We start from the raw sequence: 48,881 nt of genomic DNA, 5'->3' as shown, positions 1-48,881 counted from the left end.
ATTGTATTCTATAAAATAGAATTATCATATGTATACCTATGAACTATAAATAATAAAAGCCCGCAGACTTGCGAGCTTTTTTATTATTCAACCAATTATTCTGTCACGGTTTCTGCAGCTTCCGGACGCTCAACTAACTCAATATAAGCCATTGGAGCATTATCACCTGCACGGAAACCACATTTTAAAATACGGGTGTAACCACCTGCACGCTGAGAAAAACGCGGACCCAATTCATTGAATAATTTCGCAACAGTATCAACGTTACGAGTACGAGCGAATGCTAAACGACGGTTTGCAACGCTATCTTCTTTTGCTAATGTAATTAACGGTTCAACTACACGACGTAATTCTTTAGCTTTAGGTAAAGTTGTCTTGATAATTTCGTGACTAACTAAAGCACTGGCTAAATTACGGAACATCGCTTGGCGATGGCTGCTATTACGGTTTAGTTGACGACCACTCTTACGATGGCGCATGATCTTATCCTTCTAAGAAAAACCTTAATCTATGACCAAATTAGTCTTCAGCAATACTTGCTGGCGGCCAATTCTCAAGGCGCATACCAAGTGACAAACCACGTGAAGCAAGTACGTCCTTAATTTCAGTAAGCGACTTCTTACCAAGATTAGGTGTTTTTAATAACTCAACTTCTGTACGTTGTACCAAGTCACCGATATAGTGAATTGTTTCTGCTTTCAAACAGTTAGCAGAACGAACTGTCAACTCTAAATCATCTACAGGACGTAATAAAATCGGATCAAACTCCGGTTTTTCTTCCTTAATTTCAGGCTGACGAACATCACGTAAATCAACGAATGCATCAAGTTGCTCTGCTAAGATTGTTGCAGCACGACGAATTGCTTCCTCAGGGTCCAACGTACCATTTGTTTCTAAATTAATAACTAATTTATCCAAGTCCGTACGTTGCTCAACACGAGCTGCTTCAACATTATAAGAAATGCTTTCAACAGGACTATAACAAGCATCAACAAGCAAACGACCAATTGGACGCTCATCTACCTGGATGCGAGTTGAAGCGGGAATATATCCTCTTCCACGTTGAACACGAATACGCATACTAATCGAAGCATTTTCGTCAGTTAAGTGACAAATCACATGGTCTTGATTTACAATTTCAACATCCCCATCATGGGAGATATCCGCTGCAACAACAGGGCCAATTCCAGATTTATTTAGTGTCAGAATAACATCATCTTTATTCTGTACTTTAACCGCTAGACCTTTAAGGTTTAAAAGCACTTCAAGAATATCTTCCTGAACACCTTCCTTACTACTATACTCATGCAATACTCCTTCGATCTCTACTTCAGTTACAGCACAACCTGGCATTGAAGATAGAAGAATACGACGTAATGCATTACCTAGAGTATGACCAAAGCCACGCTCTAACGGTTCAAGGATCACCTTAGCGTGCGTTGAGCTAATCTGCTCAATATCTACTAAACGTGGTTTTAAAAATTCTGTAACAGAACCCTGCATTTTATCCTCTCTTTACTTTTAAGCTTCACTACTATTTAGAGTAAAGCTCAACGATCAGATGTTCGTTAATATCTGCTGATAAATCAGAACGTTCAGGAATACGTTTAAAAACACCTTCCATTTTAGCTGCATCAACTTCTAACCAAGTTGGCTTTTCTCTTTGTTCTGCTAATTCTAATGATGCTTTAATACGTGCTTGTTTTTTAGATTTTTCTCTAACAGCAATAACATCATTAACTGCAACCTGGAAAGATGGGATATTCACAACACGACCGTTTACCACAATCGCTTTATGACTTACTAACTGACGAGCCTCTGCTCGAGTTGCTGCAAACCCCATACGATAAACAACGTTATCTAATCTACCTTCCAATAACACTAATAAGTTTTCACCAGTGTTACCTTTCAAACGGTTCGCTTCTTTATAGTAATTACGGAACTGACGCTCTAGAATACCATAAATACGACGAACTTTTTGCTTTTCACGTAACTGACTACCATAGTCAGATAAACGCGGTTTACGAGCACCATGTTGACCCGGTGCTGTATCAATTTTACATTTTGAATCAATCGCACGCACACCTGACTTAAGAAATAAATCAGTGCCTTCACGACGGCTGAGCTTGAGTTTAGGGCCCAAATATCTTGCCATTTTCTTTCTCCAACTATCCTATTACGCCATTAAACACGACGTTTTTTCGGTGGACGACAACCGTTATGAGGAATCGGGGTTACATCTGTAATGTTCGTGATACGGAAGCCCGCCGCATTTAATGCACGGATTGTTGACTCACGACCTGGTCCCGGACCTTTAACCATAACTTCCAAGTTCTTTAAGCCGAATTCTTTAACAATTTCAGCACAACGTTCAGCAGCAACTTGTGCGGCAAACGGAGTAGATTTACGAGAACCACGGAAACCCGAACCACCCGCAGTTGCCCATGCTAAAGCATTGCCTTGGCGGTCGGTAATAGTAACGATTGTGTTATTGAAAGATGCGTGAATGTGAGCTACGCCATCTACAACTTGTTTTTTTACACGTTTACGTGTACGAACTGGTGTTTTAGCCATTATTTACCCCGACTATTTTTTGATCGGTTTACGAGGACCCTTGCGGGTACGCGCGTTAGTTTTAGTACGCTGACCACGTACTGGTAAACTACGACGATGGCGCAAACCACGGTAACAACCTAAGTCTAGAAGACGTTTGATGTTTAGTGTTACTTCTCGACGTAAGTCACCTTCAACAGTAAATTTACCAACTTCGTCACGCAGTTTGTCAATCTGCTCTTCAGACAACTCTCTGATCTTAACATCTTCGGCAATCCCCGCAGCAGCACAAATAGCTTTTGAACGAGTTTTACCGATACCATAAATTGCAGTTAAGGCAATTACAGTATGTTTATGATCAGGAATGTTAATGCCTGCAATACGGGCCACTATGCACTCCTATATTCTAAATTAATTGATATTCTGATCTTGAAAAGCCCGTTTTCAGGATACTCAAACAGAATATCAAGGATGTAAATGAGTTGGGCAGTATAGCTGCTCAACCGGTTCTTGGCAAGAAAAAGTTATCAATTAACCTTGACGTTGCTTATGTTTAGGGTCGCTACATAATACACGCACAACACCTTCACGTTTAACAATTTTACAGTTACGACACATTTTCTTTACGGAAGCACGAACTTTCATTGCTTATCCTTTTTATGTTAATTGGACAATTATTGTCCTAACCCCTTGAGGTTTGCTTTTTTCAATGCAGATTCATATTGAGACGACATTAAGTGACTTTGAACCTGAACAATGAAATCCATAATTACAACGACAACGATCAATAATGATGTTCCACCAAAGTAGAATTTAACATCCCAAGCCGATGTCATAATATAAGGAACCAAACAGACAAACGTTACATAAAGACCACCAATTAAAGTTAGGCGAGTCATTACTTTATCAATGTAACGTGATGTTTGTTCACCCGGTCTAATTCCTGGAATAAATGCACCAGATTTTTTTAAGTTATCTGCCGTATCACGCGGGTTATATTGCATTCCAGTGTAGAAGAAACTGAAGAAAATGATTGCAATTGCATAAACAAGCAAATATAAAGGCTGGCCAGGATTCAACAGAATTGATAAATTATTCAACCACTCAAATTTATCATTTTGACCAAACCATTGTGTCAATGTGGCAGGAAATAAGATAATGCTAGATGCAAAGATTGCCGGCATTACATTTGCCATATTAACTTTTAACGGTAAATGTGTTGAATGTCCGCCTAAAATCTGACGACCTTGCTGACGTTTAGCATACTCAATCCGAATTCGACGTTGTCCTCTTTCTACAAAAACAACAAAATAAGTTACTGCAAACACAATTGCAGCTATTAGCAAAAGAACTAATAGGTGCATTTGCCCTTGGCGAGCCTGCTCAATTGTTCCTAGAATAGCTGAAGGTAAACCTGCTACAATCCCCCCAAAAACGAGAATAGAAATACCATTACCAATTCCCCTTTCTGTAATTTGTTCACCTAACCACATCAAAAATATAGTACCAGTTACTAAACTCACTACTGAGGTAAAATAAAAACTGAATCCAACATTTGGAACCAGTCCAGGTAACATATTTGGTAAACCTGTAGAAATCGCAACGGCCTGAATAGTCGCAAAAACTACCGTGGCATAGCGAGTATACTTGGTAATTTTTCTTTGACCTGCCGCTCCTTCTTTCTTCAATTCAGCTAGAGCAGGAGAAACCGTTGCTAACAATTGAATCACGATAGATGCCGAGATGTATGGCATAATACCTAACGCAAGAATTGAGGCTCGACTTAGTGCACCACCAGAGAACATGTTAAACATATCAATGATGGTACCTTTTTGTTGTTCAACTAATTGAGCGAGTACGGCTGCATCAATACCAGGAACCGGAATAAATGAACCAATACGATAAACAATAAGTGCACCTAAAACAAAAAGTAATCTACTTCTTAGCTCACTTTTACCACTATTGGTACTTCTAGCTTGATAACCTGGTTGTTTAGCCATTTGCTAATTATTCCTCAATTGAACCGCCAGCAGCTTCAATCGCTGCTTTCGCACCTTTAGTCACACGTAAGCCGCGAATAGCCACAGCAGATTTCAACTCACCTGCCAAAATAACTTTAGCAAATTGAATATCTTTAGTTAAAACATTTGCAGCTTTTAGTGTTTCTAAAGTTACCACCCCGCCTTCTACTTTATTCAAGTCACTCAAACGAACTTCTGCTGTAACAGCAGCTTTCATTGAGGTGAAACCAAATTTTGGTAAACGACGGTACAATGGCATTTGACCACCTTCAAAACCTCGACGAACTCCGCCGCCGGTACGAGATTTTTGACCTTTATGACCACGTCCACCGGTCTTACCTAGACCAGAACCAATACCACGACCAAGGCGTTTAGAACTATGTTTTGCGCCTTCAGCCGGAGATAGAGTATTTAAACGCATCTCTTACTCCTCTACTTTAACCATGTATGAAACCTGGTTAATCATTCCACGTACTGCTGGTGTGTCAATTAACTCGACTGTGTGGTGCATATGGCGAAGACCAAGACCACGCAAGGTAGCTTTATGCTTCGGTAAACGAGCAATCGAACTACGAACTTGTGTTACTTTAATAGTTTTAGCCATCATCAATTACCCCAAAATTTCATCAACAGTCTTACCACGTTTTGCAGCAACCATTTCTGGTGATTTCATATTTGCCAATGCATCAATAGTTGCACGAACAACATTAATTGGGTTGGTAGAACCGTATGCTTTAGAAAGGACGTTACGTATACCAGTAACTTCTAATACTGCACGCATCGCACCACCAGCAATGATACCTGTACCTTCGCTAGCCGGTTGCATAAATACACGAGAACCAGTATGAACACCTTTAACTGGGTGTTGCAATGTGCCTTCACTTAAAGCTACATTAATCATATTGCGACGGGCTTTCTCCATCGCTTTTTGGATCGCTGCCGGAACTTCGCGCGCTTTACCATAACCAAAACCGACACGGCCGTTGCCATCACCAACCACAGTCAATGCGGTAAAGCTCATAATACGACCACCTTTTACAGTTTTTGATACACGGTTTACTGCGATTAGCTTCTCTTGCAGTTCACCAGCTTGTTTTTCGATGTTTGACATCTCAATTTACCCCATTAGAACTGTAGACCAGCTTCACGAGCAGCGTCCGCTAAAGTTTGGACACGTCCATGATATTTAAAACCGGAACGATCAAAAGCAACTGCCTTTATGCCTTTTGCTAATGCACGCTCTGCAACAGTTTTACCTACTACAGCAGCAGCGTCTTTGTTACCAGTATATTTTACTTGCTCACGAATTGCTTTCTCAACAGTTGAAGCAGCGGCAAGCACTTCTGAACCGTTCGATGCAATAACTTGTGCATAAATATGACGTGGAGTGCGGTGAACAACTAAACGAGTTACACCTTGCTCTTTCATCATATAGCGTGCACGAGCTGCACGACGGATACGAGCTGATTTCTTATCCATAGTGTTACCTTAATTATTTCTTCTTAGCCTCTTTGATACGTACCACTTCATCAGCGTAACGTACCCCTTTACCTTTATAAGGCTCAGGACGGCGATAAGCACGAATATCTGCTGCAACTTGACCGATTAACTGTTTGTCAGCACCTTTCAATACAATCTCTGTTTGAGAAGGGCATTCAGCAGTAATACCTGCCGGCAAAGTGTGCTCTACCGGGTGGGAATAGCCTAAACTTAATGCAACCACGTTACCTTTAAGTTGTACTCTGTAACCAACACCAACCAATACTAATTTTTTAGTGAAGCCTTCATTAACACCGATAACCATTGCATTAACTAATGCACGAGCTGTACCCGATTGAGCATTTGCTTCAACAAAACCTTCACGTGGAGCAAAAGTTAGCTGACCATTATCTTGTTTAACTTCAACTGAATTATGAATTGTGCGAGATAACTCGCCATTTTTACCTTTTACTGTTAATAACTGACCGTTAAGTTTAACCTCAACACCGGCAGGAATATTAACAGGTGCTTTTGCAACACGAGACATTTTCCTACCTCTCTATTAAGCTACATAACAGATGATCTCACCGCCTAAGCCAGCTTGACGAGCCGCGCGGTCAGTCATAACACCTTTGGATGTAGAAACAACAGCAACACCTAATCCGCCCATAACTTTTGGTAATTCGTCTTTACGTTTATAAATACGAAGACCAGGACGGCTTACACGTTGGATACTCTCTACAACCGGTTTTCCTTGGAAATATTTTAAAGTAATTTCCAACTCAGGTTTTACACCTTCTAAAACTTTAACGCTTTCGATATAACCTTCAGCAGCTAACACATTGGCAATTGCCACTTTTAGCTTGGATGAAGGCATACTGATCGCAACTTTGTTCGCAGCTTGACCGTTACGAATTCGGGTCAGCATATCTGCGATTGGATCTTGCATACTCATTGTACTTTTTCTCCGATTCCAAAATAAAGTGGTATATTACCAACTCGCTTTTTTAAGGCCTGGGATTTCACCACGCATCGCAGCTTCGCGGACCTTAATACGGCTCAAACCAAACTTACGAAGAACGCCATGCGGACGTCCTGTTTGGCGGCAACGGTTACGCTGACGAGATAGACTAGAATCACGTGGTAAAGTTTGCAACTTTAATACCGCATTCCAACGCTCCTCATCAGAGGCATTTACATCTGAAATGATTTTCTTTAACTCTACACGTTTAGCATAAAATTTTTCAGCCAATTTAACGCGTTTTACATCGCGTGCTTTCATTGATTGTTTAGCCATGATAACCTGCCTTATTTACGGAATGGGAAATTAAAGGCAGCAAGTAGTGCTTGACCTTCTTCATCATTCTTAGCAGTAGTTGTGATAGTGATATCCAAACCACGAACACGATCTACTTTATCGTAATCGATCTCTGGGAAGATGATTTGTTCACGCACACCCATGCTGTAATTACCACGACCATCAAATGATTTCGCACTCAAACCGCGGAAGTCACGAATACGTGGAACAGCAATTGTAATTAAACGTTCAAAGAACTCCCACATACGCTCTCCGCGTAGTGTCACTTTACAACCGATTGGATATCCCTGACGGATCTTAAAGCCAGCAACAGATTTACGAGCTTTAGTTACTAAAGGTTTTTGACCGCTGATTGCTGTTAAGTCCGCTACCGCGTTGTCTAGCAATTTTTTGTCGGTCAATGCTTCACCCACACCCATATTCAGGGTAATCTTTTCGATTCGTGGGACTTGCATGACAGATTTGTAGCCGAATTTATTTTTTAATTCGTTTACTACTTGATCTCTGTAGTAATCATGCAGTTTCGCCATCGCATTACTCCAGTTTGTTAGATAATTTCATTGTTAGATTTAAAGAAACGTACTTTTTTACCTTCTTCAAATCTAAAACCTACACGATCAGCTTTATTTGTTTTCGGGTTAAAAATCGCAACATTTGAAACGTCAATCGCCGCTTCTTTTTTCACCAAACCGCCGGCTTTGCCCAATGTAGGAACCGGTTTTTCATGTTTAGTGACGATATTGATACCTTCAACAAATACCTTACCGTTTGGTAACACTTTAGTTACCTTTCCACGCTTGCCTTTATCTTTACCGGCAAGCACGATTACTTCATCGTTTTGACGAATTTTTGCAGCCATTTGTCACTTCTCCTTACAGTACTTCTGGTGCCAAAGAAATGATCTTCATAAACTTCTCAGAACGAAGTTCACGCGTCACAGGTCCAAAAATACGAGTACCGATTGGTTGCTCAGTGTTATTATTTAAAATGACACAAGCATTGCCATCGAAGCGAATGACTGATCCATCTGGGCGACGAACACCCTTCTTGGTGCGCACAACAACTGCTTTTAATACATCACCTTTCTTTACTTTACCGCGAGGAATTGCTTCTTTTACAGTAATTTTGATGATGTCACCAATTGCAGCATAACGACGGTGCGATCCACCTAGAACCTTGATACACATTACGCTGCGAGCGCCTGAGTTATCAGCAACATCCAGCATAGTCTGTTCTTGGATCATATTAGTGCTCCGTTAAGTTAAAAAAACACCCTTTCGGGACGAATCCTCCTACATAAGCATAAGACAGATGTAAGAGGCTGCGGAATATAGCATAAAGGACTAGGCGAATCAATAAGATTTATAGATAAAATGTGAAAAGAACCTGAGAAAAAACAAATATTTTTATAATGCCATCTGAGGAGAATACTGTACGGTAATATCGACCAAATCCAATAAAGAAATTAATTGCACTATATTTTCTTTCGGTAAAAGTGCGGTCAAATTTCTTGCTAAAATATCTTGTTCCAATGCAAAGCAATGTCCCTTACAATCTTTAAAATAATTGGGGTATTTTGCTATTAATAATACTGCGTCTTGCCAAAGCACAACAGCATCGTTTTCCGTCACCAAAGAAAGATAACTCATTAATTCTTCTTTATCGTAATTTGCCTGAGAAAAACAATAGAGCATAAATATCCCTTAAAATGTTAGCAATTTTTCTGCTTGATTCAGCTTAGCGAGTAATAAAGTGCGATCAATTTTTTTTGCCGATACGATAAGGTCATCCTCTACAATACCGAATTTATCAAGAGTTTCCCGACAAATAAAACACTGTTCGATATTGTATAAATCCAATAACTTAAATGTGCGGACAAAATCTTTTTGTAATAATAGCTCCGGTTGTTGTCCACTCAGCAAATTAAACACGCCATCATCGATAAAAAACGCACCGATATCCTCCTCATCGCAAAATGCCGTTGCGGCTAATAAGGCATCTAACCCTTCTCGTGCAGAAGATGTTCCATGTGGAGCGGAACGAAATAAAAAAGCAATTTTCATAATGTGATGACTCTATCGGTATTTAATGTTGCAGCCATAAATTCCCCTAAACCGGTAATTACAAATCCTTCTGCCAAATTATGGTTATTTCTATTTTCCGCCGTCATTTCATTTACCACTCCGCGACGTTGCGAAGCCGCCACACATAAACATAAAGGGACACTATATTTAGCAGAGAAAACTTGCCAATATCGTTGTAAATTCACTTCGTCACCGGCAGGATAAACAAAACGATTACCGTTGCTCACCCCTTCTTGGAAAAAGAAAATTTGTTTGATGCTGTGCCCTTTTTCAATTAAGGTCTCTGCAAATTGATAAGCAAGATAAGCCCCTTGCGTACCGTAGATAGGGCTTTTTACCGCAAGTACATAGTTCATTACTATTGCTCTTGTTTGATTTGACGAATGTAAAGATAAACCGTATGGCGAGAAATATCCAAACGTTCCGCCACTAAATTGATGGCATCTTTAATATCAAAAATCCCTTTTTCATATAATGAAATCACAATTTGACGATTTTTATTATTATTTGCTACCGTGCGATCCGCATTAACTTCCTCAATAGTTTTTTCAACGGTTTGCGAAACCAAATCCTCCATAGAGTTAGCAAAATTCACAGAAGAGGTTTCTTCTACCTCAATAGCGGGCATAAAAGATTGAATAAATTTTGAAACCGGCACATCAAGATTAATATTAATACACAGCAACCCTATTATTCTTTGGTTTTTATTACGAATTGCAATGGTCACGGATTTCATCAAAATATTGCTTTTTACTCTTGTGAAATATGGTGTTGAGACACCTTCACTTTGCATATTATGCAAAGCTCGTAGAGCTAAATCCGTAATGGGAGAACCCACTTGGCGATTAGTATTATGCCCGTTAGCAATGCAAATGGCGGAATGCTCCATATCGTCTAGGGAATGCAAAACAATCTCACAATGCTCACCAATAAGTGCGCTCACACCATTCACTACCGCTTTATAAGAATTTAAAATGGTGTGATCTTCATCTGTGAAAATATATTCGTCATGTAACATGAATAAGTTCCGAATCTACGCTAAAAATAACCGCTCTTTTACGACGGGAGGATAAGAATAAAACATAACCAAAGGTTATGTTTTATTCAAATTGATAACTTATTTAGCTTTAGGATTAACATCCAATACTTCTACTTCAAAATACAGCGTTGAATTTGGCGGAATAGAAGCACCTGCGCCTTGTTTGCCATAAGCTAAATCAGGAGGAAGGACCAACTCAATTTTGCCGCCTTTTTTCACTAATTGAAGACCTTCGGTCCAGCCTTTTACAACTTGATCTAAACGAAACTCCGCCGGTTGACCACGCTCTACCGAACTGTCGAAAACTTTACCGTCCGGTAATTTCCCGGTGTAATGTACTTTCACCATATCCGTTGGCTTAATCAACTCACCTTTTCCGGCTTCGATAACACGATATAATAGACCGGATTTTGTGGTTTTCACGCCCTCTTTTTTGACAAACTCAGCACGATACTTATCTCCTTCATCTTGCGCCTTCCGAGCAATTTCTTTCATTTTCGCTTGTTCGCGCGCAACAATTTTTTGTTGAAACTGCTCTAAAGTTTGCGTCAACTCACTAATCTTTTCTTCGGTGAATTTACCTTTCAATACATCTTCTACCGCTTTATTCACTTGGGCTTCATTTAACTTAATCTCGCCTTGTTCTGCCATTAATTTTGCTTGCGTCATAGAATAGGCGGTTAAGGCATAGGATACCTCATCATTAAACTTAGCATCCGCTTTTTCATCTGCAAAAACCGTTCCGGAAACAACCGCACTAACCATTAACGCGGTGAGGGAAAATTTTTGAATTTTTAACATTTTTATTAATCCTTTATAATAGAAAAGCAACGAGTAGCTTAAATCGGATTTAAGCTATTCTCAACTTTTTTTTAAATTTAGAGATAAATTATGCAAATTCAACAAATGTTAGAAAATCGCATTGCCGAACTTGAAATGAAAGTGGCATTTCAAGAACAGTTGTTAGAGGAATTAAACCAAGCATTAGTTCAACAACAATTTGATATGGATAAAATTCAGCTACAATTACGTTATGTAGCGAATAAATTGAAAGATTTCCACTCCTCAAATATCGCAAGCCAAGCAGAAGAAACTCCGCCGCCGCATTACTGAAAAAAACGGATAATCAACAATATGATTATCCGTTTTTACTTGTGATTATTTTACAACGCTAAACGGTAAGTCCTGATAAATTTTTCCCATAATTTGTATTTGAATCTTATATTGACCAAGTGGATCCGACTCATCAAAATTCCAACATCTTACTAAATTTCTGCCCTGATCCAATGTTTCCAATGTGCTACGAATAACATTCACTTTGCCATCTTTTGAAGTTGATATTTGGGAACCTTGGGCAGTAACAGTTTGTTTCTTTGGCGCCTTTAAAGTTTCAATCGTGCTAACCATTTCAGAAAACTGACCTTGGGCAACCCAACAAAGTCGAAGAGCGGATTGACTACGCGGTAATACGGTTGTTTTGAGATCGGTAAAAGGCTCTACCGAAGTATCAAACACAGAAAGATAAATTTCCGGAGAAACCGCTTTTTGCTCTTTTTGATTATCCGCTGTTTTAGCTTCCGCCACATTGATTGCACCAAATAACATCGTTGCAATAGAAATTAAACTGAATATTTTCTTCATTTTTTCCCTTTAATTGATAAACACAAACTAAAAATTATTCACAAACTCGCTTACTCGTTTGTTCCTCCCCTTAATCGAGGCCGTTGGCAAAACCAACGTTCAAAAAACGTTGGTTTTTGTGACCGCACTTTACTGCACAATCATCGTACCAATGCAGCCCATATCGGCAAGTACAAGATTTGATGCGCCAAAAATAAACGGATAGTTATTAGAGGAAAACTGATCAAAACGAACCAAAATTTGCGTTTTACCTTTTACCCACACCGTATCTTTCCAAGCCAACTCATTGTCTTTCGGCACACCGTTCTCATCACTCTCTACAACAAACTTCGCCCCTTGAAGGGTAAACCCAACCGGTAAAGAACTGGTCAAAATCCACCGTTCAATCGAACCTTGTTTTGCCACCACGTCCACACGGCGCGGATCAAAACGTTTTTGGTTAATTAAACCGCTTGTTACATCCAAAACAAACGTTCGCTCTTGTTCCACTTTTGCATTTAACACAGATACCGCATCTGTCTCAAACTTTACGTCCATTTTTTGAGCGAAGGCGGAAAAATCACCTTGAGGGCGTAGTTCCAACACAGTATTCTCCACTAATTCGCCATCAGAAGAAAAAACCTGTTTCACTTTATCAAAAATACCCCGCTTATGTCCCGAAATAAGCGAAACATTTCCCCCCTCACTTAAATTAATTAAGATTTCCGTCCGCTCACCCGGTGCCAAAATAAAAGATTTCACCACGTTACCTTGCGGAAGAAAACCTAAATCTTTTGCAATCACCGTAATATCTTGGTCATTATCCAAACGCAACTCATAAGCCCGAGCTAAAGAGGCGTTGAGCAAACGCAATCTCACCCAACCACGTGGCACATCTAAATAAGGAGACTCCAAACCATTGACCAATAATCGATTCCCCACAAAGTGCGGTTGATTTTGTTTGAATAATTGTAACCCTTCACTATTAAATTCCATATCTTGTAAAATCAATGGAATATCATCTACCCCATATTTACGGGGGAGGACGGATTTAATACTTTGTTCATCTTCAATCAACCACATTCCCACTAAGCCACGATAGGTTTGATATGCAGAATTAGCCAATGTGGCGGAACGATACCAACAAGTCGCCGCCGGCTGTTCAATCGGTACAATCGGTGCCCAAGATTCACCTTTTTTGAGCACACGGGCCGCTCCGCCAAACAACTCACCGGAAGTCTGTAAACCTTGAATAGAAAGAGCGACATGTTGAGGTAAATTATTGTGATAATTAAGTTTTGCAAAACTGCCCGACTTAATTTTGATTGTCGGCCCTAAATAATTGCCATTAAAGCCCCATACGCTAACTTGATGTTTGCCGTCTAACTGATATCCCGTTTCTTCCATCGTCAAAATAATCGGACGACCACGGCGAACTTCAATCAACGGCGGCACCGTCAATTTTGCACGGCTTGCCGCCATTAAAGGTGCAGGTACGCAGGCAAGTGCGGTTGAAATTGCCGTGTTTTTTAAAAATTGACGGCGTGAAAATTCAGGCATTCATACTTTCCTTTTCGGTTTGTGCGATTTCAGCATCTAACTCGGCAATGCGCTTTTCCATCACATCATGACAATATGCTGCCAAATCTCGAACCGTTTCTTTACTATAATTGTGAGTATCAATAGGTTCCATCATTTCACAAATCACTTTACCGTTATCCCAACGATTTAAATCGATTTTATTATGTGTCGTAGAACAAACCACCGGAATAATAGGCACACCCGCCGCTACCGCCGCATAAAATGCGCCCGTTTTAAACGGTAATAGACCGCGCCCGCGACTACGTGTACCCTCCGGAAACATCCAAATAGAAAGATTATCCTTATTAATACGTTCTGCAAGCTGGGTCATGGTGCTATGGGCTTTCGAACGATTTTCTCTATCCAGAAAAATATTTCCCGTCACCCAATATAAAATGCCAAAAAACGGTATCCAAATCAGGCTTTTTTTCCCTACACTCACTGTACGAGGCAACACCATATAAGAAATCGTTACCATATCGTAATTATTTTGATGATTGCCAATATAAATCGCCCGTCCAAGATTTTCTTTATTTTTCGGGAAACGGTGTTCTGCCTGTAAACCGAAAAGCGGATACAAACGCCCGAACCAACGCGCCATCACCCCCACATTACTTGGATTTTTAAAGCGGATAAACGAATAAATCGTGCCAAACACACAAATTAAAATACAACAAACCACCACAATAAGGATTCGAACCAGTTTTAACATATCAATACCTACGAGAAAATTTCGCGGGAGTATAGCAAATTAGAAGGAATTTTGTGCTAATCTAGGCAAAAATTTACGGAAATTTTATGAAAAAGACTTATTTCATTTCAGATCTTCATCTGAGCGAAACCCAACCAAAATTGACCGCACTTTTCTTAGACTTTATGCACAATTTTGCCCCGGCTGCTGAGGCGGTTTATATTCTCGGCGACTTATTTGATTTTTGGATTGGCGATGACGAACAGTCGCCATTAATCGCTCAAGTAAAAAGTGCAATTAAAAATATCACGGAAAAAGGCATTGCCTGCTATTTTATCCACGGCAATCGAGATTTTCTTATCGGCCGGCGTTTTGCCAAAGAAACCGGTATGATCTTATTGCCTGATTATCAACTTATTGTTCTTTACGGTACGCCCACCCTTCTCTGCCACGGCGACACGCTTTGCATTGACGATACAAAATACCAACAATTCCGCCAAAAAGTCCATCAAAAATGGCGACAATGGTTGTTTCTACATTTACCCTTAAAAGTGCGGTTAAAAATTGCGGAGAAAATTCGAGCAACCAGTCGTAAAGACAAAGCGCAAAAACCCTATGAAATTATGGATGTTAATCACTCTTTCACTTTAGCAAAAATGCAGCAATTCAATGCTCAACGCCTGATTCACGGGCATACCCACCGCGAAGCGATTCATCAATATGAGGGTAAAAAGCGCATTGTATTAGGCGATTGGCGACCTGATTACGCCTCAATTTTAGTATCGGAAGAGAATGGGGAAATTTATTTCCTAAAATAACGCGATCAAGTGTGGAAATATTCAGATAATCTTTTCACACTTATAACTTTTTCATCTATCAAATAGCCTTTATTTCTTTCCAAAAGCTAAACTCCTCACGTACTATCAATCTGCGAGTGATTTTTATGAGAGGAGTTTTTATGTCGCAATTTTCCATTCACACTATTGAAAGCGCACCTGAAGAAGCAAAAGAGGCATTAACTGCGGTTAAAAATGCCAATGGATTTATTCCAAATTTAATCGGTGTATTAGCCAATGCCCCGACTGCCTTAGAAACCTACCGGACCGTGGGTGGGATAAACGGTAGAAACAGTCTTACCGCAACAGAGCGGGAAGTTGTACAAATTACTGCAGCAGTAGTGAACGGCTGCGGATTCTGCGTTGCCGGTCACACTAAAATTGCCTTAAAAGTATTAAAGTTAGAGGAAGAATTAGTTAATCAAATCCGTGCCACCGCACGTATCGAGAAAGATCATAAATTAGATACGCTTGTACGTTTTACCCTTGCCGTAATATTACAAAAAGCCAAACTCACACCGGCGCAACTACAAACGTTCTTTGATGCGGGATATAACCAACAAAATGCCATTGATGTGATCTTAGGTGTTAGTTTAGCGACATTGTGTAACTATGTTAATAACATTGCCGAAACGCCGATTAATCCGGAACTTCAGCCTTTTGCATGAAGATTAATTTCTTAACAACGGCAGCAGATCAGGTTGCCGTCTGTTATTCATTTTCGTTATAACTTGATATGACGATATAGAAAATAGGAACAGCGGACACTTTATTTTTTACCTGGGTTGTCGAAATCACTGCAGTTCCTTGCCTTTCATCTTTTAATTTTTTATAGCACCTCTTTACCCGTTAATAAAAGGAATCGCCATGACACAACGTGATCTTTATCCTCATGAAAGTCTACAAGATGTCATTGACAAGAGTTATGCCAAATCACAAGGCCATCTAAAAACCTTAACTATATTAAGCTTTTTAGGTGGCGGTTATGTGAGTTTCGGTTATATGGCTTATCTAAAAGTTATCAGCGGTATCCCGGCCGAATGGAGCGGACTTGCCACCTTATTAGGCGCGGCAGTGTTCCCGATTTGCTTAATTTGTATTCTTATCGGTGGCGGTGAGCTTGCGACCGGAAACATGATGATGATGGCATTAGGTCGTTTAAGTAAACGGGTAAGCTTTAAAAAACTCATGCGAAACTGGATTATCGTTAGTCTTGGCAATCTTGCCGGCGCCCTCTTTATGGCATTTTTCTTGGGTCATTACGTAGGATTAACCGAAGGAACTGCGGTCTCTAAAACAATAGCCATTGCCGAAACGAAAGTACAAATGGATTTTGCACGAGCATTTATTTCTGCCATTGCCTGTAACTGGATGGTTTGCATGGGCATTTGGTTTTATTTTGGTGCAAAACAAACATCGGGTCGGATTCTTGCCATGTGGTTTCCTGTGATGATCTTCGTCCTTATCGGCTTACAACATTTTGTCGCCAATATGTTTATTATTCCGGCGGGAATCTTTGCAGGCGCAAATGTAACATGGGGTGAATTTTTCTTAAATATGGTGCCGGTTTTTCTCGGCAATGTCACCGGTGGGGCGGCATTTGTGGGGGCATCTTATCTGTACGCTTATCGTCATTTATTGAAAGAAGATTACCAGATCTAAATTTCACAAAGTGCGGTTAAAATTAACCGCACTTTTCATTCCATCTATTAAAAACCCGATCCCGGTTGGGTTAAAAATTCGATTTCTTCAGCGCTACTTTCCCGCCCTAACACAGCATTACGATGCGGATAACGGCCGAAACGATCAATAATAACCTTATGTTTCAATTCAAAAGCAACGCTTTCTTCAGGGCCAAATTGTTCAAATAAAGGCAGAGCTTGTGCATGAATCACTTTGCTTTCGCTATGCATTAAAGGCATTAGCATAAAATGACGCTCACGCACGGTCATATTATTAAATTCGGGTTGTTTAACAGCCTCTTGTGCCAATGCAATTGCCATATTGTCTTGCGCAAATGCTAAGGGGCTATCACGATGTAAATTACGAGAAAACTGATCTAACACAATAATTTCAGCTAACCGACCATGTACCGTTTCACGCCAATGGCTTAATTCCGATTGGGCTGCCTGCAACCATAAATCATAAAACTGATCACGGATTTTGCGATCAAATTCCTCACTTTTCGCAAACCAAAACGGTTTTGTTTCCTCATTAAACCAAAAATCAAGTACGTGTTGATAAGACATTTGGACCTCCTATAAATAAAAAAACAACGACATTTTACAAGAAAATCCTTTTAGAGAGAATGCAGTAAAACAATACGCAAACGTTTTCGTTTTCCCACCTTTTCCTTTATAATAGCGTGCAATTTTCATTTCTATTCAGACTCAAAGGGAATCCTTATGTTTCAAATTTTCCGTGGCTCACCTGCCCTTTCCGAATTTCGCATCAATGGCTTAATGCAAAAATTCCAACAAAACGGGCTACCGGTACAATCCGTCTATGCCGAATACGTCCATTTTGTCGAACTCAATACGCCCCTTTCCGGCGGACAGGAAACGAAACTAAAAGCCTTGCTCCATTATGGTCCGACCTTGGCAGAACATGAAGCAAAAGGTGAAACCTTTATTGTTATTCCACGCGTCGGCACCATTTCTTCTTGGTCGTCCAAAGCGACGGATATCGCCCATAATTGTGGTTTGAAAGAAGTCGATCGAATTGAACGCGGTCTTGCCTATTACTTTGAATTTAATCAACCTTTAAATGAAAAAGCACAAGAAAAATTAGCCGCACTTTTACATGACCGCATGATGGAAACGGTAGTTCGCGATGCCAAAGACGCCAAAATTTTATTCCGTCACCAAGCGCCGAAACCGTTCACCACAGTGGATATTTTAACCGGCGGTCGCCAAGCCTTAGAAAGCGCCAATATTGAACTGGGGCTCGCTTTAGCGGAAGATGAAATTGATTATTTGGTGGAAAATTTCACCGCACTCGGACGTAATCCGAACGACATTGAACTTTATATGTTCGCCCAAGCAAATTCCGAACACTGTCGCCATAAAATCTTTAATGCGGACTGGGTGATTGACGGCGAAAAACAAGACAAATCCTTGTTCAAAATGATTAAAAATACCTTCGAGAAAACTCCGGATTTCGTGCTTTCCGCTTATAAAGATAACGCCGCTGTGATGGAAGGCTCCAAAGTGGGGCGTTTCTTTGCCGATCAAGACGGACAATATCGTTACCATAATGAAGATACGCACATTTTAATGAAAGTGGAAACCCACAATCACCCAACGGCTATCTCCCCTTTCCCCGGTGCGGCAACCGGTTCCGGCGGCGAAATTCGTGATGAAGGCGCAACCGGCCGCGGGGCAAAACCGAAAGCTGGTTTAACCGGTTTCTCCGTTTCAAACCTGGTGATTCCAAACTTTGAGCAACCTTGGGAAAACCCGCTTTCGAAGCCTAATCGCATTGCCTCCGCCCTCGATATTATGATTGAAGGCCCGTTAGGCGGCGCAGCGTTTAATAATGAATTTGGTCGCCCGGCACTATTGGGTTATTTCCGAACGTATGAGGAAAAAGTAAACAGTTTTAACGGCGAGGAAGTCCGCGGTTATCACAAACCCATTATGTTAGCAGGCGGTATCGGCAATATTCGTGCAGAGCACGTCCAAAAAGGCGAAATTCCTGTTGGGGCAAAACTGATTGTATTAGGCGGCCCGGCTATGAATATCGGCTTAGGCGGCGGTGCGGCATCTTCCATGGACAGCGGTAAATCAAAAGAAGATCTGGATTTTGCCTCCGTTCAACGGGAAAATCCGGAAATGGAACGCCGCTGCCAAGAAGTCATCGACCGTTGCTGGCAACTCGGTGAAGATAACCCAATCCTATTTATCCATGATGTGGGCGCCGGCGGTTTATCTAATGCTATGCCTGAATTGGTACACGATGGCGAGCGCGGCGGTAAATTCGATTTACGTTCTATCCTTTGTGACGAAAAAGGAATGTCTCCGCTTGAAATTTGGTGTAACGAATCACAGGAACGCTATGTTTTAGCTGTCGCACCGGAAAAATTGGATTTATTTACCGCACTTTGCGAACGCGAACGCGCACCGTTTGCGGTAATTGGCGAAGCCACAGAAGAAAAACATTTAACTTTGCATGACAGCCATTTCAATAATGATCCGATTGATTTGCCGATGAATGTGCTGCTTGGCAAAACACCTAAAATGACCCGTAACGTGCAATCAAGTGCGGTCGAAAATCCCCCTGTTTCACAAGACGGCATTGAATTAAAAGAGGCGCTTCATCGTGTCTTACGCTTACCTGTAGTAGCGGAAAAAACCTTCTTAATTACCATTGGTGACCGCTCTGTCACCGGTATGGTCGCACGCGATCAAATGGTCGGGCCGTGGCAAATTCCGGTATCCGATGTAGCGGTAACGACCGCCAGCCTTGACAGCTATCACGGCGAAGCTATGGCAATAGGGGAACGCGCGCCCGTCGCCTTATTGGATTTTGGCGCGTCAGCACGTTTGGCGGTAGCGGAATCCATCACCAACATCGCGGCAACCAATATCGGCGAGATTAAACGTATCAAACTATCCGCCAACTGGATGTCGGCAGCAGGTCACGGTGGTGAAGATGCCGGACTTTATGAAGCGGTAAAAGCCGTCGGTGAAGAGCTTTGTCCGACCCTTGGTATCACCATTCCGGTAGGCAAAGACTCTATGTCAATGAAAACGACCTGGGAAGAAAACGGCGAGAAAAAAACTGTCACCGCCCCACTTTCTTTAGTGATCAGTGCTTTTGCTCGGGTAGAAGATGTACGCAAAACCGTCACGCCGCAACTTCGTACCGATAAAGGCGCTTCCCGACTCTTGCTCATTGATTTGGGCGAAGGTAAAAATCGCCTTGGTGCGACCGCACTTGCACAGGTTTATAAACAACTGGGTGATAAACCGGCGGATGTAGAAAATATCGATGCGCTGAAACACTTCTTTGAAGCAATGCAAACCCTTGTGGCGGAACGTAAATTATTAGCTTACCACGACCGTTCCGACGGTGGGTTAATCGTCACCTTAGCGGAAATGGTATTTGCCGGAAACTGTGGTATCGAGGTGGATATTTCCGCCTTAGGCGATAATGATCTCGCCGTGTTATTTAACGAAGAACTGGGAGCCGTCATTCAAGTGGCGGAAAGCGAATTAACCGCCGTACGTGAAATTTTGAACGCACATAATTTATTACCGCTTACCCACGAACTCGGTGCTGTCACAACGGAAAATCACATTGAAATCGCTCGTGGCAATAAGAAATTACTCAGTGAAAAACGTTCTGAATTGCGTGCTGTCTGGGCGGAATTAACTCATCAAATGCAACGTTTACGGGATAATCCGGAATGTGCCGATCAAGAATTCGAGGCGAAAAAAGATCCGAACAACAACGGATTATCCGCCTTCTTAACCTATGATCCGAATGAAGATATTGCCGCACCTTATATTGCGAAAGGGGGAAAACCGAAAGTTGCCGTATTACGTGAACAAGGCGTAAACAGCCATGTAGAAATGGCGGCAGCATTTGACCGCGCAGGATTTGCTGCGGTTGATGTGCATATGAGTGATTTAATGACGGGTCGTTACAATTTAAATGATTTTAATGCCATGGTCGCTTGCGGCGGTTTCTCTTACGGTGACGTTCTCGGCGCCGGCGGTGGTTGGGCAAAATCCATTTTATTTAACCCACAATTACGTGAACAATTCAGCCAATTCTTCGCCAATGAAAACACCCTTTCTTTAGGGGTATGTAATGGTTGTCAGTTTATCTCTAATCTTGCGGAAATCATTCCGGGTGCGGAAAACTGGCCTCGTTTTGTACGAAATAAATCGGAACGTTTTGAAGCCCGTGTCGGTTTAGTAAAAATCAATGACACGCACTCCTTATGGTTCCAAGGGATGGCGGGTTCACACATGCCAATCGCCGTCTCCCATGGTGAGGGACGTGTTGAATTCAAAACAGCGGAAAATTTAACCGCACTTCAAGCACAAAATTTAATCGTTGCGCAATATATTGATAGCCACCTTAACGTAACGGAAAGCTATCCGGCAAACCCGAACGGTTCAGTATTAGGTATCACGGCGATTTCTAATGTGGACGGTCGAATTGCAGCGATGATGCCTCATCCGGAACGGGTATTCCGTGCTGTGAGCAACTCTTGGTATCCGGAAGATTGGAGCGAGGATGGCGCTTGGATGCGATTATTTAGAAATGCACGGGTACAGTTTAAATAACAAGGAACTATGGGCTTTAAAGTATTTTGTCAATCTAATTTATGCTTAAAGCCCGATACAAGCTGAATATACGACCGCAAGTGCGGTCGTTTTTCTTCGTATTTTAATCCACCATTTTCTTCAATTGATATAAATACGCCAAAGCCTGTTTTGGGCTTAGCTCGTCCGGATCAAGCTTTTCAATGGCTTCGCGAAGTGCGTCCGTTTCCTGTTCAAAAGTAAGTTCACCTTGCTGTCGATTCGCCTCTCGCAAGGCTTGAATTTGCTGATCAGCGGCATGGCCTGACATTTTTTCTAATTGCATCAACTTTTGTTTCGCCAGTTTAATGACCGATTGCGGTACACCGGCTAAAGCAGCAACCGCTAAACCGTAACTTTTACTTGCCGCTCCCTCTTGAACGGCGTGCATAAAGGCAATCGTATTATTATGTTCAAGGGCATCCAAGTGAACATTAATAATACCGGGAAATTGCTCCGGTAAAGCAGTGAGCTCAAAATAGTGGGTCGCAAATAAAGTTAGCGAGTGAATTTTTTTCGTCAGATATTCGGCGCATGCCCAAGCAAGAGAAAGCCCGTCATAAGTGGACGTTCCACGTCCGATTTCATCAATGAGCACAAGACTTTGGGCACCTGCTTGATGCAAAATATTTGCCATTTCGGTCATTTCTACCATGAAAGTCGAACGACCGGAGGCAAGATCATCCGACGCACCGATTCGGGTAAAAATACGATCAATCGGACCGATTTGTGCCCTATCTGCCGGCACAAAACTGCCGATATACGCCATTAACGTTATCAGCGCAGTTTGTCGCATATAAGTACTTTTCCCCCCCATGTTCGGACCGGTGATGATAAGCAAATGGCGGTCCCTATTTAATTCAACGGGATTGGCAATAAAAGGCTCTTTCAGCACTTGTTCCACGACTGGGTGACGACCGTTTTCAATGCTTACACAAATATCATCACAAAATGTCGGCATCACATAATTTAAGGTATCGGCACGTTCCGCCAAGTTTACCAGTACATCCAATTCCGATAAAACAAGGCTTGCCAACTGCAATGCGCCCAAGTGAGGGAGCAATAAATCAAAGAGTTCGTCGTAAAGCTGTTTTTCCAATGCCAATGCCGCACCTTTGGATTTCAATACTTTGTCTTCGTACTCTTTCAGTTCGGGAATAATGTAACGCTCAGCATTTTTTAAGGTTTGGCGGCGTACATAATGAATCGGGGCTTTGTGTGCTTGTCCTTGGCTAATTTGAATGTAATAACCGTGAACCGCATTAAAACCGATTTTCAGGGTGTCAATGCCGGTGCTTTCACGTTCGCGTTTTTCCAAATTTTCTAAATATTGGGTTGCCCCGTCAGAAAGAGTACGCCATTCGTCCAGTTCGGTATGATACCCTTCTGCAATTACGCCGCCATCACGAATCAACAGCGGCGGCATTTCAACAATTGCACGTTGTAGTAAATCGTATTGCTCGGTGAAATCGGCAACTTTCTCAAAAAGTGCGGTAATAAACGGCGGTGTTTTTTGTCGGATAATGGAACGCAGATTCGGAATTTGTTCCAAGGCGGTACGCAAACGGGTTAAATCACGCGGACGGGCCGAACGTAACGCTACCCGAGCCAAAATGCGTTCCATATCACCGATCTGCTGTAAGTAAGGTTGTAATTCGTCCACCAAATCAAAATTCAGAATCTCTGCAATGCTTTGTTGGCGTTGTTGGAGTTTTTGAATATGGCGGTTCGGCTGATGAATCCAACGTTTCAAAAGACGGCTACCCATTGGAGTCACACATTTATCCAATACGGCAACCAATGTATTATCACTACCGCCGGTAAGATTTTGCGTTAATTCTAAATTGCGTCTGGTGGCAGCATCCAACTGAATATAATCTTGATTTTGCACGACGCTAATGCTCTGAATATGAGGTAACGCAGTGCGTTGGGTTTCCTTTGCATATTGCAACAAACAACCCGCCGCACTCAGTCCAAGCGGTGATTTTTCCACCCCAAAGGCACGCAGATCCTTAGTGCCGAATTGACGATTGAGCAGGCTAATCGCCGTGCTAAGTTCAAATTCCCAGATAGGGCGACGGCGTAATCCTTTATAATGCTCAATCAATGCCATCTCACCGAAATCTTCGCAGTAAAGTAATTCTACCGGTGCTATACGTTGCAGTTCCGCTTGCAAGGTTTCTTTGCCATCAAGTTCACATAGCTGAAAGCGGCCGGACGTCATATCCAACGTCGCCAGTCCAAATTTATCTTTTTCTTGGTACAGGGCTGCAATCAAATTGTCTTGTCGTTCCGGCAACAAGGCTTCATCGCTCACCGTACCGGGCGTAACAATACGTACGATTTGGCGTTCTACCGGCCCTTTGCTCGTTGCCGGATCGCCCACTTGTTCACAAATTGCCACAGGCTCGCCCAATGCGACTAGCTTCGCTAAATACCCCTCAACGGCGTGATAGGGTACGCCTGCCATAGGGATGGGTTCGCCTGCCGATTGTCCTCTTTTGGTTAAAGATATATCTAACAATGCGGCGGCTTTTTTAGCATCGTCATAAAACAGCTCATAGAAATCCCCCATACGATAAAACAGCAAAATATCCGGATTTTCTGCTTTGAGTTTGAGATATTGTTGCATCATTGGGGTGTGTTGAGAAAAATTATCTTCTGAAATCATCGAGTTACCTGTTTTTAATAAAAAATCGACGAAAATGTCACTTTCAATGTAGGCTATTTTAGAGGTTGAGAAAGGAAAAGCCAATGACAATTACTATGGCACTGAAACTCCGAGCCAAAACAAGGAAAAGTGCGGTCATTATAACATTGGTTTTTATTTAAAATTTACTATGCTGCTTGCTTTTGCCACTCAATAAGAGAGACTCAAATTAGGTTTGTTTATCTACGGCGAATAAAACTAAAGAAAAATAAACCGCACTTTTTGGGGTCAGATCATTTTGTGCGGTTTATTTTGCCATCGTCAATATTATTGAGCGGCTTTTAATTTTTGATAATAGCCTTCATACAGCTCAATGGCATCACCAACATCAAGTTGCCATTGGCTTCTGTCAATCACATCTTGAGCGATAAATGTAGCGCGATCATCCGTCAATTCTTTCGGCAAACGTTTCAATGCATTGAGATTAGAAGTAGGATAACCGATTTGTAAGGTCAGTTTCTCTGCTACATCGGCGCTTAACAGATAATTAATCAGCTTATGTGCCCCTTCCACATTTTTAGCGGTTTTCGGAATAGCTAAATTATCAATCCAGAGCATCGTGCCTTCTTTCGGGTAAATCATGTCAATTTTAACCCCTTCGTTTTTTGCAATACGCACGGAGCCGTTCCACAATAAGCCCACTTCGGTTTCGCCCGAAATAAAGCTGTTGGACGGATTATCCGAATTAAATGCCAAGATATTCCCACGCAACTTGAGCAATTCTTGATAGGCCTCTTCCAATACTTTTGGATCTTGCGTATTCGGGTCTTTGTTCATTTTTAACAGGGCAATATTGAACAATTCTCTTGGATCATCCAACATTTGTAAGCGTCCCTTAAATTCAGCGTTCCATAGATCGCCCCAAGATTGAAACCGGGCGGGATTCTGTGTTTCCGCGTTATAGGCAATGCCGGTCGCCCCGAATAATTGGGGTAATGAATATTTGTTGCCCTTATCAAAAGGTTTATCCAGCATATTCGGATCTAATTCTTTGATGACGGGCAGTTTTTCGTGATTTAATTCTTTCAGCATATTTTCCCGTATCATTTTGGATACAAAATAGCTGGTTGGCGCAATCACATCATAACCGCCGTTTTCGCCTTGCGTTTTCAGTTTGGCGTACATAGTTTCGTTTGATTCCAAACTGGACACAATGACTTTAATACCGGTTTCCTTGGTAAAGTTATCCAGTAACCCCTCCGGCACATATTCACTCCAAGTATAGAGATAAACCGTATTGTCATTCGCGGTTGCAATATTGTGAGTGCCTAATAAAAATACACTTGAAGTAAAAAGTGCGGTCCATTTTTTCATAATTTTTTATTCTCCTGGTAACAGAAAATAAAACCAGATCTTCGTAAAATAAGATCGCCACACTCAAAGAGGGAAGAACCTTAGTATTTGAGGCTCAGTGATTGTAGGACAAAAGGTCAAATTTGCAACATCTTTTTAACATTTTTCCCATATCGGGGTTGGAGCGATATATGATGAGTTTTTAAACGCAGAAAAACCAACGGCGATCAATTCGGCTTTTCAAAAAATTGCGTGATGTTTTTCATGACATCTTCCCTTAAACTGTCCCGTTCAAATAAAATCTCATGTTTTGCCTGACGAACCAATTCACAACTTGCGTTGGGGAAAAGTGCGGTTAGTTTTTGCAGAGTTTTGTTGTCCACGATTTTTTCTTTCTCCGATTGCAAAATCAGCACCGGAATTTCAATGCGGGGAAGGATAGTAGGAAGACGTTTTATGGCATTGAGGCATAAATGCAGCCAGCGAAAAGTCGGGCCGCCAAGGTGAAGGGCTGGATATTTTCGATTGATTCGATTCATCCATTTCATGCGGGTTTTACAAAAGCTTAATTCATTACGTTCAAGGTGAGCCGGTTTGTAAGCCCCTTTGCCAAACACATAACGCGCGCCTTGCCCCAGTAAATTCATTGCGGCAATGATCAATTCATCCCGCATCGGATGTTTTAACGGTACGCCGAAAAAAGGCGAAGACAACACGGCTTTTTCAATATGATGATCGCAATTCGCCAAATAATAAGCAGCAATCAGCGAACCAAGAGAATGCGACACCAAATGTTGGGTTTGATAGTCAAAAAGTGCGGTGGTTTTTTCGATCACTTTTTGCATATCCGCTACATAAAAACGAAATTCGTCTAAATGCCCTTTTTCCGGATCGTTTAAAAGCCGTTCGGAATAGCCCTGCCCGCGATGATCAAACAACAGCACATCATAGCCCTGATGATAAAAGTCATAGGTAAGCTCCGACCATTTCATCATATTTTCCGCCCGTCCGTTCACCAAAATCATCAATTTTTTGACCGCACTTTCCTTGTGAACAAAATGACGGTAGGCAATACGAATATTTCCTTTTCCAATAAGATATTGAGTCGGAGTGCCTTCGAAAAAAGGCAATAATTCCACCAAAGCAAATTGGCAAAAACGGGGTTCTCGAATCATAAGGATTTATAAAATAAAGGGCGTACACAACGCCCTGTTGGTAGGTAAAAATTATTTTACTAACTGTTTCAAAATACGGCGAACCGGTTCTGCCGCCCCCCATAAAAGTTGGTCGCCTACGGTGAAGGCGGCAAGGTATTCGCCCCCCATGGCGAGTTTGCGTAAACGACCGACCGGCACAGTTAACGTTCCCGTCACTTTCGCCGGAGTTAATTCACGTAATGTGGTTTCTTTATCGTTTGGAATCACTTTCACCCATTCATTGTGTGAGGCAATGATTTGTTCGATTTCCGCTAACGGTAAATCTTTTTTCAGTTTGATAGTAAAAGCTTGGCTGTGGCAACGTAATGCGCCGATACGCACACACAAACCGTCAACCGGAATCGGGTTGTCGCTTAAACCGAGAATTTTGTTAGTTTCCGCATAGCCTTTCCATTCCTCTTTGGTTTGCCCAGTTTCCGGTAATAATTTGTCGATCCAAGGAATAAGGCTGCCACCCAATGCAGCACCAAAGTTTTCTGTCGGGAAATCACTTGAACGCATTTCTGCGGTGACTTTACGTTCAATATCTAAAATAGAAGCAGCAGGGTTAGCCAATTCATCTTTCACGGCATCACGTAATAAACCCATTTGTAAAAGCAATTCACGCATATTTTTCGCCCCGGCGCCTGAGGCGGCTTGATAGGTTGCGACGGAAACCCATTCTACCAAATCACGTTCAAATAAACCGCCGATCGCCATTAACATTAGGCTTACTGTGCAGTTTCCGCCGACAAAGGTTTTAATGCCATTTTTTAAGCCTTCGTCAATCACATTTTGGTTTACCGGATCTAGCACAATAATTGCGTCTTTTTCCATGCGTAGTGCCGAGGCGGCATCAATCCAATATCCGTTCCAACCCGTTGCTTTTAATTTTGGATATACTTCGTTCGTATAGTCGCCCCCCTGACAAGTTACGATGATGTCTAATTTTTTGAGCTCGTCAATGTCGAAGGCATTTTTGAGTTCGCCCGCCTCTTTGCCCGCAAAGACAGGAGCTTTTTGCCCTGTTTGGGAAGTGGTAAAAAAAATAGGATTGATGTCCGCAAAATCATTTTCTTGCACCATGCGATCCATTAATACGGAACCGACCATTCCGCGCCATCCGATAAAACCGACGTTTTTCATTGTTTTTCCTTTTGTTAATATTGTGTTTGAATAGAGTTCTTAATTACAAGATAGTGCGGTTAAAATCAAGTGTTTTTATGAGAAATATCAGTAAATTTACTCATTCGTTCATTCTTATTCAAGAAAAAATCCCCTTTCGGGGACTTTTATTATGTTTGTCTAAATTTCTAGGAGAGGGGAGTGAATTCATCGTAAAATTACTCGCTGAATGTAAGTGAGAAAGTATTGCATCGTATTGTCGTAAAACCTGTAGATAGGGCTGTATCGTCGCATCCTTTCTTAAAATTAGATTTGATGAAACGTTCAATATATTGCACGTTATTATCAATTTATCCCCTTTATTATTTTACTTCTACGGAATTAATAATAATTCCTTTTTCAAAGTTAGCAGGTATAACATATCCTTTCATTGAGGTTTTAGCTTCACTACTCATTTTTGACGAGGCTTTCATATAATCTTTTGTGGTTTTTTGATAATCATCTTTAATTTTTTCCTGTTCTTTCACCCCTTTGGCTTGAGCATATTTTTTATCTAACTCAATTAATTGTAGGGCATATTTTTTAGTTTCCTCATCTTTGATACTGTTTGCAATCTCCATATTGTTTTTATAGTGGGCATCTTCATTTCTAAAGGTTGGTTTGGTTTTTACTACCGTTTTATGTTGATCGTAATCTGCCCTTACATCCGGAGCTTCTACTTTCACCATATCCAAGAATTCATTTTTATTGTAGATTTTCTTTAAAATACCAAAGCCTCTGTCTGTTTTGATTTCTTGAGGAGGAACTTCAAAAATGTCAAAGTTCCACGCCCCTTTTTCGGTCATACTATGTTGATAACTTCTATCAATAATAAAATCCGATTGCACTGAAAAAGGACCTACAAATGGATAACCGTCTATTTTAAAATTCACATCTCTTACAGCTGCATTATTCGGATTTTTAGGGACAGAATAAAGCAAACTTTCTATAAGATAAGGATTCCCTGTTGGATTGATAATCCCCCCTTTTGAGTCATAAAAAACAGTGAAATTAACTTTGTATTCATTATTTTCAATGGTATGTTCACCCGCTGCAAGCGTCAATTTTTCATGAGAATAAGCCGCTAACTGATGTTCTTTACCATCAATGGTTAATACCATTTTCTCATTCGTTGGATTATCTAAAGTAAAATAAAACGTTTCACTTTCTTTACATGCTGCTAATACGAGTGTTAAGGCACTAATCGTTAAAATTTTCTTCATCTGTTTCTCCTTAAAATTTAACTAATTAAGGGGAAAGAGTATATCATTGTAGAAAAAGATTACATATAAAAAAACAAGATAAATTAGGAACTATTAATTTTTATGATGAATATAAGTAAGTTGATTAATCCGTGAACTCTATTCAAGAAAAATCCCCTTTCGGGGATTTTTAGTTATTTTTCAGTTTTTTTATTAGTTTTCTTAACGATTTTCTTTGCGGTAGATTTTGGCTCGGATTTGACCGCACTTTTTTTATTAGCCGTTTTTGAACGGTTTACTTTTGTGGTAGGTTTTTTACTCGCTGGTTTTTTTGTTGTGGCTTTTTCCTTTAAATTCGCTGCTTTCCAATCGTTAAGTTTTTCTAATAAGACTTTACCCATTGGACTTGGATCACCGGTAAAGAGGGTTTTTAAGCCGTTATTTTCAATAATATGACGGCGTAAGGCCAAACGTTCTTCGTGATTTTCCGCTAAACGAATAGCTCTCTCGACGTATTCATCTACGGTATCGGCGATTAACCATTCAGGTAAGCCCAAGCGTTTGAATAACCCCTCATCAATATGTTCATGCACTTCAGAACCGGTTTTACAAATGCCTACTAAACCAAGGGTCACCATATCAATAATGCCGTTTGTATTACCGAATGGGAATGGGTTTACCATCATATCGCAATTGTGCAAAATTTGAAGATATTGGTGATAAGCCGAGTGTGGATATGCCGTGGCATCATCACCTAAATAAGATTTAATAAAACGCGCTACATAAGGATGGGTAATGCCGCTTGATTGACCCAGTGCAAAATGGAAGTGTACTTTTACTTTAGCACGATCGCGAATGGCTTTTAATGCATCCAAGAAATAAGGATTCAATTTCATTGTTGTAGAAGCAATACCGATATTCACTACTTCCGGATTAGTGCGTAGGAGATATTCTACATTCTGTGGGGCGAGGGCGGACGGCACATAAGGAAGCGCATCTTTTGGCAAACGCAATAAGGTTTCACTAAAACAGTCTTCCGAACCCACATAATCATCTTCAACAATCACATATTCAATAAAGTCCGAGTGAGTGGTGGCAGGGTGTCCTAATGCAATGGCTTGAATTGGCGCAAGACGGGTGTTGCTGGCAAAAATTGTTGTGAGATCCATCCCAATACTTGGCATATAAAGCATAGCCGCACCGTTTTCATCACAAATCGTTTTTAAGAATAGCAATTTTTCAAAGATACTATTCCCGTTGATTAGATGGAACTCATCAAACACCGCTCTGCCTGCGTCATCTACCGCCTCGCCACCAATACCGATTAAATAAAAACGCTCACGTGCCGCAATCATAGAAGTGGAATGAGTACGATAAATTGAATGGGCGGAGTGGAAATGCTCTAAAAGTACAACCATTACCGGCTTACCATTACGTTCACCTAATTTTGTTACATCCCGATCAATCCAACCGCTTTCAATAAGATGACGGCGAATAACTTGGTTTAATGCACGTTTTACATTATGTTTATTGGCAGCAATATCATAGCTACAGTGCATATATACATCATGAGAAATACCGCTAGGTATGTTGTTTAAATTTTCAATCTGCGCTAATTTTTCAGGGAACCATTGCAACAAGGCTCCACGTTTACTGAATGCTTGCGACGTACCAATAAAACGAGGTGACTGTAATGCAAAACAAAGCGAGGCGCAAAGTTCCGGTTCTGCACCCCATAGAGTATCTAAGTTTAGGTTAACGTTTGATTCGGGCAAATATAAAATGCAGAACTTGATTAATGCTGATTTAGATGCCTCTAAATCAATATCTAACGGGTCTTTAGGGTTTGGATTGCGATTGTAGGTTTGTAAAATATGATCTGCATTTACAAAAGGCGATGAAGCAAAAATCATATTTATCCAGCGTTGTAAAGTTAAGAAACGCTGTGCGCCGAAAATAGAAATGTCTAATTTCGGGTCGGTAAATAATTCTGTAATTGCTACCGCCATACGAGTGGCAAAGTAGATATGTCTATCTTGGGTAAGATGTTCAAGCTGTTTGGGAACATTAATTTCAATATCCTTAATTTCGCCGAAATTCGAATCAATTTTACCAAGAATATCAAGTAGCTCGACACAAGCTTCTTCATAATTTTTTGCTGCAACTTTTTCTTCAAAAAGCTCAACACTTGGCTTTTTCACTTCAGACATTTTATTTTCCTTTTGATTTTAATTTAACAAGTTCCCCACAGATCATATTCATCTGATTGGGTAATGGTGACGTTAATTATATCACCGACTTTCACATCGATACCGCTGATATTCTCAACATAAACCAGACCATCCACCTCCGGTGCATCCGATTTGGAACGTCCGATAATACCTTCTTCATCTATTTCATCGACCAATACATCCAAGGTTTTTCCCACTTTTTGTATTAAGCGCTCAGATGAAATTTTCTGTTGTAATTGCATAAAGCGATGGAAGCGTTCTTCTTTAACCTCTTCCGGTACTTGATCCGACATATCCGTTGCAGGAGCACCTTCCACTGGACTAAATTTAAAACAACCGACACGATCGAGTTGGGCTTCTTTTAAGAAATCAAGTAATAGTTGGAAATCTTCTTCCGTTTCCCCCGGGAAACCCACAATAAAGGTAGAACGCAAGGTTAAATCCGGGCAAATTTCACGCCATTTTTTAATTCGCTCTAAAGTGCGGTCAATACTCCCCGGCCTTTTCATTGCTTTGAGAATTTTCGGGCTGGCGTGCTGCAAAGGAATATCCAAATAAGGTAATAAGGTGCCGTCTGCCATGAGAGGGATTAAATCATCAACATGCGGGTACGGATAAACATAATGCAAACGCACCCAAATCCCGAGTTTCCCCAGCTGTTTACAAAGTGTCATTAAATCGTTTTTAATCGGCATTCCGTTCCAGAATGAGGTTTTCACCCCACCCTCTTGGCGTTTTAAATCCAGAGAGTAGGCGGAAGTATCTTGCGATACTACGAGCAATTCTTTCACCCCGGCTTCGGCTAAACGTTTAGCTTCATCCAATACTTGAGTGATGGAGCGACTTTCCAAATCACCGCGCATGGAGGGAATAATGCAAAATGTGCAACGATGATCACAGCCTTCGGAAACCTTCAAATAAGCATAATGTTTTGGTGTTAATTTCACCCCTTGTTTAGGCACAAGACTAAAATAAGGATTATGTGTCGGTTTCGGCACATATTTATGCACTTGCTCCATCACAGTTTCATAGCTATGAGGGCCGGAAACTTCCAATACTTTCGGGTGAACCTCACGAATACGATCTTCTTTTGCGCCGAGACAACCGGTAACAATCACCCGACCATTTTCTTCTAACGCCTCTCCGATCGCTTCTAAAGATTCTTGAACTGCGCTATCAATAAAACCGCAAGTATTGACGATCACCAAATCAACATTTTCATAACTCGGTACGATATTATAACCGTCACTGCGTAACTCTGTCAGAATACGTTCGGAATCCACTAAGTTTTTAGGACAACCCAAGCTAACAAAGCCAATATTCGGGGTTGAATCTTGCATAAATTTATCTCGATTTTATTTCTATAAAAATGCTTAATTCTACTGAATTTCCGCGTGAAAGGCGACTGAAGAAAAGTAAAAGATTGTAAAATTAACTATATTTTTATTTTTCAAGTCGTTAGAATCTTACATCTTATGAACAAAAAATAGCACTATGGAAAATTCATCCCTTATTTTTACCGCACTTTTAAGCCCCCATCACTTAGCGATTCTCGGCAAAATGTTTTTGGCATTACTTTTAGGCAGTATTATCGGTTTAGAACGTGAGTTAAAGCACAAGCCCGTCGGCATTAAAACTTGCTCAATTATTGCGATTACTACCTGTGTGTTAACCATGATTTCCATTCAAGCGGCGGAACATTACGCACAAGTATCCGAAAACATTCGTACCGATCCGATGCGCCTTGCAGCACAAGTTATTAGCGGTATTGGTTTCTTAGGTGCCGGTGTGATTTTACATAAGAAAAATGATGCGATTTCAGGATTAACCACCGCAGCGATTATTTGGGCCGCCGCCGCAATCGGCATTGCAATCGGTGCCGGTTTTATTTTTGATGCCTTGATCGCTACAGCGATGATTTTAATCGCTATTCGTTTTAGCCCAATGATACAGCGTTTAATCCGTCATAGAGGACGAAAAAAGAAAACCAAAATTATCATTCATCTCAGTTCATCCGATTCTATTGCAATCATTACAAATCTATTGATTCAAAATGATTACCGCATTGAAAATCTTTTCGTAAAAGATTTACCCAATGGCGAGGTTAGAGTTCAGATCCGATGTTTTGCCATTGATAGTGCTATGATTAAAGATATTTACACATTATTAAAAACGGAAGAAGGGGTGTTGAGCGTTGAGTTATTTGAAAATTAAAAAAGGGGAATTGTTATTCCCCTTATTTTCTTTAAGTATTGTTTAAAACTATTTACTGCCCGTTATCATGTCACTGCTCAGCTACTTAGTTTTCGATAGTTTTATTCCCCAATATTTTTCATCACTCCGTCTTTCTCTCTTTTAAGCACAATAGAAACTCAAACGTTCGTTAATTGATAAAAATTCCTTTACATTAAAAATTAGATGAATATGATAATGATTCTTGTTTTTAAACCATAAGGAATACCATGTATAAAAACCAAATTACATTTTTTATTTGCCTAACATTATGCGCCTCTCGCGCTTTTTCTGAAGAAAAAACGACAAATCACGCTAATATGCTGCCAGAAATTGTGGTATATGGAGACAATAATAAATCCCTTTCCTCCACTCAAACGCTCACTTCCACAGAGATAGAAAAAACACCCACAAGCAATAATAACATTACCGATTATTTGCGTTCTAACCCGCATATTCGTTATGAAAATAGCGATCAAGATGGTTTTCAACGTGGCGAAATCAAACCGCAAAATATCTCAATTAATGGTGCGGATACAAATCAAACCGCTTATTTTATCGATAATGTAAATGTGAACAACGATTTAACAGTAGATAGTGAAATCTTTGACGGTGCAATGCAGGTCGTGCCGGGGATTAGCCATACACAGGCTTATTTCTTTGATGCCTCTATGCTGTCAAAAGTTGAAGTGCATGACAGCAACATTTCCGCCGGTTTAGGTGGTTTCATGGGCGGAGCGGTGGTTGCCAAAACGAAACAGTACAATGGGCAAGATAGCGTGTCACTCAAGTATCGCACAACAAATTCCGGCTGGGCGAAAATGAATACCGATAATTCGGCACAACATTTATTGGATAAAATCAGACCTGATGCCGGCGGTGTCGCCGAATTTCAGCCTAAATATCGCAAGCAGACGTTTAACATCGTTTTAGAAAAAGGCTTAACGGATAATTTAGGCATGGTATTGGGGTACAGTAAACGCCACTCCCAAATCCAACAAAATCGACTCATCGGATACGATACCGACATCAAGTTAAATAAACAAAATCACCTGCGCAATTCCGATAATTTATTGTTGAATTTCAACTTAGCGGCAAGTGAAAAAGATCGTTTTGAACTGGGATTCCGTTATTCCAATTATAAAGAACAAAAATATTACGCGACCAATATTGATAGCGATGTCAGCGATTATCATCAAGCTTTCGGTACTACATTGGCGTGGGTGCATGCTTTTGATTCGGGCGTTTGGACAAATACCCTTGCTTATGATCGTTTTAAAGATAAACGAAAATCCTCCTCTGCCAATGTCGAGACTGTTTCCGTTTTTGATGAAAATTTTGATCAAATTTATGATTATGAAAAAGGCGGTTATGGTAACAGCTCTCTAACACAAGATAATCTTCATTTCTCAACGGAATTTGCCGTTGAGCCTTTTGATTGGGGAGCAACCAATCATTCTATTTCTATCGGGGGAATTTATCAGGCGACCCACTATAAATTTAATCGCCCTCAAGATGTGCATTCTAAAATTATTCAGCGCTATCCCAACATGGATCCGACTGAATTCCCCGATATCACTTATAAAGGCAATGCAAAAACCCGTTATCAAAATTTCGTCTTTTATGCAGAAGATTTAATCACCTGGAATAACTTAGAGTTTCGCCCCGGAATACGTATCGAACGGGATGATTATTTGCAAAACAACAACATTGCCCCACGCTTTGTGGCACGCTATAAACCTTGGGAAGAAACCGGTTTGACACTGGGATTGAACCGTTATTACGGCCGCTCTTTCGCCTCATTAAAACTGACCAATGAGATTTTAAAAATCAATCGTGATACTAACCGTAAATATCAAGAATTTAGTTCGCTAAAAACCCCTTATGCCGATGAACTTAGTCTTGGTTTTGAACAAAAACTGGGGAATCTGGCATTTAAAGTGAATTACATTCACCGCCAAAATAAAAATCGAATTGTGTTAAAACGTGATGCCAACCGAGTGAATTCCTATCATAACGGCGGTGATTTCAGCGTGGATGTTTACACATTCCAAATAAATAATGATCAGCCTTGGCAAGTGGCAAAAAGCTATTGGACAACCTCTTTGGGATTTGATTGGTTAAAAACCAAACGTGCCGATATAGGAGGAGAACTTGATCCCAATGAAGCGGTATATCTTGACGGTAAATTAATGACCCGCCGTGCCATGCTCAATAAAGTCAATAGTGCTACCGAAGATTGGATTGCCCGATTGGGTGTAGATATGGCGATCCCTGACTACCATATTACTTGGTCAAACAAAGTTTATATGAAAGCACCGATTCGCAGTTACGAATTACTGGATAGTGATTTTAATGATGGTATTTCCCGCTATCGTTCCTATCATTACGGCCGCCACACCCAATGGGATTCCAGTATTCGCTGGCAACCGACAATTACCGGCAATCACAGTGTTTATTTACAGCTTGATATCCTAAACGTACTCAATCAAACCCGTAAATCCAAAACCGTTAGAGCCATTTCAACGAATGATGAATACGGCATTTACACGCCCGGCCGAGAATTTTGGTTGGAAATAGGCTACAAATTCTAAGTTAACATTAATTTCCGCTACGCTAACGCGAATTAGCGTAGCTTTTCTTTTTTTATATTTAAGCAAAAATGATGAAAAAACTAACCGCACTTTTTTTACTCTTTTGTACTTTTGGCGTGCTTATCGCCTGCCAAAGCAACGTCGATTCCGACACATTACCTTTTGATCCCGATATTAAACGGGGCAAGCTGGCTAATGGACTGCAATATTATATTTTACACAACAGCGAGCCTAAAAACCGGGTGTATCTTCGTTTAGTGGTGAATGCCGGTTCAATGCACGAGGACGACGATCAAAAGGGGATCGCTCATTTGGTAGAACATATGGCATTTAACGGTTCCCAAAAATACCCTGAAAATACCATTATTAACGCACTGGAAAAGTTAGGCATGAAATTTGCCCGTGATATCAATGCCTTCACCGATTTTGAAAATACCGTTTATACCCTAAATCTGGACGATAATAGCCCTCAAAAGCTCTCTCTCGCCTTTGATGTTATCAATCAATGGATGAATCATCTCACTATTTTGCCAAAAGATCTTGACGGTGAACGTGGTGTGGTCGAAGAAGAATGGCGTCGCCGATTAAGCCCGATGTTGCGCCTCGGTGATAAAAAAAGCGCCATAGAAATGGTAGGATCACGCTATGTATTACGTGATCCCATTGGGGATATGAAGATTATTCGCCGTATTTCCCGTAATCGAGTGGCGGATTTTTACCATAAATGGTATCGACCGGATAATATCTCAGTGATCGTGGTAGGGGATATTGACCCCAATGAGGTCAAAACCTTGCTGAGTAACGCCTTAGCACAATCCGACCCGCGTTTGCAAACACCTCTTGATAAAATCGACTTTTCTATTCCGCTTATTCAGCGTTGGCGGGTGGCAAGTGTTGCCGAACAAGGGACAAACATTCCGGCATTGGAACTCAGTTTTTTTGAAGAAGATAAACAGCAGGAAACACTGACGGACTATAAACAAGATCTCATTCAGCAAATTGTTACGCGTTTGGTCAATTTACGTTTGCAAAAATGGGAAGAACGTCAAAGCAACTGGTTAGATTCAGCCAATTTTTACCGTTCTCATCTTGGTAAAGAAACCCTACAAACGGTTTTTTCATTGCAATTATTCAATACTCATTATCTAAAAAATATTACCGCACTTCTTACCTTTATGGCTGAAATTAGACAAAACGGCTTTACCCCGGAGGAGCTTGATGCGGAAATCACAAGGCTTCACCGCCTCAATGAAAAACAAAAAGAAATTCGTAGCGGCAGTTTAAAAATTGCCGATGAATTAATTGCTGTTGCGGCAAATAATCAAATCACTTTAAGTGCAAAAGATCGCTACAAACTAAATCGCCGTTTTTTAGATGAAATCAAGCTAAGGGATGTCAACGAAACCTTTAATAAGATGTTGACATTAAAGGCCAAATTATTATTGGTGACTCAACCGCTGCCGGAGCAAAAACTCCCATTCAATACCACAGATATTGAACAGCTTTGGGAACAACTCATACATCAAGCCCAAACCCCTTGGCAAAACGAAAAACACAAGACAAAACGACCGCACTTTGCTTCCGAAGGCGGTGCATTGGTGTTGGAAAAACATTGGGATAAAGGCAATATTAATGAATATCGTCTGAGTAACGGGGCAAAATTGATTTATCATTACAGCGATAAAACACCAAATCAAGTCCATTTCCGCGCGGTGACCCACGGCGGATTACGCTCCGTGCCAAATCAAGATTATCATTTGTTACGCACAGCAACCATTTTAGCGGATGATAGCGGCGTGGGTGAACTTACTGCGGAGGATGTTAATCATCTATTTGGACAAAATCCTTTGGTATTGGCTACGGTGGTTGATGAGGATAAACAAGGCTTCACCGGTGTGGCAAAATCACAGGATCTGGCTAATTTACTCACGCTGTTTCGGTTAAAACTTCAATCCGCCCCGATTTCCGATAGTGCATTACAAAAATATCGCCGAGAAACACAGGATTATTTTAAACAAATCGATGCGGAAACAACGTTTATGCAAGCGGTATCCCGTTTGCGCCAACCCAATATAGCCACGGCTTACACGCAAAACCAAAGCGAATTATTAGGTTTTACGGCAGCGCAATTGAGCCGAATCTATCAAGAAAAAATTTTGGCTAACACGGATTTTACTTATTTCATTATTGGTGATATTTCACGACATGATGTTGAAAAATTAGCAAAACAATATTTGGCAACGGTTGAAGTAAAAACGCAGCCTCGTAAGCTTCAAATCCATGCCATCCATACACCGAAAAAATCATTTTTGATGAGCGGATTAAGCGAACCCCGCACCGATGTAGAAATTTATCTTGCCGCCGAAAACCAATGGCAAGCGGAACAAAAATACGCTTTAGACATTCTTGGCGATATCGTGCAGGAAAAACTACGCCTTGTTTTAAGAGAAAAAGCCTCGGGCGTTTATGCCGTCAATAGTTGGTTTAGTCAAGAATCTTATATGCCACAAATTGAAGGAAAAATTGAATTTAGTTGTGCGCCTGAGAGAGCCGATGAGCTGATAAAATTAACGCATCAAATTTTAGATGAGATTATTAAACAAGGCATTGATGAAACTTTGCTTCGCAAAAAACAGGCTGAACAGTTGCAACAAATTAAACGTCAATTTGACTCATTGGTCTCGGTGGCAAGCCTGATTGAAGAAAGCTATTGGCAACAGGGCAATCCGCAATTGGTTTATCTCTATCAAAGTTTAGAACAACTTACCACTAAAGCTAAGATTGAGGCATTAGCCAAAAAAGCTTTCGCTAAACCAACACGTTTTGTAGCAATTTTACGCCAATAATTGACCGCACTTTAGACCATTAGGTTAGCCATAAAACAATCAGCCCCTCAAAATAGCGATATTTTGAGGGGCTGATCACTGATGTAAATTAAGCTAATTTTGCTTTCAGGAAATCAAATAATTGATCTTTTGCAATCATTTCTTTCTCACCGGTACGGCGATTTTTATATTCGATTTCACCGTTTGCTAAATTTTTCTCACCGATCACGATCATATGCGGAACACCGATCAGCTCCATATCCGCAAACATCACGCCGGGACGTTCTTTACGATCATCAAAAATCACATCCACGCCCTGTGCTTGTAAAGTGCGGTAAAGCTCTTCAGCGTATTGTTGTACGGTTTCGGATTTATGCATATTCATCGGCACAATCGCCACGGTAAAAGGAGCAATTTCATCGGTCGGCCAAATAATACCGCGCTCGTCATAATGTTGTTCAATCGCCGCTGCGACCACTCGGGTTACCCCGATACCATAACATCCCATTGTCACGACCATTGGGCGACCGTCTTCCCCTTGTACGGTAGCGTTCATTGCTTCGGAATATTTTTTGCCAAGTTGGAAAATATGCCCGACTTCAATACCACGTTTAATCAGTAGAGTTCCCTTGCCGTCCGGACTCGGATCGCCTTCCACCACATTGCGAATATCGGCGATTTTCGGCAAGGCAACATCACGTTCCCAGTTAATGTTGAAATAATGTTTGCCGTCAATATTTGCCCCTGCGCTAAAATCCGACATCAGTGCTACGGTACGGTCGATAATAACGGGAATATTGAGGTTAACCGGTCCCAGAGAACCCACGCCCGCACCGATTTTGGTTTTGATTTCCCCCTCATCGGCAAATTCAAAAGGTGAAGCCACTTCCGCTAGTTTTTCCGCTTTAATCTCATTCAGTTCGTGATCGCCACGGATAATTAATGCCACCAATGGCGCGTCTTCCGCTGCACCTTTAACAATTAAAGTTTTCACGGTTTTTTCAATCGGTTGGTCAAATTGCGCCACTAATTCCGCAATGGTTTTAGCATTTGGCGTATCAACCAGTTCAATGGCTTTGGTCGGTGCGGCACGCTCACCCATCGCCACCGCTTCGGCTAATTCAATATTGGCGGCATAGTCGGATTCGGTCGAAAAAATCACATCATCTTCCCCACTATTCGCCAACACTTGGAATTCATGGGAAGCACTGCCGCCAATGGATCCCGTATCCGCTTGCACCGCACGGAAATCCAACCCTAACCGAGTGAAAATATTACTATAGGTTTGATACATCACCTCGTAAGTTTGTTGCAAACTCTCTTTATCGGTGTGGAAAGAATAGGCATCTTTCATTATAAATTCTCGACTACGCATCACACCAAAACGTGGGCGGACTTCATCGCGGAATTTGGTTTGAATATGATAAAGATTAATAGGCAACTGGCGATAAGAGGTAATTTCTCGACGCATTAAATCGGTAATAGCTTCTTCATTCGTCGGCCCAATCACAAAACCACGCTCTCCACGATCGGTAAAACGCAATAATTCCGGGCCATATTGCTCCCAACGACCGGACTCTTGCCAAAGTTCTGCCGGTTGTACCACCGGCATTTTAATTTCAAGCGCACCGCTTTTATCCATTTCTTCTCGAATCACCTTTTCCACTTTACGCAATACGCGCCAACCTGTTGGCATCCAGTTATAAAGTCCGGCGGCGAGAGGACGAATCATTCCCGCGCGTAACATCAGTTGATGGCTGACAATGGCGGCTTCCGCCGGTGTTTCTTTTAATGTCGAAAATAAATATTGACTTGTACGCATTGAATTAACCTTAAATTCGTTAAATTAAGAAAAAATTGGTGGGAGTATAACAAAAAGTGCGGTCATTTTTAACCGCACTTTTTTGAAAGAAGAAATTAATTGGTTTTTAATTTATTCCAATATTTTTCATAAATATCCACGGCATTGCCGACATCGCCTTGCATAATGCCTTTTTCCACTTCTTCTGAAGGCGGGAATAAGGTCGGATCATTCACTAATTCAGGGCTGAGTAACGCTTTTACGCCTTCATTCGGCATCGAAAAGCCCATACGTTCCACCACCACTTTGGCATTTTCAGGACGAAGTAGGAAGTCGATAAACTTGTGCGCCCCTTCTACGTTTTTAGCGGTTTTCGGAATCGCATAATTATCCATCCAGAAAATTGCCCCTTCTTTCGGATACACAAATTGCAAGCTTGGGTTTTCTTTACGAGCGAGATAAGCCGATCCGTTCCAAATCATCCCTATTGCAGCTTCACCCTGTACGTAAGGCACTTCCGGTGAGTCGGAGTTGAACGTTACCACATTCGGCAATAATTTCACCAAACGCTCGTAGGCGGCGTTAATCTCTTCCTCATTTGTGGTATTAGGCGATTTTCCTTCCAATAATAAAGCGATGTGGAACACTTCACGGGCATCGCTGGTCATCAATACTTTGTGTTTAAATTCAGGTTTCCAGAGATCCGCCCAGCTTGTGATGGTTTTCGGATCAATCTCATCCGCGTTCACTTCAATTCCGGTTAAACCATATACATAAGGTAGGGAATATTTATTCTCAGGATCAAATTCTTTATTAAGCAAATGTGTCGGAATCTGTTTTAAATTACTTAATTGGCTGTGATCAAGGGGTTGCAACATATTTTCCTTGATCATCTTATTCACATAATAGCTTGACGGGAATACCAAATCATAACCGGAGCCGGTATTCTCCGTTAATTTTAGTTTGGCATACATTTCTTCGTTGCTCTCAAAGGTGGAATAAATTACCTCCACACTGGTTTCTTTGGTAAATTGCACAACGAGTTCGGGCGGTACATAGTCCGTCCAGTTATAAACATAAAGTTTGTTGTTAGCAAAAGCAGATGTAGCAAAAAGTGCGGTCGAAGAAAGGAAAGTTTTTTTAAGTATGTGGGTAAGGGATTTTTTCAATTTATTGCCTCCTAGGGGAGATTGTTACAAGTAAAGAAATATTAGCTCGGTAATAGCATTACCGAGCCGAATTTATTTGCTACCAAACATATTGTACACCGGCACCAATTTGGTAAGCGCGACGTATTTGTTTTTGCAAAGAATGTTCAATATGCGTGTGAGCGTAAAAAGAGAGATTATTCGTTGCATTCCATTGGAACTGTAACCCCGTATCCAACCAAGTTTTTGCATAATATTCGCGATAATCCCGATTACCAACTTTCACCGGTTTATTATTCAAGAAATCATGCCAAACATTTGCCGTAAGCGCAAATAAATAAGCATTATCTCGGAAATTAAGGCTTGAACCTAATCGTCCGCGTAATCCGGATTGGCTATGATATTGAATATTAAGGTGTTTATCACACAGATCTTTTAAGTATAAATGTTGATAAATTAACTGGGCTTGTGGCTCAAATGACCAATTTTTATTCAATCGGAAAGTTTGCCCCATCTCTGTCGAAATTAAGGTGGTCATACCTTCTTGCGTGACGTTACGTCCTTCTCTTGGGCGATATTCATTGCGTAAGTAGCCTACTTGTCCGACAAAATCAAGATAAGATTCGTTTTGCCAAAAGACCGAGTGATAAAGCCCGAACAATCCTGCTTTGGTTTTTCCTGTTCCCGTATGTTTATCACTGACAATCCGACCGTTTTCGGCACGGAATCTGTCGGAAAAATTAATGTGGTTATAACCAAAGGTTGCATAAATCCCAGTTTGTTTGGTTACTGCATCTTGTGTATGTCTATCCAAATCAACACCTACCTGAGCAAGATATTGATGTTGTCTATTATTCAAACGATGTTTTCCATCAACTTTAAGGTATTTACTCACAACCCGTCCCCAAACGCCATGCCGTGTAGTAGTTTGCGGATTAACCGTACTACCGCGTCGTTTAGCCAACGTATCAACAGCACTGTAAGCCAATTCCATATTGGTATAAGGCATTTGAATATAAGCGGATGATGCTGCTGTTCTAATTTTCTTATTTGGTTTTGGTTCAGGCTGTGATTGAGGCTCAAGTGCTTCAAGTGTCCAATAATATTTGTTGCCCACTTTAACTAATTGCGCTTCTCCGGCATTCAATGTTGCCGATTTACCGGTAAATGCCAGACCATTATGATCTTTTTCGGCAATAGCGACGAGGGAAGAAGTTTGTTTTTGATTTGTCTTTTCGATATCACCAAAAATCCCGTTTTTCGTTTTGACGGTAGTTGCACCGCGTGAGGTATCAATATTCCTTAAAATGTGCAAAATATCACTGCCGGATGTGCCGGAATCTTTATTCCAAACAGAGTCAACAAGTAATGTTCCACCGGAAGTATAGTTATTTACAACAAGATGAGAGAAATTGGGCTGATTTGAACCGTCTGCCAAATCAAGTGTACCTTGATGAATAAAATTTTCTTGTACAAAAGGTGAATTGTTCAAATTATTTTCATCATAAGCCGTTTTTTGCCCGATATTACTGAGGGAAAAAGTACCGTCATTGAAAATCGTTAAATTTTTTACGCCAAAACGCTCAAACGTTGATTCGTCTGCCAATGCCAATGTACCTTGGTTAATAAGCATCTCATTAACTGAATTTTTACCTGCTCCTGATCTATTTTTAATCTGCATTTTTTCAGGCGCGTCATATTCAATATTACAATTATCACAACGCACTAATGGAAAAATAATATCGTCTTCTTTGAGTTTTTTAAAAACTAACCGGGCATTTTGACTTGCAATAATTCCTCTAGGAAAGTTAAATTCGCCCGCTTGTGTATGATCATCGCTTCCTATTTTTAATGTTTTTCCAATCACAATACCGTGAACGGTATTAAAGTGTCCTTGGTTCTCAACATCGTAAAGATAAGTTGCCCCTTTATTATAGTTTACGTTAAAAGTGCCACCGTTCAGAATACGGATTTTACTGATTTTGGATGCGCTAATCCCATCATTAAAAGTAAGTTCTGAGCCTTCTCCATCAATGACAGTGAGTGAAGTTTCACTTCCTGCATGTCCAAAATAATTGTAATTTCCCCATTTTTCATTAGATTGAACGACTTTTGCACCATTAGTTACCCAAAGTTCACCACTTGCACCGGATTGCCCAACACTGAGCCTACCATCTGTTTTTAAAATAGTCCCTGTGCCATCGACTCTTAATATTCCATAACCGCCATTATGGTTACCGATATGGCTATCACTACTAAATTTAACTTTTGAACCGTTATTAATGGTTAGCTCGCTTGGTGGTGATAATCTCTCCCCAAATTTAGCACCGATAATAACACTACCATAGACAAGATATCCTTCTGCATCAGTCTGCGGATTATCCACAACATTTTGAATATTATCTACTGATCCGCTTTTTATCACAGCAGAGTGACTTAAATAGGGTGGCATAGAGATAAGAAAAAGTAATAATTTTTTCATCATTATGATTCCTTAATAAAAATTAAATTTTTTAGACGATTTGTGTTTTTATATTTGTTAAGCTGTTAAGCGTTAATAAATCACAGAGCGGAGTATAATAGTTCAACAAATCAGCCAAGACAATCTAATTATATTTTGTAAAGAATTTGACATATCTCCCTATCCGAGTAAGATTTCGCCAATTTTTACCAACGAGAGGTTTTATGCTAACTTTTGCTCATCAAGAACACGTTCCTTCCTATTATTTTGATTCACGCAATCAAGATTTCCAACTTCCTCCTTTAACACAAATTGAACACGCCGATGTCTGTGTCATTGGGGCAGGCTTTTTTGGTTTATCCGCTGCATTGGAGTTGGCTGAGAAAGGGAAAAAAGTCGTGGTATTGGAAGGCGCTCGGGTGGGCTTTGGCGCTTCCGGTCGAAGTGGTGGGCAAGCCATCAATGGTTTTGAAGAAGGCATTGATGAATATATTCATCAAATCGGCTTTGAGAAAGCCCGTCAACTGTGGGAAATGTCGCTGGAAGCCATCGATATTATTGATGAACGTATAGAGAAATACGGTATTCAATGCGATTGGAAAAAAGGCTATGCGACCCTTGCATTGAACCATCGCCGTATGGATGATCTGATTGAAATGGAAAAAGCCAGCCACAAAAATTTTGGCTATCAAAATATGCAGCTTTGGGATAAAGCGAAACTCAAGCAGCATTTAGGTAGCGATATTTATGTAGGCGGTTTATACGATAGCAATTCCGGTCATTTGCATCCTTTCAATTATTGTTTAGGACTGGCGAAAGCCTGTTTAGATCTTGGCGTGCAGATTTTTGAACAATCACCGGTGGTGGATCTTATCGAAAAAAGCGGTTGTATTGAGGTGAAAACCGACCAAAGTGCGGTCATTTCTCAAGATGTTATTTTAGCCACCAACGCTTATATTGATGCGCTCCCTAAATCTATCCATCATGGTATTAACCGAAAAATTATGCCGGTGGAAAGTTTTATTATTGCCACCGAACCCTTAAGCCAAGCCGTGGCGGATTCAGTGATTAATAATGGCATGTCTGTGTGCGATAACAATTTACTGCTTGATTATTATCGTTTGAGTGCAGACAATCGCCTGCTTTTCGGCAGCGATTCCAGTTCAGAAAAAGATATGGTCGCCGTAATGCGACAAAATATGTTGCACGTTTTTCCGCAATTAGAAAATGTAAAAATCGACTACGGCTGGGCAGGGCCAATTGATATGACGATGAACGCTACCCCGCATTTCGGGCGAATTTCACCCCATATTTATTTTGCTCAAGGTTATTCGGGACATGGTGTTGCCTTAACCGGTTTGGCAGGTCGTATTATTGCGGAAGCCATTTTAGGCAATGACGAACGCCTGCAAATTTTTGAAGGCTTAAAAGTGCCTTCCGTTTACGGCGGAAAATGGGTGAAAAATTTAGCCACGAAGATTGGGGTGAAATACTATCAGTTTTTAGATAAATATCGTTAAAAACAGGTTTAAAATTGACCGCACTTTATAGGGTTTCCTCCTATTTTTAAATAAAAGTGCGGTCAATTTTTACAGTATTTGTCGAAAATGCCGATATCAAAAACCTTCCTGTATTAAGCCCTAAAAATAAACTCTCATCCCCAAACTGACCACATAGTCCGAATTATTAACAAAATTCCATTTTGCAGATTCACCGCCCGAATAGCGGTATTTCGCCCCTTCAAAAAAAGTGACAACTTGACGGTGTAATTTATAATCTGCTCCCACAATAATGGCTTTTAATGTTCTTGTTGCGAAATTTTCTTTTCCATCTTTAATTGGAGATTGGGCTTTGCCCCATAAATAGCCAGCAAAAATTTTACTTTTCGGGTTAAGTTGATATTTAGTGGCAATCAGCCATTCTTCCACTTGACGGAATTGAGCTTTGCTTTGTTTACCTTTCGATTCGACTTGTTGCCCCCGCCAACCAAACCCGTATTGTTGATGATAGCGGCGTTTACCGTAATCCAGACCAATACTAAAATCCCGATAATTTAACGCCAAGCCGAAGCCCAAACTGCGATCAACATTGGTTTCTGATTTTCGTTGGCGGCTAAAACCTGCTTTGGCATCTATTTTCCAATCTTGTAGGGCTTTTTGGAAAAACAACGCAAGGATGTATCCATTGGTATTCGGTAAGTTTTTGACGTTGCCGTTTTTATCTTGGGTTTGTTTTCCGCTTTCGCCAAAAATGTAATCTGCCCCCACTTTGAAACCATATAAACTCTTTGATGTAAAGTGAATCACTTGATCAGCCCGTTTAATTACTTTTTTCACATCAGTTAAGTTATAACTATAATCAGCAACACTGAGTAAATCACCATTAGTAATTTGTTTACCAAAAGTCAAAGTGCCCAGTGGTTTATATTGAAAACCAGCGTAAAGATAACGGGTGTAGAGCGAATCTCCTATTTTCTTGTCGGTAAAACGCATTTCGACATTACCAAGTGCAGTCAAATTTTCGTTAATTTTATGGTCTACGCGTAAACGAATGCGGGATCCGTTATCATCTAAATCAGTGCGTTCACCTTGTTTATGGTGTATTTGGAAGCGGAGCGACCCCCCTAGATCTATTCGAGTTCCGTCCTCTTGATAGATTGGCGCAGCAAAAGAGCAAGGGATAAGGGCTGAAGTTAATAAGAATAAGCCTAATTTTTTCATCATATTTACCTTATAAAAAGCGTGCAAATATCTCCCCGTTTTGTTTTTAAACGGGAAGATGCGTCATTAAGAAAGTTATTAAGTTTTAATGCTTATTGAAAACGTTGGAAATCACTTAGCGTGAATAGCCCCATCGAACGAGCAACGTTGACATAGGTATAAAGTGCTTCAATTTGTTTTTTCTCTGTACTTGGTGGGTTGCCGCCACCTACACCGTCAATTTTTATCGGATAACCTACATAGTCGGCATATCCTTTTAATACGGCAGTGGCTCTTGGGATATGGAGCTGTGTCCCAACACCTAATACTGTGTGTAAGTTGTGTTGCTTAAACAGTTTGACCATACCAATTGCATTTCCTGGTGTATCACGAGCAATGGGATCAAGTAAGAAACGGTTTGGATTTACGCCATTTTCTTTCAGCCATTTTGCCATTACATCGGATTCCGCATAAGGCGTTTTGACTGGTCCGCCACTTAACACCAATTTGGCATTGGGATATTTCGCAGCCATTTCCTTGGTTTTTTCTAAACGTTGTAATAAGCCTTTTGAAGGTGAGCCGTCTGGATTAGGTGATTGTCCAAATACAGCAATAGCATCAAATGATAATTGGCTTTGAGGTTGGTCGGAAAACGGTTGTTGCAAGATATTTTCAGTGAAACGGAAAATATCTTGCATAGCTTGTGCCGCTTGTGGCGAACGTTTTTCCAAGGCATTTAAACGTTGTTTAACTTGAGTCTCATCTTCCAACGTTTTTGCAGCCAAAATACTGACTGCAAGGGCGTGTAGGTCATCTGGTTTACGGCGTAAAATTTGATCTAACTGAGAAAGGGCTTGACGGTAGTCTTTGTTAATGAGATAGGCTTCGGCTTGAAGTCGGTAGGTATTAAGATAATCGGGTTTTTCTTTCACTTTTTGATCTAAAGAACGATAAAGTTTTTGCCATTCCCAGTGGCGGAAAGCTTTCACATCGTCTCGCAAGTAAGGATCGTTTTCATAATCTTGAGCATATTTTACAACGAGATGCTCAATAGCCTCTCCACGTCCAGTTTCTTTACCTTTTGGTGCTTCAATGACATTTGATAAAGTAAAACCAAGCGGTGATATATCCTGGGTATTTTGTACACATCCCGAAAGGGAAAACGCACCCATTCCTAATAAAAGTGCGGTAAAAAGTCGGCGAGTTTTAAACATTTTCATTGATGTCTCCTTAATGAGATCAAATTTCAGTGATGATGAAAGGTTATGGTTTAACCTTCCATTAACTATCGCTTTAAATGTTGTAATAATCCGGCATAAAGAAGAATTGATAATTCGGATTTTCACTCAAACAAAGTTGGCGTAAATCAAGTTTGTTATCAACTACTTGTTTAATAATATTCATCAACATTTTTAGCTTCTGAGCATTTTGGCTAATATTGAGATTGACTACCATAAAGACAATTTCACTATGTAAAGTGAAATCTTCACTATTAAGAAAGTAATGAATATCTAGGCTTTCTTTCTCAGTCAAAAAATTACAATATATAACCATTTTTTGCTTTTTGAATAGAATATCTAAATGTAGATAATGCTTACTTTTTTCTAAATAATCCTGGATTGGAAATATATTGAGTTTATATTTCTTAGGAATAATCCTTGGCATGATTTTAGGTAAAATATCATCATACTGGTAAGAATGGTAAAAAATAGTAGAGAGTGAACTCACATATTCATTCTCTTTCATGTTATCGTCAGCATAGTAAATAGGTGTATACGGGATATCA

At 40.6% G+C, this 48,881-nt stretch carries 47 protein-coding genes and 1 pseudogene; 9 read left to right on the top strand and 39 right to left on the bottom strand.

The window, feature by feature from the left end; genetic code table 11:
- Window positions 1-95: 95 nt before the first annotated feature.
- From rplQ to BKL51_RS02725, 22 genes are all read right to left on the bottom strand, one after another.
- Complete coding sequence (gene rplQ, locus BKL51_RS02830; protein WP_077465231.1) at window positions 96-479, bottom strand: 50S ribosomal protein L17; 384 nt, start codon at window positions 477-479, stop codon at window positions 96-98.
- A gap of 40 nt (window positions 480-519) precedes the next feature.
- The gene (gene rpoA / locus BKL51_RS02825) at window positions 520-1,503 is read right to left on the bottom strand and encodes a DNA-directed RNA polymerase subunit alpha (protein WP_077465230.1); all 984 of its coding nucleotides are present in this window, start codon (window positions 1,501-1,503) and stop codon (window positions 520-522) included.
- A 31-nt stretch (window positions 1,504-1,534) separates the two neighbouring features.
- Entirely contained in the window at window positions 1,535-2,155 is a 621-nt protein-coding gene (gene rpsD / locus BKL51_RS02820) for a 30S ribosomal protein S4 (protein WP_077465229.1), read from the bottom strand.
- 29 nt (window positions 2,156-2,184) lie between these two features.
- Entirely contained in the window at window positions 2,185-2,574 is a 390-nt protein-coding gene (gene rpsK / locus BKL51_RS02815; protein ID WP_077415376.1) for a 30S ribosomal protein S11, read from the bottom strand.
- A gap of 12 nt (window positions 2,575-2,586) precedes the next feature.
- Window positions 2,587-2,943: a 30S ribosomal protein S13 gene (gene rpsM / locus BKL51_RS02810; RefSeq protein WP_059366018.1), complete on the bottom strand. Its 357-nt coding sequence runs from the start codon at window positions 2,941-2,943 to the stop codon at window positions 2,587-2,589.
- Between the two features lie 141 nt (window positions 2,944-3,084).
- Window positions 3,085-3,198: a 50S ribosomal protein L36 gene (gene rpmJ, locus BKL51_RS02805; RefSeq protein ID WP_005625868.1), complete on the bottom strand. Its 114-nt coding sequence runs from the start codon at window positions 3,196-3,198 to the stop codon at window positions 3,085-3,087.
- A gap of 29 nt (window positions 3,199-3,227) precedes the next feature.
- Window positions 3,228-4,553: a preprotein translocase subunit SecY gene (gene secY, locus BKL51_RS02800; RefSeq protein ID WP_077465228.1), complete on the bottom strand. Its 1,326-nt coding sequence runs from the start codon at window positions 4,551-4,553 to the stop codon at window positions 3,228-3,230.
- A 7-nt stretch (window positions 4,554-4,560) separates the two neighbouring features.
- A complete protein-coding gene (gene rplO / locus BKL51_RS02795; RefSeq protein ID WP_077465227.1) occupies window positions 4,561-4,995 on the bottom strand; it encodes a 50S ribosomal protein L15 in 435 nt (144 codons plus the stop codon).
- A gap of 3 nt (window positions 4,996-4,998) precedes the next feature.
- A complete protein-coding gene (gene rpmD, locus BKL51_RS02790; RefSeq protein ID WP_005543631.1) occupies window positions 4,999-5,178 on the bottom strand; it encodes a 50S ribosomal protein L30 in 180 nt (59 codons plus the stop codon).
- 6 nt (window positions 5,179-5,184) lie between these two features.
- Window positions 5,185-5,685, bottom strand: a complete 501-nt coding sequence (rpsE, locus tag BKL51_RS02785; RefSeq protein WP_077465226.1) for a 30S ribosomal protein S5 — start codon at window positions 5,683-5,685, stop codon at window positions 5,185-5,187.
- 14 nt (window positions 5,686-5,699) lie between these two features.
- Complete coding sequence (gene rplR / locus BKL51_RS02780) at window positions 5,700-6,053, bottom strand: 50S ribosomal protein L18 (RefSeq protein WP_077465225.1); 354 nt, start codon at window positions 6,051-6,053, stop codon at window positions 5,700-5,702.
- 13 nt (window positions 6,054-6,066) lie between these two features.
- Window positions 6,067-6,600, bottom strand: a complete 534-nt coding sequence (gene rplF / locus BKL51_RS02775; RefSeq protein WP_077465224.1) for a 50S ribosomal protein L6 — start codon at window positions 6,598-6,600, stop codon at window positions 6,067-6,069.
- Between the two features lie 15 nt (window positions 6,601-6,615).
- Window positions 6,616-7,008, bottom strand: a complete 393-nt coding sequence (rpsH, locus tag BKL51_RS02770; RefSeq protein ID WP_018356925.1) for a 30S ribosomal protein S8 — start codon at window positions 7,006-7,008, stop codon at window positions 6,616-6,618.
- Between the two features lie 36 nt (window positions 7,009-7,044).
- Entirely contained in the window at window positions 7,045-7,350 is a 306-nt protein-coding gene (gene rpsN, locus BKL51_RS02765) for a 30S ribosomal protein S14 (RefSeq protein ID WP_077465223.1), read from the bottom strand.
- An 11-nt stretch (window positions 7,351-7,361) separates the two neighbouring features.
- On the bottom strand, window positions 7,362-7,901 hold the full coding sequence (rplE, locus tag BKL51_RS02760) for a 50S ribosomal protein L5 (protein ID WP_018356926.1): 540 nt from the start codon (window positions 7,899-7,901) through the stop codon (window positions 7,362-7,364).
- 17 nt (window positions 7,902-7,918) lie between these two features.
- Window positions 7,919-8,230, bottom strand: coding sequence for a 50S ribosomal protein L24 (rplX, locus tag BKL51_RS02755; protein WP_077465222.1), 312 nt, complete (start codon window positions 8,228-8,230; stop codon window positions 7,919-7,921).
- 13 nt (window positions 8,231-8,243) lie between these two features.
- Window positions 8,244-8,615 (bottom strand): 50S ribosomal protein L14, encoded by a 372-nt coding sequence (gene rplN / locus BKL51_RS02750; protein WP_005548786.1) that lies wholly within the window; start codon window positions 8,613-8,615, stop codon window positions 8,244-8,246.
- 162 nt (window positions 8,616-8,777) lie between these two features.
- Window positions 8,778-9,065 carry a DsrH/TusB family sulfur relay protein gene (locus tag BKL51_RS02745; protein ID WP_077465221.1) on the bottom strand — a complete coding sequence of 96 codons (288 nt, stop codon included), beginning with the start codon at window positions 9,063-9,065 and terminating at the stop codon, window positions 8,778-8,780.
- A gap of 9 nt (window positions 9,066-9,074) precedes the next feature.
- Complete coding sequence (tusC, locus tag BKL51_RS02740) at window positions 9,075-9,434, bottom strand: sulfurtransferase complex subunit TusC (RefSeq protein WP_077465220.1); 360 nt, start codon at window positions 9,432-9,434, stop codon at window positions 9,075-9,077.
- A complete protein-coding gene (tusD, locus tag BKL51_RS02735; protein WP_077465219.1) occupies window positions 9,431-9,811 on the bottom strand; it encodes a sulfurtransferase complex subunit TusD in 381 nt (126 codons plus the stop codon). The genes tusC and tusD overlap by 4 nt, the downstream gene beginning before the upstream one ends.
- A gap of 2 nt (window positions 9,812-9,813) precedes the next feature.
- Window positions 9,814-10,473 (bottom strand): transcriptional regulator, encoded by a 660-nt coding sequence (locus BKL51_RS02730; RefSeq protein ID WP_077465218.1) that lies wholly within the window; start codon window positions 10,471-10,473, stop codon window positions 9,814-9,816.
- Between the two features lie 99 nt (window positions 10,474-10,572).
- Window positions 10,573-11,295 (bottom strand): FKBP-type peptidyl-prolyl cis-trans isomerase, encoded by a 723-nt coding sequence (locus tag BKL51_RS02725; protein WP_077465217.1) that lies wholly within the window; start codon window positions 11,293-11,295, stop codon window positions 10,573-10,575.
- 90 nt (window positions 11,296-11,385) lie between these two features.
- Here BKL51_RS02725 and BKL51_RS02720 point away from each other — a divergent pair, with 90 nt between their 5' ends.
- Window positions 11,386-11,607: a SlyX family protein gene (locus BKL51_RS02720; protein WP_077465216.1), complete on the top strand. Its 222-nt coding sequence runs from the start codon at window positions 11,386-11,388 to the stop codon at window positions 11,605-11,607.
- Between the two features lie 45 nt (window positions 11,608-11,652).
- Here BKL51_RS02720 and BKL51_RS02715 read toward each other — a convergent pair whose 3' ends face one another.
- The 3 genes from BKL51_RS02715 to BKL51_RS02705 form a co-directional block, all read right to left on the bottom strand.
- Window positions 11,653-12,135: a hypothetical protein gene (locus tag BKL51_RS02715; RefSeq protein ID WP_077465215.1), complete on the bottom strand. Its 483-nt coding sequence runs from the start codon at window positions 12,133-12,135 to the stop codon at window positions 11,653-11,655.
- A gap of 129 nt (window positions 12,136-12,264) precedes the next feature.
- Entirely contained in the window at window positions 12,265-13,674 is a 1,410-nt protein-coding gene (locus BKL51_RS02710; RefSeq protein WP_077465214.1) for a multicopper oxidase domain-containing protein, read from the bottom strand.
- On the bottom strand, window positions 13,667-14,407 hold the full coding sequence (locus BKL51_RS02705; RefSeq protein WP_077465213.1) for a 1-acylglycerol-3-phosphate O-acyltransferase: 741 nt from the start codon (window positions 14,405-14,407) through the stop codon (window positions 13,667-13,669). The genes BKL51_RS02710 and BKL51_RS02705 overlap by 8 nt, the downstream gene beginning before the upstream one ends.
- 86 nt (window positions 14,408-14,493) lie before the next feature.
- Between BKL51_RS02705 and lpxH the strand changes: the two genes are divergently transcribed.
- The 3 genes from lpxH to BKL51_RS02690 all read left to right on the top strand — a co-directional run bounded on the left by lpxH (window position 14,494) and on the right by BKL51_RS02690 (window position 16,884).
- The gene (gene lpxH / locus BKL51_RS02700) at window positions 14,494-15,204 is read left to right on the top strand and encodes a UDP-2,3-diacylglucosamine diphosphatase (protein ID WP_077465212.1); all 711 of its coding nucleotides are present in this window, start codon (window positions 14,494-14,496) and stop codon (window positions 15,202-15,204) included.
- A gap of 140 nt (window positions 15,205-15,344) precedes the next feature.
- A complete protein-coding gene (locus tag BKL51_RS02695) occupies window positions 15,345-15,890 on the top strand; it encodes a carboxymuconolactone decarboxylase family protein (RefSeq protein WP_077465211.1) in 546 nt (181 codons plus the stop codon).
- A 199-nt stretch (window positions 15,891-16,089) separates the two neighbouring features.
- Complete coding sequence (locus BKL51_RS02690) at window positions 16,090-16,884, top strand: formate/nitrite transporter family protein (RefSeq protein WP_077465210.1); 795 nt, start codon at window positions 16,090-16,092, stop codon at window positions 16,882-16,884.
- Between the two features lie 47 nt (window positions 16,885-16,931).
- On the opposite strand, the gene BKL51_RS02685 is transcribed toward BKL51_RS02690, so the two are convergent.
- Window positions 16,932-17,471: a DUF924 family protein gene (locus tag BKL51_RS02685; RefSeq protein ID WP_077465209.1), complete on the bottom strand. Its 540-nt coding sequence runs from the start codon at window positions 17,469-17,471 to the stop codon at window positions 16,932-16,934.
- 156 nt (window positions 17,472-17,627) lie between these two features.
- Between BKL51_RS02685 and purL the strand changes: the two genes are divergently transcribed.
- Entirely contained in the window at window positions 17,628-21,521 is a 3,894-nt protein-coding gene (gene purL / locus BKL51_RS02680) for a phosphoribosylformylglycinamidine synthase (protein WP_077465208.1), read from the top strand.
- Between the two features lie 103 nt (window positions 21,522-21,624).
- Here the strand turns inward: purL and mutS are convergent, their stop codons facing one another.
- The 7 genes from mutS to rimO all read right to left on the bottom strand — a co-directional run bounded on the left by mutS (window position 21,625) and on the right by rimO (window position 32,675).
- Window positions 21,625-24,210: a DNA mismatch repair protein MutS gene (gene mutS / locus BKL51_RS02675; protein ID WP_077465207.1), complete on the bottom strand. Its 2,586-nt coding sequence runs from the start codon at window positions 24,208-24,210 to the stop codon at window positions 21,625-21,627.
- Between the two features lie 306 nt (window positions 24,211-24,516).
- Complete coding sequence (locus BKL51_RS02670) at window positions 24,517-25,563, bottom strand: extracellular solute-binding protein (RefSeq protein WP_077465206.1); 1,047 nt, start codon at window positions 25,561-25,563, stop codon at window positions 24,517-24,519.
- 206 nt (window positions 25,564-25,769) lie between these two features.
- Complete coding sequence (locus tag BKL51_RS02665) at window positions 25,770-26,717, bottom strand: alpha/beta fold hydrolase (RefSeq protein WP_077465205.1); 948 nt, start codon at window positions 26,715-26,717, stop codon at window positions 25,770-25,772.
- A 51-nt stretch (window positions 26,718-26,768) separates the two neighbouring features.
- A complete protein-coding gene (gene asd / locus BKL51_RS02660; RefSeq protein WP_077465204.1) occupies window positions 26,769-27,884 on the bottom strand; it encodes an aspartate-semialdehyde dehydrogenase in 1,116 nt (371 codons plus the stop codon).
- Window positions 27,885-28,225: 341 nt separating this feature from the next.
- Window positions 28,226-29,125 carry a hypothetical protein gene (locus BKL51_RS02655; protein ID WP_077465203.1) on the bottom strand — a complete coding sequence of 300 codons (900 nt, stop codon included), beginning with the start codon at window positions 29,123-29,125 and terminating at the stop codon, window positions 28,226-28,228.
- Between the two features lie 173 nt (window positions 29,126-29,298).
- Window positions 29,299-31,314, bottom strand: a complete 2,016-nt coding sequence (locus tag BKL51_RS02650; RefSeq protein WP_077465202.1) for an adhesin — start codon at window positions 31,312-31,314, stop codon at window positions 29,299-29,301.
- A 23-nt stretch (window positions 31,315-31,337) separates the two neighbouring features.
- The gene (gene rimO, locus BKL51_RS02645; RefSeq protein ID WP_077465201.1) at window positions 31,338-32,675 is read right to left on the bottom strand and encodes a 30S ribosomal protein S12 methylthiotransferase RimO; all 1,338 of its coding nucleotides are present in this window, start codon (window positions 32,673-32,675) and stop codon (window positions 31,338-31,340) included.
- A gap of 154 nt (window positions 32,676-32,829) precedes the next feature.
- Between rimO and BKL51_RS02640 the strand changes: the two genes are divergently transcribed.
- From BKL51_RS02640 to BKL51_RS02630, 3 genes are all read left to right on the top strand, one after another.
- A complete protein-coding gene (locus BKL51_RS02640) occupies window positions 32,830-33,549 on the top strand; it encodes an MgtC/SapB family protein (protein WP_077465200.1) in 720 nt (239 codons plus the stop codon).
- Window positions 33,550-33,797: 248 nt separating this feature from the next.
- On the top strand, window positions 33,798-36,161 hold the full coding sequence (locus BKL51_RS02635; RefSeq protein ID WP_077465199.1) for a TonB-dependent siderophore receptor: 2,364 nt from the start codon (window positions 33,798-33,800) through the stop codon (window positions 36,159-36,161).
- A 71-nt stretch (window positions 36,162-36,232) separates the two neighbouring features.
- Complete coding sequence (locus BKL51_RS02630; protein WP_077465198.1) at window positions 36,233-39,007, top strand: pitrilysin family protein; 2,775 nt, start codon at window positions 36,233-36,235, stop codon at window positions 39,005-39,007.
- An 88-nt stretch (window positions 39,008-39,095) separates the two neighbouring features.
- On the opposite strand, the gene proS is transcribed toward BKL51_RS02630, so the two are convergent.
- From proS to BKL51_RS02615, 3 genes are all read right to left on the bottom strand, one after another.
- Window positions 39,096-40,808 (bottom strand): proline--tRNA ligase, encoded by a 1,713-nt coding sequence (proS, locus tag BKL51_RS02625; RefSeq protein ID WP_077465197.1) that lies wholly within the window; start codon window positions 40,806-40,808, stop codon window positions 39,096-39,098.
- Window positions 40,809-40,903: 95 nt separating this feature from the next.
- Complete coding sequence (locus tag BKL51_RS02620; RefSeq protein ID WP_077465196.1) at window positions 40,904-41,956, bottom strand: extracellular solute-binding protein; 1,053 nt, start codon at window positions 41,954-41,956, stop codon at window positions 40,904-40,906.
- Between the two features lie 79 nt (window positions 41,957-42,035).
- The gene (locus BKL51_RS02615; RefSeq protein WP_077465195.1) at window positions 42,036-44,420 is read right to left on the bottom strand and encodes an autotransporter outer membrane beta-barrel domain-containing protein; all 2,385 of its coding nucleotides are present in this window, start codon (window positions 44,418-44,420) and stop codon (window positions 42,036-42,038) included.
- 200 nt (window positions 44,421-44,620) lie between these two features.
- On the opposite strand from BKL51_RS02615, the gene BKL51_RS02610 reads away from it, so the two are divergent.
- Window positions 44,621-45,916 (top strand): FAD-binding oxidoreductase, encoded by a 1,296-nt coding sequence (locus BKL51_RS02610; protein ID WP_077465194.1) that lies wholly within the window; start codon window positions 44,621-44,623, stop codon window positions 45,914-45,916.
- Window positions 45,917-46,036: 120 nt separating this feature from the next.
- Here BKL51_RS02610 and BKL51_RS02605 read toward each other — a convergent pair whose 3' ends face one another.
- From BKL51_RS02605 to BKL51_RS12050, 3 genes and pseudogenes are all read right to left on the bottom strand, one after another.
- The gene (locus BKL51_RS02605) at window positions 46,037-47,119 is read right to left on the bottom strand and encodes a porin (protein WP_143530501.1); all 1,083 of its coding nucleotides are present in this window, start codon (window positions 47,117-47,119) and stop codon (window positions 46,037-46,039) included.
- Between the two features lie 89 nt (window positions 47,120-47,208).
- Complete coding sequence (locus BKL51_RS02600; protein ID WP_077465192.1) at window positions 47,209-48,315, bottom strand: YdcF family protein; 1,107 nt, start codon at window positions 48,313-48,315, stop codon at window positions 47,209-47,211.
- A 73-nt stretch (window positions 48,316-48,388) separates the two neighbouring features.
- Window positions 48,389-48,881: pseudogene (locus tag BKL51_RS12050) on the bottom strand (transcription antiterminator BglG); the annotation flags it as partial.

It is taken from the genome of Rodentibacter sp. Ppn85 (assembly GCF_001999335.1).
Classification (GTDB): Bacteria; Pseudomonadota; Gammaproteobacteria; order Enterobacterales; family Pasteurellaceae; genus Rodentibacter.
Note: the sequence above shows the minus strand (reverse complement) of the source record. Positions and strands in the feature narration are given on the sequence as shown.

Excerpts from the sequence above, each read along its gene's own strand:
- rplQ (WP_077465231.1), bottom strand. The coding sequence starts at position 479 with ATGCGCCATCGTAAGAGTGGTCGTCAACTAAACCGTAATAGCAGCCAT.
- rpoA (WP_077465230.1), bottom strand. The coding sequence starts at position 1,503 with ATGCAGGGTTCTGTTACAGAATTTTTAAAACCACGTTTAGTAGATATT.
- rpsD (WP_077465229.1), bottom strand. The coding sequence starts at position 2,155 with ATGGCAAGATATTTGGGCCCTAAACTCAAGCTCAGCCGTCGTGAAGGC.
- rpsK (WP_077415376.1), bottom strand. The coding sequence starts at position 2,574 with ATGGCTAAAACACCAGTTCGTACACGTAAACGTGTAAAAAAACAAGTT.
- rpmJ (WP_005625868.1), bottom strand. The coding sequence starts at position 3,198 with ATGAAAGTTCGTGCTTCCGTAAAGAAAATGTGTCGTAACTGTAAAATT.
- secY (WP_077465228.1), bottom strand. The coding sequence starts at position 4,553 with ATGGCTAAACAACCAGGTTATCAAGCTAGAAGTACCAATAGTGGTAAA.
- rplO (WP_077465227.1), bottom strand. The coding sequence starts at position 4,995 with ATGCGTTTAAATACTCTATCTCCGGCTGAAGGCGCAAAACATAGTTCT.
- rpmD (WP_005543631.1), bottom strand. The coding sequence starts at position 5,178 with ATGGCTAAAACTATTAAAGTAACACAAGTTCGTAGTTCGATTGCTCGT.
- rpsE (WP_077465226.1), bottom strand. The coding sequence starts at position 5,685 with ATGTCAAACATCGAAAAACAAGCTGGTGAACTGCAAGAGAAGCTAATC.
- rplR (WP_077465225.1), bottom strand. The coding sequence starts at position 6,053 with ATGGATAAGAAATCAGCTCGTATCCGTCGTGCAGCTCGTGCACGCTAT.
- rplF (WP_077465224.1), bottom strand. The coding sequence starts at position 6,600 with ATGTCTCGTGTTGCAAAAGCACCTGTTAATATTCCTGCCGGTGTTGAG.
- rpsH (WP_018356925.1), bottom strand. The coding sequence starts at position 7,008 with ATGAGTATGCAAGATCCAATCGCAGATATGCTGACCCGAATTCGTAAC.
- rpsN (WP_077465223.1), bottom strand. The coding sequence starts at position 7,350 with ATGGCTAAACAATCAATGAAAGCACGCGATGTAAAACGCGTTAAATTG.
- rplE (WP_018356926.1), bottom strand. The coding sequence starts at position 7,901 with ATGGCGAAACTGCATGATTACTACAGAGATCAAGTAGTAAACGAATTA.
- rplX (WP_077465222.1), bottom strand. The coding sequence starts at position 8,230 with ATGGCTGCAAAAATTCGTCAAAACGATGAAGTAATCGTGCTTGCCGGT.
- rplN (WP_005548786.1), bottom strand. The coding sequence starts at position 8,615 with ATGATCCAAGAACAGACTATGCTGGATGTTGCTGATAACTCAGGCGCT.
- BKL51_RS02745 (WP_077465221.1), bottom strand. The coding sequence starts at position 9,065 with ATGCTCTATTGTTTTTCTCAGGCAAATTACGATAAAGAAGAATTAATG.
- tusC (WP_077465220.1), bottom strand. The coding sequence starts at position 9,434 with ATGAAAATTGCTTTTTTATTTCGTTCCGCTCCACATGGAACATCTTCT.
- tusD (WP_077465219.1), bottom strand. The coding sequence starts at position 9,811 with ATGAACTATGTACTTGCGGTAAAAAGCCCTATCTACGGTACGCAAGGG.
- BKL51_RS02730 (WP_077465218.1), bottom strand. The coding sequence starts at position 10,473 with ATGTTACATGACGAATATATTTTCACAGATGAAGATCACACCATTTTA.
- BKL51_RS02725 (WP_077465217.1), bottom strand. The coding sequence starts at position 11,295 with ATGTTAAAAATTCAAAAATTTTCCCTCACCGCGTTAATGGTTAGTGCG.
- BKL51_RS02720 (WP_077465216.1), top strand. The coding sequence starts at position 11,386 with ATGCAAATTCAACAAATGTTAGAAAATCGCATTGCCGAACTTGAAATG.
- BKL51_RS02715 (WP_077465215.1), bottom strand. The coding sequence starts at position 12,135 with ATGAAGAAAATATTCAGTTTAATTTCTATTGCAACGATGTTATTTGGT.
- BKL51_RS02710 (WP_077465214.1), bottom strand. The coding sequence starts at position 13,674 with ATGCCTGAATTTTCACGCCGTCAATTTTTAAAAAACACGGCAATTTCA.
- BKL51_RS02705 (WP_077465213.1), bottom strand. The coding sequence starts at position 14,407 with ATGTTAAAACTGGTTCGAATCCTTATTGTGGTGGTTTGTTGTATTTTA.
- lpxH (WP_077465212.1), top strand. The coding sequence starts at position 14,494 with ATGAAAAAGACTTATTTCATTTCAGATCTTCATCTGAGCGAAACCCAA.
- BKL51_RS02695 (WP_077465211.1), top strand. The coding sequence starts at position 15,345 with ATGTCGCAATTTTCCATTCACACTATTGAAAGCGCACCTGAAGAAGCA.
- BKL51_RS02690 (WP_077465210.1), top strand. The coding sequence starts at position 16,090 with ATGACACAACGTGATCTTTATCCTCATGAAAGTCTACAAGATGTCATT.
- BKL51_RS02685 (WP_077465209.1), bottom strand. The coding sequence starts at position 17,471 with ATGTCTTATCAACACGTACTTGATTTTTGGTTTAATGAGGAAACAAAA.
- purL (WP_077465208.1), top strand. The coding sequence starts at position 17,628 with ATGTTTCAAATTTTCCGTGGCTCACCTGCCCTTTCCGAATTTCGCATC.
- mutS (WP_077465207.1), bottom strand. The coding sequence starts at position 24,210 with ATGATTTCAGAAGATAATTTTTCTCAACACACCCCAATGATGCAACAA.
- BKL51_RS02670 (WP_077465206.1), bottom strand. The coding sequence starts at position 25,563 with ATGAAAAAATGGACCGCACTTTTTACTTCAAGTGTATTTTTATTAGGC.
- BKL51_RS02665 (WP_077465205.1), bottom strand. The coding sequence starts at position 26,717 with ATGATTCGAGAACCCCGTTTTTGCCAATTTGCTTTGGTGGAATTATTG.
- asd (WP_077465204.1), bottom strand. The coding sequence starts at position 27,884 with ATGAAAAACGTCGGTTTTATCGGATGGCGCGGAATGGTCGGTTCCGTA.
- BKL51_RS02655 (WP_077465203.1), bottom strand. The coding sequence starts at position 29,125 with ATGAAGAAAATTTTAACGATTAGTGCCTTAACACTCGTATTAGCAGCA.
- BKL51_RS02650 (WP_077465202.1), bottom strand. The coding sequence starts at position 31,314 with ATGTCTGAAGTGAAAAAGCCAAGTGTTGAGCTTTTTGAAGAAAAAGTT.
- rimO (WP_077465201.1), bottom strand. The coding sequence starts at position 32,675 with ATGCAAGATTCAACCCCGAATATTGGCTTTGTTAGCTTGGGTTGTCCT.
- BKL51_RS02640 (WP_077465200.1), top strand. The coding sequence starts at position 32,830 with ATGGAAAATTCATCCCTTATTTTTACCGCACTTTTAAGCCCCCATCAC.
- BKL51_RS02635 (WP_077465199.1), top strand. The coding sequence starts at position 33,798 with ATGTATAAAAACCAAATTACATTTTTTATTTGCCTAACATTATGCGCC.
- BKL51_RS02630 (WP_077465198.1), top strand. The coding sequence starts at position 36,233 with ATGAAAAAACTAACCGCACTTTTTTTACTCTTTTGTACTTTTGGCGTG.
- proS (WP_077465197.1), bottom strand. The coding sequence starts at position 40,808 with ATGCGTACAAGTCAATATTTATTTTCGACATTAAAAGAAACACCGGCG.
- BKL51_RS02615 (WP_077465195.1), bottom strand. The coding sequence starts at position 44,420 with ATGATGAAAAAATTATTACTTTTTCTTATCTCTATGCCACCCTATTTA.
- BKL51_RS02610 (WP_077465194.1), top strand. The coding sequence starts at position 44,621 with ATGCTAACTTTTGCTCATCAAGAACACGTTCCTTCCTATTATTTTGAT.
- BKL51_RS02605 (WP_143530501.1), bottom strand. The coding sequence starts at position 47,119 with ATGATGAAAAAATTAGGCTTATTCTTATTAACTTCAGCCCTTATCCCT.
- BKL51_RS02600 (WP_077465192.1), bottom strand. The coding sequence starts at position 48,315 with ATGAAAATGTTTAAAACTCGCCGACTTTTTACCGCACTTTTATTAGGA.